The sequence below is a fragment of the Melioribacter sp. genome, assembly GCF_049325435.1.
Classification (GTDB): Bacteria; Bacteroidota; Ignavibacteria; order Ignavibacteriales; family Melioribacteraceae; genus Melioribacter; species Melioribacter roseus.
Genome location: NZ_JBMOLD010000004.1, coordinates 1 through 57,671 on the forward strand (window position 1 = coordinate 1; position 57,671 = coordinate 57,671).

Sequence of the window (57,671 nt, forward strand, 5' to 3'; positions counted from 1 at the left end):
TTTGTTCCTATTATTTGTATTTTGCATAAGAGACTCCTTTTAGTTTTTTTAGTTGCCTAAACCAAAAATTACTAATTTTTCAGGAGTCTCTCTTTTTTATTTTCAACTAAAAATGAATTTACACCTTCGCTCGGTAGCTAATTAATAAATTAATTAATTGGAGAAGCTATGAAAACATTAAGTAAAATAATATTATTGCTGGCGGTTTCCCTTGCGCTTGTCAATTGCACAGGAAACAAGCAAGAAGGAGATTTCTCTAAAGCCGCTTCAAAAGTTTATGTGGCGCCCGGACAATACGACGAATTCTATGCGTTTATGTCGGGCGGTTTTAACGGACAGCTTTCTGTTTACGGATTACCATCGGGAAGGTTATTCAAAATAATAAGCGTATTTGCTCAAAATCCCGAAACCGGATACGGTTATTCGGAGGAAACAAAACCGATGTTGATGACTTCTTACGGTTTCGTTCCGTGGGACGACGCTCACCATCCGGAATTGTCCCAAACCGACGGCGTTCCGGACGGCAGATGGATTTTCATCAATGCCAACAATACCACTCGTGTCGCAAGAATCGACCTTTCGACTTTCGATACCGCCGAAATAATTGAAATCCCGAATTCGGCAGGCAATCACGGCTCTCCGTTCGTAACCGAAAATACGGAATATGTAATTGCTTCGACTCGTTTTAGCGTTCCTATTCCGAATAGGGATGTGCCTATCGATTCGTATAAAGAAAATTTTAAGGGTACTCTCTCTTTTATAAAAGTAGACCCGGTAAAAGGCAACATGGAGATTGCTTTTCAGATACTCGTGCCGGGATTCGATTATGATTTAGCGCATGCGGGCAAAGGTCCTTCTCACGGATGGGCTTTTTTCACTTCGTATAACAGCGAGCAGGCAAATACTCTTCTTGAAATCAACGCTTCGCAAAACGACAAAGACTTTATTGCCGCAGTTAATTGGAAACTTGCGGAAAAATATCTGGCAGAAGGAAAAGCAAAAAAGATCAATACGGAATACTATCGTAATTATTTCGACGAAGACAAACAAAAAGCTTTTTCTGAGAAAAGATCGAGCGTTAATGTCCTCAATCCGAAAGACTGCCCCGGCATGATTTATTACCTGCCGACTCCCAAATCGCCTCACGGCGTGGATGTGGACCCTACGGGAGAATATATTGTCGCCGGCGGAAAACTTGCAACGGTCATTCCCGTCCACTCTTTCTCTAAAATGTTAAAAGCTATCGAAAATAAAGAATTCGACGGCGAAATCGACGGCATCCCGATACTTAAATACGATGCCGTAATTGCAGGCGAAGTGGAAAATCCCGGTCTCGGACCGCTTCATACGGAATTTGACGGCAAAGGTTATGCTTATACTTCGGCTTTTATTTCATCGGAAATCGTTAAATGGAAACTCGGCACCTGGGAAGTTGTCGACAGAATTCCTACTTACTATTCCATCGGTCACCTTATGATTCCTGGCGGCGACAGCAAGAAGCCGTGGGGTAAATACGTAGTAGCCCTGAATAAAATCACAAAAGACAGATACCTTCCGACAGGACCGGAATTATGTCAGTCGGCGCAACTGATCGATATTTCGGGCGATAAAATGCAGCTTTTGCTCGATTTCCCCACTATCGGCGAACCGCACTATGCACAGGGTATTCCAGCCGAAATTCTGATGAAGCGAAATAAGAAATTTTATGAACTTGAAAAAAATTCGCATCCGGATAAAACTGCCAGCGAAAAGGAAACCAGGGTCGAAAGAAAAGGCAATGAAATTCATGTTTATATGACTGCAACCCGCACTCACTTTAAGCCCGATAATATCGAAGGCGTCAAAGTAGGCGATAGAGTCTATTTCCACATCACCAATCTGGAGCAGGATTGGGACATACCGCACGGATTTGCAGTCAAAGGCTTAAACAATTCTGAGTTGCTTATTATGCCCGGACAAACGAAAACGATCGAATGGGTTCCTCAAAAAGAAGGAATTTATCCTTTCTACTGTACCGATTTCTGTTCCGCATTGCATCAGGAAATGCAAGGTTACGTTCGGGTTTCGTCTAAGAACAGCAATGTTGAATTGTCTTTTAATTAACATAATCACGGGGCTGAGTAATCAGCCCCTTTATTTTAGGTGTCGATATGTTATCTAAAAAATCATTGTTAATCGTACTCTTTTCTTCGTTATTGTTATTGGGAACTTATTTCGTGCCGATATGGAAAATCGATTTGAATGCGCCACAGTATCCGGAAGGAATCGGTCTCAGAATTTGGCTCAATAAAATTACCGGGGTTCACGAATTCGACCTCGATAATATCAATAAACTCAACCATTACATCGGTATGAAAACTATCGAGCCGGACTCGATACCGGAACTTAAAATAATGCCATACATAATCGCTTTTTTCGTGATCTTCGGTTTGGCTGTTTTTCTTCTTAAAAGAAAAAGATTAATCTATGTCTGGTGCTTTCTGATGATAGTTATTCTCTCGATAGGTTTATACGATTATTACGTGTGGGAATACGATTACGGACATAACTTGAATCCTAACGCCCCGATTAAAGTGCCGGGTATGACATATCAACCCCCTTTGCTGGGCACGAAACAATTGCTGAATATGCGCACCACGTCGTTGCCCGATATCGGAAGTTATTTAATTGGTATATCGTTAATCGGAATGGTTGGAGTATTGATCTATGAAAAAAAGAAAAAAAATTAAACTGCTGTCGGTTGCCTCTCTGCTTTTAATAGCTATCGGATGCAGTAAATCGCCTCAGCCGATTAAATACGGCGCCGCCGATTGCGACTATTGCAACATGACCGTTACCGACCCGAAATTCGGTTCGGTAATGGTTACCGATAAGGGCAAGATATTATTTTTCGATTCGATTGAATGTCTCGCCGCGTATGAATTGACGAACAATCCCGAGGCGTATTCTCTCTGGGTAAGCGATTATACAAATCCAGGAGAGCTGATGCCCGCCGATAAAGCGATTTTTTTGTTAAGTGACGGGATAAAAAGCCCGATGGCCTTGGGACTAGCAGCGTTTCCCGATCGTAACAAATCGGAAAATGCGCGCAAAACTTATAATGGGAAAATTATTTCTTGGGAAGAAGTGAAAAAATATGTTAAGCGGGAATGGAATTTATAAAATACTTTTTATAATTGTTTTTTTTCAAATCTGTTGCCCGCTCTACGGAAGAACTTATACCGTAGGTAAAAACCGGGATTTCAATAAAATTTCGGACGCCGTGCATTATGCGCGGGACAACGATACGTTGCTTATCGAAGCGGGATATTATGCGGAAGGCGCTATCGTCGTCGATAAAAAACTGACTCTGCTGGGAATCGGTTATCCGATAATTTCGGGCGAGAATAAATATGAAATATTAAGAATTGTCGCTTCCGGCGTTACGGTCAAAAATATTCTGTTCAAGAATGCGGGCGTCAGTTTTATCGACGATAATTCGGCCGTAAGACTCGACAGCGTTTCGAATTGCGTTATAGAAAACAATAAGTTTTATGATAATTTCTTCGCAATTTATCTGGCGCAGTCGCGCGACTGCATAATAAGGAATAACGTTATCAAAGCCGCCAATAAAAAACAAACTACATCTGCAAACGGAATTCATCTGTGGTACTGTAAGAATATAGTCGTAGACCATAATCTGATCGAAGGACACAGGGACGGAATATATTTCGAGTTTGTGGTTAAAAGCGTTATCGAAAACAATACAAGCCGTAATAACCTCAGGTACGGGCTCCATTTTATGTTTTCCGACAGTTGTATATATACGGATAATAATTTCATCAATAACAAAGCCGGCGTAGCCGTAATGTTTACTCGAAATGTCGAAATGAAACGCAATAATTTCGAAAACAATTGGGGCGCAGCTTCCTACGGCTTGCTCCTGAAAGAAATTTACGACAGTATAATAGAAGACAACACGTTTAAAAAAAATACATGCGGAATTTATTACGAATCGTGCGGCAGAGTAAAAACCGCGAACAATCTCTTTTTGAACAACGGTTGGGCTATCAGACTTATGGCCAATTCAATGGATAACGTGTTTACCAAAAATAAATTTATCGACAATACTTTCGACGTTGCAACCAACAGTTCGCGAAATTTTAATACGTTTGAATATAACTACTGGAATAAATACGACGGTTATGATCTTGACAGAGACGGATTGGGCGATGTGCCTTATCGACCGGTAAATCTGTTTTCGTATCTCGTCGTAAAAAATCCGCCCCTTCTAATTTTACTGAGAAGTCTGTTTATCGAACTTCTCAATTATTCCGAACGAATTATGCCGGTTATTACTCCTTCGGAGCTAACGGACAATAAACCATTAATGAATAAAGACTATGATACAGTTAAATAAAGTAACCAAAAGATACGGTCGGGTAGCGGCGTTGAAAGAAGTGTCTTTGCATATCGGGAAAGGAAGCGTTACGTATCTCGTAGGACCGAACGCTGCAGGCAAATCCACGCTCATAAAAATACTGCTCGGTCTCGTAAGGCCGAGCGGGGGAAGTATATCGATAGCGGGCATAGAATTAAACGGCTCATACGATTATAAAAAAATGATCGGTTATATGCCGCAAATAGCAAGTTTTCCGGACAATCTCAATGTGGGCGAAATTTTCGATATGCTTAAGGAAATAAGGAACGAAAAAGAACTGACCGACACGGAGTTGATCGAAAAATTTGGCATTGAAAAAGATTTTAACAAAAAATTGAAACACCTCTCCGGCGGAACAAAACAAAAGGTAAACGCCGCTCTCGCTTTTGCTTTCGATCCGGAAATCCTTATTCTGGACGAGCCGACGGCCGGACTCGACCCCTACGCAAGCTCGATTCTGAAACAAAAAATAAAAGACGAAAACGGGAAAGGAAAAACCGTCGTCTTTACTTCACATATTTTGAAAGACCTGGAAGAACTTGCAAGTAATATCGTCTTTTTGCTCAACGGCGCCGTCGTTTATTCGGGTAATATATCGGAATTGGCGGTTGACAATAAAAACAACAAGGAAGAAGCCGTCATTAAGTTAATGAAGGATTTTGTTTATGAAAACGACTATGAAAATAATTAAATATCAGTTGAACGATATTTTAAGAAGCAGATGGACAATTGTTTATACTCTTTTCTTTCTCGCTATAACCTATTCGATTTTATCGATGAGCGGCAATATTACAAAATCGATAATCAGCTTAATGAATATTTTCCTGTTCGTTGTGCCTCTGGTCTCGATAATATTCGGAACGGTTTATCTCTACAATAACAGAGAATATATTATTTTTATGATTGCGCAGCCGATTAATAAAGACGCCCTTTACGCGGGATTATATGCGGGGGTTTCCGTTTCTCAAATTATAAGTCTTTTGGTCGAAGCGGGTATTCCGCTTGCTTTTAATTACCCCACGATTTCAGGTTCTGTGGTCGATTTGCTGATTCTTTTCGGCAGCGGGATATTCGGCATACTTATTTTCACATCAATTGCATTTGCAATTACAATTATTAACGACAACAGACTCTTCGGTTTCGGAATGTCAATCTTTCTCTGGCTTGTTTTTACCATAATATACGACGGACTGATACTTTTGCTGCTCTTTTTTATGCGCGACTACCCGACCGAAAAACTTGCCCTTGTACTCAGCTTTATTAATCCGATCGATCTCGGGAGGATGCTGATTGTGCTCAGAATGGATATCTCGGCGTTGATGGGTTATACCGGGGCGGTTTTCAATGAATTTTTCGGAAGCAATGCCGGCATGGTTGCTTCGTTTATTGCGCTTTCGATCTGGGCGGTCGTTCCTTATTATCTCGGACTTATTAAATTCCGCAGAAAGGATTTTTAAAGAAGATTTTTAATTTTTACAGTTGCAAATCAAGAAAAAACTTCGTTATTTTATAATCGGAATAATTAATCTGTTTTTAATATGACAAGAGAAATAATAACAATAGACGAAGAACTTTGCGACGGCTGCGGACGGTGCGTGCCTGAATGTCGCGAAGGCGCTCTTCAAATAATTAACGGAAAAGCAAGGCTGATAAGCGACTTGTTTTGCGACGGTCTGGGCGCATGCATCGGCAATTGTCCTACAGGAGCGCTTAAAATAGAAAAAAGAGAAGCCGAACCGTACGACGAAAAAAAGGTAATGGAATATATCGTTAAAGGCGGATCGGAAGTGATAGAAGCGCATCTGAAGCATCTGAAAGAGCATAATCAGCTCGATTATCTTACCATCGCGGTCGAGTATTTAACTGAAAACGGAATACCCATTCCGAATATATCTTCCGAAAATAAAAACGGCGACTCCGAACAAATGGAATTTGTTCAATGGCCGATCCAGCTTCACCTTATTTCGCCCCTGGCTCCTCATTTTTTCGAGGCAGAGTTGCTGATTGCCGCTGATTGCTGCGGTTTTGTATCCCCGGAGTTCCGCAGCGAATTTCTTCCCAATAAAAGGCTTGCCATCGCCTGCCCAAAACTCGATACGAATAAACAAATCTATTTTGAAAAATTAATTACGATGATCGACCGATCGTTAATTAAATCGATAACCGTTTTGATTATGGAAGTGCCGTGCTGCGGCGGATTGCTGAAATTGGCCGAACAGGCTATTGAACTGTCGAGTCGTAGAATTCCGCTTGAAGCCGTTGTAATCGGAATTGACGGAAAAATACTGGACAAAATGAAGGTAATCGGAGGAGAAGAATTATGAGCGAACTGATTAATAACAGCAGAAACAGAATAGACGAGCTGAAAGCTCTTATTAAAGAAATTCACGAAGGCGTTTCGCCCGAAGAAACAAAAAGCAAGCTGATCGAAAAACTCGGCTCTGTGCCTTACGGCGAAGTCGTTCAGGCAGAAGAAGAGCTGATTAACGAAGGGCTCGATCGGGAGGAAATACTCAAATTTTGCGACCTTCATACGCAGGCGCTCAAGGGAAATCTGGATTCGGAATTTTCCAAACCGATTCCCCCGAACCACCCCGTTGATATATTTATAAAAGAAAACAGAGAAATAGAAAAAGTTATAGACGACATAAAACATATTTTTCACGAAGTCAAAAAAAGACCGGGCGCTCAAGACTCGAACGACTTGCTTAAGGCTCTGCACGAAAAATTTAATCTGTTGATGGATATCGAAAAACATTATCTCAAAAAAGAAAATCTCCTCTTTCCGTATTTGGAAAAACACGAAGTAACAGGTCCTCCGATGGTTATGTGGGGAAAACACGACGAAGTAAGATCTTTCTTAAAATCGTGCTTTCCCCTTTTTGAAAACAATCCGGATGCAAGTGCCGAGGTGGTAAACGGATTTATAGAATTGATGTTCGAGCCGACTGTCAAAGCCATCGAAGAAATGATTTATAAGGAAGAAAAAATTCTTTTCCCGATGTGTATCGATTTGCTGAACGAGATCGAATGGTACGAAATAGCCTCTCAATTCGACGAGGTAGGATATTGTCTTTATTCTCCCGAAGGTAAATGGGAGCCCGGATTTGAAGTTGATAATCAGAAAGTAGGACAGAGCGATAAAGTGAAATTCGAAAACGGCTCGCTCAGCCAGGAAGAACTTGAAGGAATTTTAAATACGATTCCGGTCGACATTACATTCGTCGACAAAGACGACAAAGTCAAATTTTTCTCGCACGGCGGCAATCGTATTTTTCAGCGACCAAAAGCCGTTCTGGGACGCCAGGTTCAATACTGCCATCCGCCTTCGAGCGTTCACATCGTCAATCAAATTCTCGAAGACTTCAAATCGGGCAAGCAAAGTTCGGCAAAATTCTGGATTAATTTCCAGGGCATGTATGTGCATATTGCATACTATGCCGTAAGAAATTCCAAAGGCGAATATCTCGGCGCTCTCGAAGTAACTCAGGATATTAACGAATACAAAAAACTTGAAGGCGAAAGGAGAATTTTGCAATATGACAACTGAAAAATGCGACATTACACCGAATACGATTGTCGGCGATTTACTCCGCGACTATCCTGAATTGGAAGATAAATTAATCGAAATAGCGCCGGTGTTTTCCAAATTGAAAAATCCCGTACTCAGAAAAACCGTGGCTAAAGTCGCCACACTGAAACAAGCGGCGCAAATAGCCGGTATGCCGGTGGCTATGCTTATAAATAAACTGAGATCGGAAGTTAATATGGGCCAGATTGATATCGAGCATGATAAAGAAGAAATAAAAGAAAAGCCGGACTGGGTATCGGAAGGCAAAATTGTAAACGAATACGACGCATCGATCGATATCGAAAACGGACTACACCCCGCAGCCAAAGTTACCCGGGAAATATTGTCTCTAAATGAAAACGATATTTATTTGTTGATTACGCCATTTTTGCCCGCTCCGCTTATAAAAATCATAGAAGACAAAGGATATAAAACATACAGCGAACAGATTGATAATCAGACGTGGCACACGTATATTGTCAGAAAATAATCCGGTCAAAAGAGAATGCCGTTTCTCTTAATATAAATAACACAGATTAAATCCGGAGGATGAATGAAAAGAGTCGTTACAATTATCTGCATTATTCTCGTATGCGCATTGACGTTAAAGGCGCAGGAGAATAAGTGTATCGAGTGCCATTACAAGGAAACGCCCAACATTGTTTCCGACTGGCAGCTCAGTAAACATGCGGAAAACGACATTGACTGCTCCGTATGTCACGGCGACGAGCATATGTCGGCTGCCGACGTCGCAAAGGTTAAATTACCCACCCCGGAAACATGCGCAATGTGTCACGAAACCCAGGTGAGTCAATTCAAAAAAGGGAAACATGCAATTGCCTGGGCGGCAATGAAAGCGATGCCCACGGCGCACATGCAGCCGATGGCGTTGATGGAAGGTCTAAAAGGATGCGGCGGCTGTCATAAAGTAGGCGTCAAATCCGAAGACGAGATTCAAAAATTGAAAGCCGACGGTTCGGTGTTCGGACATGCGTCGTGCGACGTTTGCCATAAGCGCCATACGTTCAGCAAAAAAGAGGCGCAACAACCTCAGGCATGTCAAACCTGCCATCAGGGTTTCGACCATCCGCAATGGGAAATGTATTCCGGCTCCAAGCACGGCGTTCGTTATCTCTTGAAACAAAACGGCGTATTGGCAGAAAACAGCGCGGCTCCCACTTGCCAGACATGTCACATGCCTGAAGGAAATCACGAAGTTAGAACGGCGTGGGGATTTCTGGCAGTGCGTCTTCCTATGCCCGAAGACAAACAATGGGCTGAGGACCGCGTAACGATTCTGAAGGCGCTCGGAGTTCTCGATCCCGACGGCAAACCGACTCAACTGCTCGACGTTGTCAAAGCCGCCGACGTCGCCAGACTAACGCAGGAAGATTGGCAGAGAGAAAGGGACAAGATGATTAACGTCTGCTCGCAGTGCCATTCGGAAAATTACGTTAAAGCCGAACTCAAAAAAGGCGACGATATGATCAAAAATGCCGACCGGCTGATGGCCGAGGCTATCAATGTCGTGGCTGATCTTTATAAGGACGGCATTATCAAAAAGCCGGAAAGCTACCCCGCTGCCTATCCGATGCTGCTTACATTTCACGACGCTCCCACGGTTATCGAACAGAAATTGTTCGTTATGTTCCTCGAGCACAGAATGAGAACATTCCAGGGCACATTCCACAATAATCCCGATTATGCGCTCTGGTACGGCTGGAGCGAAATGCAGCGAGACCTCTCGGAAATAAAAGAGCTTGCCCATCAAATGAGATTGAATCAAAAGGCAAATCATTAATCTCTGCGATTTCCTTAATGCGCGCAGGTTACGTTTAATGCGTAATCTGCGCGCTTCTTCTATCCATCGATAAATTATTTCGCTGAAATGATATAATAAATCTTTATTTTTGTAATTATATTTTTATCGATTCGGGTATTTAATGCGGGAAACCAGACCTTTAAAAGTTGCTTTCGTTTCGAGCGAAGTTTATCCGTATGCGAAGACGGGCGGTTTAGCCGACGTGTCGGGTTCGTTGCCGGCCGAATTGTCGTCGCTGGGAAACGAAGTAAAAGTGTTCATGCCGAAATACAATACTTTCGGAGAACTCGAACACGGTTTGAAATACAGATGGGATATCGGCGAAATTCCGGTGCGCGTTGCCGGAAGAGTCGTTCCGGTTCACGTCCATACTGCAATGCTGCCGAATAACAATCCGGACGAAGAATCGAATGTGGAAGTCTACTTTGTCGACTGTCCTCAATATTTTCACCGTTTCCGTCTTTATACCAACGATCCCGACGAAGACGAACGATTTATCCTTTTTATGAAGGGCGTTATCGAAATTCTGCAAAGACTCCAGTGGGCTCCGGATATAATCCATTGCAACGATTGGCAAACCGCGCTCATTCCTTTGCTGTTAAAGGATAATTACGGCTGGGACAGATTGTTTCATAATACGGCGACGGTATTTACAATTCACAATATTGCGTATCAGGGACGCTTTCCTAAATCCTCCTTTGCCAAAGCCGAAATAAGAGAAGAATATTATTTGCACGGCGGTATCGGCGAATACCAGGGCGGGGTAAATTTTTTGAAGACCGCAATTTATACGGCTAATGTAATCAATACGGTTAGCGAAAATTACGCGCGCGAACTCCTTACTCAGGAATACGGAGAGGGAATGCACGAATACCTCAGCCATAGAATAAACGACTTTTACGGAATATTAAACGGCGTCGACTATAACGTATGGAATCCCGAAACGGATAAGTATATTCCTTACAATTACTCGATCGATAATTTGAACGACAAAAGGAAAAATAAAGAATATCTTCTGGAACATTTTAAATTGTCAGTCGACGACAAACCTTTGATCGGGATAATTTCCCGGATGGTCGACCAAAAGGGTTTCGATATAATGGCGTATGTTATTAACGATCTGATGAATCTGGACGTCAGGTGGATTGTGCTCGGCAGCGGCGAAAAAAAATACGAAGATATGTTTTATTACCTGGCGGGAAAATATCGCGACAGGATTGCTGTTTATATCGGCTATAATAACGAGCTGGCTCATTTGATCGAAGCCGGGGCGGACATATTCCTTATGCCTTCGAAATTCGAACCGTGCGGATTAAATCAAATCTATTCCATGAAATACGGAACGGTTCCGGTCGTAAGAAAAACCGGCGGTCTGGCGGATACTGTTTTGGACTGGAACGAATATCTCGCACAAGGCAAAGAAACAGGTACGGGTTATTCTTTCTGGGATTACAACGGACATGCGCTGCTTCATTCGGTTCAGCGCGCTATTCACGATTATTATTTGAAAGACGTCTGGCGCAAAATTCAAATAAACGGTATGAGCAAAGATTACTCCTGGCGACGGTCAGCCGAAAAGTATGTGGACCTTTATAAAAAGGCGCTTGTAAACAATTCGAATACTTGAACTAATACTGCGTTAACACGGTTTAGAATGTCATGAAATTTACACAAATGATTTTATTCTTCGGAATCGTTTTTGCCGTTTACGGCATAATAAATTACTACATAATAAGAAGACTGCTTTCGGTTGTGCCCGAACAATACAAGGGGATTGCGCTTGTCGTATCATTGTTCGTTGTTCTCTCTTATTTTGTCGGCAGGGTTCTCGAAAACTACTGGATTTCTTACCTTAGCGATTTTCTCGTTTGGGTCGGTTCGTTCTGGATTGCCATAATGTTTTATTCTTTCCTCGCTCTTTTGCTCGTCGATCTTATTAGACTAATCAATTGGGCGATTCCGTTTTTGCCAGAAGTTCTTTTTAAAAATCCTTTGAAAACAAAACAATACGTCGCGCTGATAGTTTCCGTATTCGTGATTATAATGGTTGGCGGCGGGCATATTACCACGCGTATGATTCAGATTAAAAAATATAATTTGCATATCAATAAAAATGCAAAGCATCTGAAATCGCTCAACATTGTTATGGCGTCCGATTTACACCTCGGCACAATCAACGGCAGTAAATTTGCATATAAAGTAGTAGACAGAATCAATAAACTTAATCCCGACATAATCTTGTTGGCAGGCGATATAATAGACGAAGATATTGAACCCGTCCTGAAAGATAACATGGGCGACGCTCTGGTCAGGTTAAAAGCAAAATACGGCGTCTACGGAATAACCGGCAACCACGAGTATATCGGCGGAGTAAACAAAGCGGTCGAATATCTGGATAACCATAACATCAAAATGATCAGAGACGGTTATGCGCTGATCGACGGCAGCTTTTACGTGGTGGGACGCGACGACAGAGCAAGCAGCCGTTTCTCCGATTACAAAAGAAAAAGTCTGGAAGAAATTATGTCGGACGTAGATAAATCTCTGCCTGTTATTATGATGGATCATCAACCGTTTAATCTGGAGGAGGCTCAGAATAACGGCGTCGATTTACAATTGTCGGGGCATACTCACAACGGTCAGCTCTGGCCATTGAATTATATCTTGAAAAAGATCTACGAGTTGCCGTGGGGTTATAAAATGAAGGGCAATACGCACTATTATGTTTCCTGCGGCGTGGGCGGATGGGGTCCGCCTGTAAGAACGGGCAGCGCTCCCGAAATTGTTCAAATAGAACTGAACTTTACGGGCGACTGATATCCGTCAGTCAACTTGATAAAGATAGTTGGGCAGTTTAATTACATAACCGGAATAACCGCCTTCGAAGTCGCTCTTCTGATCGCCGATATTTGCAATAATACGGTAACCTTTTTCAGCGAGCTCTTTTCTTATTCTGCTCTTAAATTCGGAAGCGGACACATTCAGTTCGTTGTCGTTTCTGATAATTAACGTATCGTATTCCGTATAACCCGCCGAGCGCAAATTTTTTACCGTCGCTTGATAAGTTTCCTCGTGCCGCCCGGAAAGAAAAATTATCCGAATCTTTTTCGAACGGAGATAATCGTAAAATCTTTTTACTTCTTTGTTCGGCGGCGCTTCGGCGCGATTTACCCATTTATTCCACTCGTCGAGTATGAATCCGAAGCCGATCGACTTTATATAACGGTAATTGTCGAGAGCTGTTTCGTCGATGTCGAATACCACTGCATTGCTGTCGTACGGGTCGATCGTTTCAATAAATTCGACTGCCTCGTCGATTAATTTTTTGCAATCCTTCTCATACGTCCCGTAATCGTAATACTCCGCTACGGCTTTTTTTGCTTTGTCGAGATTAACCAACTCCGGCTGGCAGGCAACGAAGAAGAAAATCAACGATATTTTGAGAATTCCGTATTTCATAAAATGGTATGCCGGCTGTATTTCAGCCGGCGTCGATTATAAGATATATTTACTCAAATCCCTGTTTGTTACAATTTTCTCTAATTTTTTGTTTACCATTTCGCCGTCTATTTCGATTGCGCTATCGGGCATTTTATCCGGCACGTCGAACAAAATATCTTCGAGCAAAGTAGTGAGAATTGTGTGGAGTCTGCGGGCGCCGATATTTTCCACCTGTTCGTTTACTATGGCGGCTGTTTTGGCGATTTCTTTGATTGCTTCGTTGTTGAAATTAATAGTAACGCCTTCGGTTTGAAGTAATGCTGTGTATTGTTTGAGAAGCGCATTCTCCGGTATAGTGAGAATCTTAATAAAATCTTCTTCGGTAAGGCTTTTTAATTCGACGCGAATCGGAAAGCGGCCCTGAAGTTCTGGAATCAAATCCGAAGGTTTGGAAACATGAAAAGCTCCCGAGGCGATGAAAAGAATATGGTCGGTTTTTACGGGACCGTATTTTGTATTCACAGTAGAGCCTTCTACGATAGGCAATAAATCTCTTTGAACGCCTTCGCGCGAAACGTCCGGTCCGTGCTGGCTTTTGGCTCCGGCAATTTTATCTATTTCGTCGATAAATACAATGCCGGATTCCTGCACTCGCTGTACTGCTTCTCTCTGAACTGCGTCCATATCGATTAACTTTTCGGCTTCTTCCTGAGCCAAAATTTTACGCGCTTCTTTGATAGTTGTTTTTCTCTTCTTTTTCTTTTTGGGAATCATGCTGCTGAGCATATCCTGTATGTTCGAAGTCATGTCGTCCATTCCCATCGGACCGAGCACCTGCATTCCGAAAGCGGGAGCTGTAATGTCGAATTCGATCATACGGTCGTCGAGCTCTCCGTTCCGAAGTTTTTCGCGCATCCATTCGCGTGTTTTTTCGTTTTGAATTTCTTCGGACAAACTTTCGTCGTCGGTTTTCGAAGGACGTCTCAAAGGCGGAATAAGCTGATCGAGGATTCTTTCTTCGGCAAGCTTTTCCGCTTTATCCCGAACTTCGGCAGTCTTTTCGGCTCTTACCATACTTACGGCAATTTCCGTTAAATCCCGTATCATCGATTCAACGTCTCTGCCGACGTATCCGACTTCGGTAAACTTAGAAGCCTCTACTTTAACGAAAGGGGCGTTGGCAAGTTTTGCGAGCCTGCGGGCTATCTCGGTTTTGCCTACGCCGGTCGGTCCGATCAGGATAATATTATTCGGCATTATTTCTTCGCGCATTTTTTCTTCTACCTGTTGACGGCGCCATCTGTTGCGCAATGCAATGGCGACTGCGCGTTTTGCGTCGTCCTGACCGATTATAAATTTATCGAGTTCTTTTACGATTTGAGAAGGCGTAAGTTGGTGCATGTTGTTGTTCATAATTTAAAACCTCATTTGTCTATTTCTTCTATGGTAATTTTATCGTTAGTATAAATACATATTTCCGCCGCTGTATTTAACGCTTCTTGAACAATCTCTTTAGCCGATAAGTTGCTGTGTTTTTTTAGCATTTTAGCCGCTGCCAGGGCGTACATTCCGCCGCTGCCGATTGCCACGATATTGTCTTCCGGTTCGATAACGTCGCCGGTTCCCGAAACGATGAAAGCCTTTTCGTTCGATATGATTGCCAGCATCGCTTCGAGGCGTCTTAAATATTTGTCGGTTCTCCAGTCTTTTGCCAGCTCGACCACGGCTCTTTCGATATTTCCTCTGTATGCTTCGAGCTTTTCTTCAAAACGATTTAAGAGAGTAAAAGCGTCGGCTGTCGAACCTGCAAATCCGCACAAGACCTTTCCGTCTAAAAGTTTGCGTATCTTTTTCGAATTGTGTTTCATAACGGTATTGCCCAATGTAACCTGACCGTCGCCGCCGAGCGCGGCTTTGCCGTCTTTAATTACGCCGAGTATTGTCGTTGATCTTACTTTCATATAAACTCCTTTTAAATTCCTTTTTTAATCTTCCATGGGAAAATTCGAGGCGTATTTTTTATATATTCCTCATATTCTTTTCCGTATTTTTCTTTCAGCCTTTCTTCTTCGAATATCGAACCGATATAAAAATAAATAACGACGCATATGAACGTTACAAAATAAAACAAATCCATTGCCGGACGGAATCCGAGAAACAGTATTGTAAAAAGATAGATCGGATGCCGTATGTATTTATATATTCCGCCGGTAATCAACGGCTGCTTTTCGTCAAGGTCGTTTTCATCATAACCGCCTTTAAGATACCTGACGATCTGACGTATTCCCGCGAATTCGAGCAAGTCGATCGGTTTTGCCGATATGATAATTCCCAGAAAAGAAAGAACCTGAAACACAAATGTAATAATATCATAGGGATAATGTAAGTCGTAGACCGTTATGCCCGGTTTGGGAGCGATTAAATAGAACAAAAGGAAAAAGATAATCGAAGTAACATTGTAAAAAAAACGATAGAATGCAATGGCTCCGCCGAGCTTCTCTTTTAGAGCGAGTTTTATCTTTTTTGACGCGAGCAACGTGTGTGTAATAGCAAATATCGAGAAAAGTCCGACGATGCCAATAATGTCGAATAAAATCATATTATTTTTTTACGCAGACGCGCTACCGGAATTTTCAACTGTTCTCTGTATTTGGCAACGGTTCTCCGGGCAATGTGTATCCCTTTTTCTTGAAGAATGCTTGCTATTTTGTCGTCGCTGTACGGTTTGTCTTTCGGCTCGTTTTCGCAAATTTCTTTTATCAATTCTTTTATGTGCTTGTTCGATATTTCGTTGCCGTCGTCCGTGGAAAGTCCTTCGCTGAAGAAATATTTCAATTCGTGAATGCCCTGGGGGCTTTGCACGTATTTGCCGTTTACCACTCTGCTTATCGTGGAAATGTCCATTCCTATTTCGTCGGCAATGTCTTTATAAATCATCGGCTTGAGATATTTAGGCCCGTTTTCGAAAAACTCGTATTGTTTTTCTAAAATTGCCTGCATTATTTTCATGAGAGTTTGCCTGCGCTGCTGCAGCGATGCGATAAACCATTTTGCCGATTCGAATTTTTCTCTCAGAAACTTGTGGGCTTCCTTTTCTCGTTTCGGTATTTTCCTCTTTCGCTTGTTGTTTTCCAGCATTTCAAGGTACGTCTTGCTTATCGTAACCGAAGGAACGGCTCTGTCGTTGAGTGTGACGATATAATTGTCGTCCACTTTTTCGATAATGAAATCGGGCGTGATCTGGTTGATCTGCTCCGAGTCGATATTTCCTTCGCCGGGCTTGGGATTTAATTTTTGGATAATAGCCAGCGCCGATTTAAGAGTGTCGGTTGAGAGATTCAGGTTTTTCTGAATAATGTCAAAGCGTTTGTTGATAAAATCTTCGAAATGCTCGCTCAGAATTTTTTCCGCTATGTATGAATAATACGGGTCGTAAGACGAGTTGCGTATTTGAATTAGCAGGCATTCCTGGAGATTGCGAGCCGCAATGCCGACGGGCTCCAAAGTCTGTATTTTCTTCAGGACTTTTTCTGCGTCTTCCAGGCTCACTTCGATGCCCTCGAAAAGTTTCAGGTCTTTTACCAATTTTTCGAGGTCTTCTTTGAAGTAACCGTCTTTGTCGAGCGCGCCGATAATATTCTCGCCCAGAATCATTTCTTCTTCCGTCAGATCGAGCATATGCAGCTGGTCGATCAAATTGTCGCGCATCGATTTTCGCTGCATGGCTACGGGATAAACTTTTTCCTCGTCGTTGTTTTTATTGAGGCGTTCGAATTCTTGTTCGTACTCGGAATCGTTCATAAAGTCTTCCAAGTCGAACTCGTCTTCCGAGTTGTCAAACTGTTCTTCTTCCTCTTCGTCCGAGTCATTATCTTTTTCGGGTTCTTCTTCCAACTGTTCGAGTTCCATCTCGTCTTCGAGAGTTTCTTCGAGTATCGGATTGAGTTCGAGCTCGGTTTTGATTCTTTGCTCGAGCGCAAGAGTGTTCAATTGAAGCAGTTTCTGATATTGTATTTGCTGGGGCGATAATTTTTGCTGCAATGACATTTTTTGTTGCAACGATAACATAGTCTTTCTACTCCGTTACTTTTTTAAATTTTGCTAACCAGTCGCTGCCGAAAACCCGAGCAAGAGCTTCGCGGCAAAACTCTATTATTGTTGTCGATGTTTCTTTCCCTTTGGTCAATGCGGGAAGACATTCCTCGTACTTTTCGTATCGAAGCACGGGACCCCCGAAATTGGAAATTCTGATCGGAAACAGATGGCACGAAACCGGTTTGACAAAGTCGATTTTTCCTGCTTTGTAAGCTCTTTCGATGCCGCAAAGAGCAATATCGTTTTCGTGGACCACAAACACGCAAGCTCTGTCGTTCAAGCTTCTGGTCATAAATTCGCCGTGCTCCTGAAACCAGAATCCTTCCCGATCTATCGCCTCGATATGTTCGGGAGGGAGAAATTCTTTAATAATTTCGAGGTTTTTGCCAATGATCTCAATTTCTTCTTCCAGAAGAGGCGCTCCGTATTTGCTTTCCATCGTACAACATGCGCCTTTGCATTTGTTCAAATCGCATGTGAATTTCGTTTCGATTATCTCTTTGTTTATAATAACGTTGTCTATTTCGATTAAGCGATTGTTCATAATATTGGAATAATTTTTGTGGCAAGATACAAATTTTTGTTCATTCAGTAAATTGCGGCGCTCTTTTTTTGCGCGGGTAAGATTAATTGCCGGGTTCGAATATATATCCCGCGCCGCGCACGCTTTTGAAGTAAACCGGATTTTCGGGGTCGGGTTCGAAATATTTTCTCAATCGCGAAATGAAAATGTCTACCGTCCGGGTCTCGACGTCGGAATTCAGATTCCAGACATTTTCGAGAAGCTCTTTTCTCGAAATTATTCTCGAGCTGTTTTCCGCCAGGTATTTTAATAACATTGCTTCTTTGGGAGTAAGTCTGAATGTTTTTTCGCCGGCGGCGCATTCGAGATTTATAAAATTGACCCTGTTGTCGCCGAATCGAAAAGTTTCGCCCGTCTTTTCCAGATTTTTATACCACGATTTTCTTCTCAACATTCTTTCTATTCTCAGCAGCAATTCTTTTAAATTAAACGGCTTGACCACATAATCGTCGGCTCCGTAATCGAGTCCTTTTATTTTATCCTCATTTGAAGAGCGCGCGGTAAGAATCAAAACCGGCATTTGGACGTCTCTGCTGCGAATCAATTTCGTAATTTCAAAACCGTCGTGATAAGGAAGCATTAAATCGACAATAATCAGATCGTAATTTCCCGTGTTAATTTTTTCAATTCCCTCCCTGCCGTTTTTAGCCCAGTCAACAATATATCCTTCCTCGCTTAAATTGTATTCGAGGCCTATTGCCAGAGATTCTTCGTCTTCGATTAATAAAATTCGTTTGCCTTTTAATTCATCGGGCGCCGTCATTGTTTATTTATCCCTTGTTTTTTAAAGCCGGAAGTTCAATTCTAAAAGTAGAGCCTTTGTTCAAACCATTGCTGTGTACGCTTATGGAGCCTTTATGCTGTTTTATGATTTCCTTTGTCCAATATAAACCCAAACCGGTTCCTTTTACGTTCGGCATGTTAACCGAATCGATCCGGAAAAATTTATTGAATATTTTTTTCTGATATTGCTGGGGAATGCCAATTCCGTTGTCGCTTATGTCGATAATTATTTTTTTTCTGTTGTCTTTAACGGAAACGTTGATAGTGGGAGCTTCCTTAGAATACTTCAAAGCGTTGCTGATCAAATTGTCGATGACTATCTGCAAAGCTTTTTTATCGGCCGAGCAATATGAAACCGAAGAGCATTCATAACTTACTACGCCTTCCGGAACGGATAAATTTAAAATCGATTCGTTTACCAGTTCTTCGAACAGGATGCCGGCTTTGTATTCCCGTCTGTCGTGCACTATCTTTTTTTGTTCCAGTTTGGAAATTTCGAGTATAGTGTTTATCAAATTATCGAGACGTTTGACGTCCTTCATCATTAGCGAAAGAAAATCTTTCCGCTTCTCCTCGCTCACATTCTTGTAGGCCATGGTTTCGAGAAATAGTCTCAACGAAGAGAGCGGCGATTTCAATTCGTGAGTAACCGTGGCAATAAAATTGTCGTATAAATTTGTGAGTTTGTACTGAACCGAAAGATTCCGGAAGAAAATAAACATGACTACCGCAATGCCGACAATAAGAATTATTCCCGCCGTGAAAACAAAAACGTTTGGGGTTTGAATGTCGATTAAAGGAGAAAGTTTTTCGCCTACCTGCTCGAAAACTATGTAATTGGTTACATACCAATAAATCCACAAAGCCAGTAAGCCGAGCCACGCGATTTGTGCTATAACGAAAGCTATAATTATGTAGAGATGAGAATTTGTTCTTTTCATCTTTCGCCGTTGAATTTGCGAATAAATATCGTTGAAATCGTCGAATTATACAATACATAATAAAATAACCCGGAATCCGGATAAACCGTGTCGATTAACTTTTACATTTCTTTTACAGAAAGTCTGTCCGGAAATTATGATAATTATATACGTCAAATAAAACATGATGAAGAACATGAAAATCTTAATGATTTATCCTGAAACGCCGGCGACGTTCTGGAGTTTCAAGGATGCGTTAAAATTCGTATCGAAAAAATCCGCCGAGCCGCCGCTCGGATTAATAACCGTGGCTTCCATGCTTCCTGCGGAATGGGAAAAGAAATTAATCGATTTGAATGTGAGCCGGCTCGAAGACGAGGATATTTTATGGGCGGATTATGTATTTCTGAGCGGAATGAACATTCACACCTCGTCGATAAGAGAAATTATAAGAAAGTGCAATAATCTCGACAGACCTGTTGTTGGAGGCGGTCCGCTTTTTACATTTCAGTATAACGATTTTCCGGGCATCGACCACTTTGTTTTAAACGAAGCCGAACTGACATTGCCGGGTTTTTTACGAGATCTGGCTGAAGGGAAAGCGGAAAAAGTTTATTCGACGAATGAATTTCCCGATCTTAGCGCAACGCCGGCGCCGATGTGGGAATTGCTCGACATGAATAAATATGCGTCCATGAGCATACAATATTCGCGCGGCTGTCCTTATGATTGCGAATTTTGCAGCATCACAGTGTTAAACGGGAGACGCCCGCGCACAAAAGATTGCCGTCAGTTTATAGCGGAACTCGATAAATTATACGAACTCGGATGGCGCGGAGGAGTTTCTATTGTCGACGACAATTTTATCGGAAATAAAAGAGCCTTGAAATCCGAAACTCTGCCCGCAATTATAAAATGGCAGGAGGAAAAAAATTATCCCTTCAATTTTATTACGGAAGTGTCGATTAATCTTGCAGACGACGACGAGCTTATCGACCTGATGGTTAAAGCCGGAATAAACAGCGTTTTTGTGGGAATCGAAACAACCGATCCGGATAGTTTGAACGAATGCGGCAAAAAACAAAACTTAAAAAGAAATCTCGAAATGTCAGTAAAAAAATTAATGAACAGAGGCATGATTGTCTCGGGAGGCTTCATTGTCGGATTCGACAGCGACAAACCGGGGTTTCACAAACGGTACGTCGATTTTATTCAAAACAGCGGAATAGTTTCGGCAATGGTAGGCTTGCTCAATGCGCCCACGGGTACAAAATTGTACAACCGTCTTAAAAAAGAGAAACGCTTAATCGACACATTCAGCGGCAATAATATGGACGGTTTTACTAACATTGTGCCCAGGATGAATTACAAAGAATTAATGAAAGGCTATAGTCAAATTATTAAAAGAATTTATTCGCCGAAAGAATATTATAGCCGCATAAAAACGTTTATAGATACATACACCGTTCCCGGCTGGATGAAAATGAAAATAGGCGCAGGGGAGTTGAAAGCGTTTTTTATGATTTTGTGGAAGTTGGGTCTGCGAGATAAAGGAAAGCGGTATTTCTGGGAAATCTTTTTCTATACCGTAAGGAAATATCCTAAAAAATTCCCGCTCGCCATGACTTTCGCCGTATACGGATATCATTTCAGAAAAATATCCGGAGGTATAACCAATTAATAATTTAGTTTTTTTCTAAATAATATTTTTTATATTTGTAAAGTAAGTTGCATTTCACACCTGAAGTTTTTCACATCGAATTTGCAACATTGGTTCTTCTCTTAAACTATTCGTAGTTTTTTGATGTTATTTAAAAAAGTAAATTAAACCTGATATAAATCAATCAATAAACAAAATAACCCGCATTCAGGAATGCGGTTGGAGGTAAAAATATGTCAATAGCAAAAACAGGTGACAAAGTAAAAGTCCATTATACCGGAACATTAAACGACGGCACTCAATTCGACTCGTCGCACGGCAACGAACCCCTTGAATTTACAATTGGCGAGGGAGCTCTTCTCGGTAAATTCGAAAATGCGGTAGTTGGTCTCGAACCGGGACAATCCGTCGATATTAATATTCCTGCCGACGAGGCTTATGGACAAAGAAGGGAAGATTTGATTATAAAAGTAAATAACTCGAACCTTCCTCCTAATTTGAATCCGGAAGTCGGTATGAAACTTCATATGCAAACAGCCGACAATCAAGTTATTCCTCTTACGATTGTAGAAGTGCTCGAAGACGGAATTATGGTAGACGCAAATCATGAATTAGCGGGGCAGGATCTTAACTTTCATATCGAACTCGTATCAATCGAAGAATAATAAAATCATTTGAATTTACTCCGCGTCGATATGACGCGGAGTATTTTTACCGAAAGGACTTATAAGATTAATCGGTTAACAAACGAGAAATCGCCTTATTTAAAACAACACTCGAATAATCCCGTCGACTGGCATCCATGGTGCGACGAAGCGTTCCGTATTGCTCGGAGGGAAGACAAACCCGTATTTCTTTCAATAGGATATTCAACGTGTCATTGGTGTCATGTGATGGCTCACGAATCGTTCGAAGACGAAGAAGTGGCAGAACTCCTGAATAAGAATTTCATTTCGATTAAAGTGGACAGGGAAGAACGCCCCGATATTGATTCCATTTATATGGCTTCGTGCCAGTTAATTACGGGTAGAGGAGGCTGGCCTCTCTCGATTTTTCTAACGCCCGACGGAAAACCGTTTTATGCCGGCACGTATTTCCCTAAGTATTCATATTACGGACGAATCGGTTTTGTCGATTTGCTGAATCGTATAATCGACTTATGGAATAAAGACAGGAATGTATTGTTGCGGACCTCCGATGAAATTACTGCGGCAATAAACAAACACTTTGAATCTTCCGCTAAAGAAGCTTTTGACGATTCGGTCGTCGATAAAGCGTTCGAAACGCTAAAATTGAATTTCGACCCGGAATACGGCGGTTTCGGCTCCGCCCCCAAATTCCCTTCGCCTCACAATCTTCTGTTTCTTCTCGACCGCAACAATCCCCAGGCGGACGAGATGGTTCAAAAGACTTTAACGGAAATGAGAAAAGGCGGAATATTCGATCAGCTCGGATTCGGATTCCACCGATATTCTACGGACGGAAAATGGTTTTTGCCGCACTTCGAAAAAATGATTTACGATCAGGCTTCGTTAATCGAAGCGTATGCGTACGCTTTTGCAAAAACCGGCGACGCCCTTTATGCGGATACTATTAATGAAATTTATGAATTCATAAAAAACGAAATGACTTCTCATGAAGGAGCCTTTTATTCCGCGCTCGACGCCGACAGCGAAGGGGAAGAAGGAAAATTTTATCTCTGGACTTCGGAGGAAATCAGATCCGTTGCCGGGGACGATTACGAAATCGCAAAGGAGATATTTAACTTTACCGACGAAGGCAATCACCGCAACGAGTCGAACGGAAATTCCACCGGCAAGAATATATTGTTTCTGCGTAAAAGGCCGGATAAACTGTATGAAAAATACGGGCGAAGCAAATACGACTCGATAAGAATAAATTTACTCGAAGCCAGGAAGAAAAGAATTCCTCCAATGAGGGACGAAAAAATACTGACCGATTGGAATGCAATGGTGATTTCGTCTTTGGCTAATGCCGGTTCGATTATCGAAAATGACGATATGGTTGCCTGGGCTGAAAGAGCTTATCAATGCCTGATGAAACATGCTTTTGTCAACGGCGAATTGTACCATTATCCCGAAAATAATATTACGGGGTTTCTCGACGATTATGCATATTTAATAAAAGCGGCTCTCGATCTCTATAGAGCCACATTGAACGAAGAGTATTTGTTTAACGCCTTGGAGTTAAACGATCTGCTTTCCGAAAATTTCGAAGACAAATCGGAAGGCGGTTATTTTTTCAATAAAGCGGGCGCAAATACGATAAGAGTAAAAGACGCTTACGATGGCGCCGTCCCTTCCGGCAATTCGATTCAATTGTCGAATCTGATTGAATTATATTTTATTACGGGAAATAATTCGTACAGGCTGTCGGCTGAAAATTCAATCAAAACTTTTTCCTCCGGGTTAAATAAAAGTTCGATAGGTTATACGTATTTTTTGCGCGGCATTAAGAAATTATATTCGGAAGATACGTCCCTTTTGCTGATTGCCGGCAAGAAACCCGGACGCGAGTTTCTGTCCCGGTTAAGAAAAAATTCTAATCTCTATTATCTTCACGTCGCCGAAAATAACGTTGAGAGATTGATCAAAAGAGCGCCCTGGATTGAAAACTATAAACTCGATTCGGAGAAGACCGTCTATTATCTTTGCAGAGATTTTACCTGCGGTATTCCTACGGAAAAACAAGAAGAGATATTATCGGCTTTGACCCCAAAAAAATAAGGTTTTTTAAGAAAATCTGTTGAAACTGTCACGAACGATTCTTATAATAAAATCCAAAATTTTGAGATTTTACAAGTGCAATCGAGCAGTTCCCACATAACGACCCTTCATAATAATTTGCCGACTACCCCGCGCGGCAAAAACAGAGAACTGCATACAAAAACGACGTCCACGCAAACGCATGTCACGACGTGCTGATTTTCAGCGCTCAGTCCCAGCTTTTTCATTAATTAATTTAAGCAGGTAAATGAGTATGACAATATTAAAATTCGGCGGATCAAGTGTAGGTAATTCGGAAAGAATTAACGGCGTAATCGATATTCTTTCGAAGTATTATTTAAATAACGGAAAAAAATTTGCCGTTGTTTTCTCGGCGTTTCAGGGCGTTACCGACAAGCTGATTGAAATTGCCCGTAAAGCCGACTGCAGAGACAATTCCTACAAGGAAGAATTCGATTACCTGGTCGAACGGCATTTGAAAATTGCAGCCGACTTGAATCGAAACGAAGACTTACCCGGCATTGAAAAATTGCTCGGCAGTCTGTTTGACGAATTGAAAGAAATTCTGCACGGCGCTTATCTCGTGCGGGAAGTCTCTCCCAAAACTCTCGACTTTATTCAAAGCTTCGGAGAAAAATTATCCTGCACAATAATCTCTTACACGATGCAAAAGAGAGGGATAGATTGCGAGTATCTGGACGCCAGCAAATTGATAAAAACCGACGACAATTTCGGCAATGCAAAAGTAAACGAAAAGGCGACCTACAATAAGATCAAAAGATATTTTTCGAGGCGCAAAAAATTGCAAATCATTACCGGCTTCATTGCCTCGACTTCCGACAACGAAATTACCACGCTCGGACGCGGCGGTTCGGATTATACGGCGTCGATTTTCGGGGCGGCATTGAACGCTAAGAAAATAGAAATCTGGACCGACGTCGACGGTATTCTTACCGCCGACCCGCGTAAGGTTAAAAACGCATTCCCATTGCCCAGCGTCACTTACGAAGAAGCCATGGAATTGTCGCATTTCGGCGCAAAAGTTATTTATCCTCCCACTCTTTTACCAGCTCTGAAAAAGAATATCGAAATTGTAATCAAAAACACTTTCAATCCGGAATTTCCGGGCACAAGAATTATCAAGCGTGAACAGAGTTCCGACATGACAGTCAAAGGAATTTCTTCGATAGATAACGTTACATTGCTCGGCATATCGGGCGGCGGCATGGTAGGAGTAACCGGAATAGCGGGAAGATTATTTACGGCTCTGGCTCGCTATAATGTTAATATAATTTTGATTTCCCAGGCTTCGTCGGAGCATTCGGTTTGCATTGCCATTCCTCCTGCGATGGGAAAGATTTCGGCCAAAGCGATCGAAGAGGAATTCAAACTCGAAATCATGGAAGGCAAAATAAGCCGCGTTTCGCTCGAAGAAAATCTATCGGTTATAGCGGTCGTAGGAGAAAATATGAGACGAACTCCGGGCATTGCGGGAAGGGTTTTTCAGGCGCTCGGCAGAAACAATATTAATATTGTTGCCATTGCCCAGGGCTCGTCGGAATTGAATATATCGCTCATTATCGACAGAAAAGATATAACGAAAGCCCTTAACGTGCTTCACAACAGTTTATTAAAAACAAGAAAACGGTGAAAAGATGAAAGAAAGCAAAATACCCGTAGCCGTATTGGGAGCGACCGGCAGCGTCGGTCAAAGATTTGTCGAATTGCTTGCCAATCATCCCTGGTTTGAAGTCGTTGAATTATGCGCATCCGACAGATCCGCGGGAAAAAAATATAAAGACGCGGTCAACTGGATTATGGCTACTCCGATTCCTCCCCAATTCGAAAACATGATAGTAAAGAAATGCGAGACCGGTTTGATGGCGCGCGTGCTTTTTTCGGGACTCGATTCTTCGGTTGCGGGCGATATCGAAAAAATGTACGCCGAAGACGGATGTATTGTGATTTCAAACGCGCGCAATCACCGTTTCGACAAAGACGTTCCGTTGATTATACCCGAAATTAATTACGAACACTTAGAACTTATTAAATTCCAAAAATATAAAGGAGCGATTGTAACAAATCCGAATTGCTCTACAATCGGAATGGCGCTGGCTCTTAAACCTCTGATGGATAATTTCGGAATTGAAACGGTGAATGTGACTACGTTGCAGGCTATTTCGGGCGCGGGTTATCCCGGATTGTCGGGGCTGGACATTATGGATAATGTAGTGCCGTATATCGGCGGAGAAGAAGAAAAAATGGAAACGGAGCCTCTGAAAATATTCGGTAAGTTGAAAGACGATTCGATTGAATACGCCGATATTAAAATAAGCGCTCAATGCAATCGGGTCGCCGTTCTTGACGGTCATACGGAAAATATTCAGATTAAATTGAAAACCAAGGCGGAGCCGAAAGATATAATTGAAGCCTGGAATAATTTCAGATCTGCGCCTCAGGAATTGAATCTGCCTTCGGCTCCTGAAAAACCGATAGTCTATTTAGAGCAGGCAAATTATCCTCAGCCGAGAATTCATCGCAACCTTGGCGGAGGAATGTCGATTTCGGTAGGCAGACTCCGGGAATGTTCCCTCTTCGATTATAAATTCGTAGCGCTGTCGCATAATACAATCAGAGGCGCGGCAGGGGGAACGATCTTGATTGCCGAATTAATGAAAGCAAAAGGGTATTTCGATGAGCTCTAAATCGATTAAAGTATTTGCGCCGGCTTCGGTTTCCAATGTCGGACCCGGATTCGACATGATGGGATTTGCCCTTCACACTCCCGGCGACGAAGTAACTGTAAAATTAACCGACCGCAAAGAAATTCGTATCGTTAAGATATCCGGCGACAACGGCTATCTCCCTTATGAAATTGAAAAGAATACTACTACCGGCGCCATGCTGTCTTTATTAAAGAAATACAGAATTAATGCCGGCATGGATGTATTCATACACAAAAAGATGGGAATCGGAAGCGGTTTGGGATCGAGCGCAGCGAGCGCCGTAGCCGGCGTGTTTGCTCTCAATGAACTTCTCGAATTGAGATTGTCCCGTTATGAACTTTTGGAACACGCGCTTAAAGGAGAATTTATTGCCAGCAGAAGCATTCATGCGGATAACGTTGCTCCATGTCTCTACGGCGGATTCGTATTGATTCGCAGTTATAATCCGATTGACATTATTAAAATCGATTATCCGGACGATCTCTATTGTTCGATTGTCTATCCAAATATAGAAATAAAAACCAGCGAAGCCCGTAAACTTATAAGTAAGAATGTAAGTATGAAAAAAGCGATTGCGCAGGCGGGCAATGCTTCGGCTTTGATTGCGGGTTTGATTACAGCCGACTACGATTTAATCGGCAGATCGATAGTCGATTACTTTGCCGAGCCGAAACGCGCCGCTTTAATTCCCTGTTACGACGACGTGAGAAACGCCGCTCTGGAAAAAGGGGCGATTAATTGTAACATAACAGGCTCCGGTCCTTCGATGTTTGCATTTTCCAGAAGCGAATCCGACGCGCGCTCTATTGCGCGAGCTATGTTGAAAGCCGTTAAATCCGCAGGCTTCGACGGCAAAACTTATGTGTCTAAAATTAATAAAAAAGGCCCGGTGGTTTTAAAATGAAATTCTACAGCGCTAACGACAAAAAAAACATTGTTGATTTCGAAACGGCTGTAATGGAAGGATTGGCAAAAGACGGAGGCCTTTTTATGCCCGTCGAAATTCCTTCCTTGCAAAAAGAAATAATCGACTCGATTGAAAATTTCGAATTTGGGGAAATTGCTTTCAGAATTACGAAAAAATTCGCCGGCGAAGAAATAGGCGAAAGCGACCTGTCGGATATTATTCGGGAGGCTATAAATTTTCCGGCTCCGCTTGTTAATCTGAAAGACGATTTAATGATACTCGAACTCTTTCACGGACCGACGCTTGCTTTTAAGGATTTCGGAGCGCGGTTTATGGCTAAAACAATGGGATATTTTGTAAAGAAAAAAGAGAGCAGTCTGAATATTCTGGTGGCCACTTCAGGAGATACGGGCAGCGCCGTTGCCTACGGATTTTATGAAACGCCCGGTATTAATGTTTATATTCTTTATCCCAAAGGGAAGGTCAGTCTGATCCAGGAAAAACAACTGACAACGCTCGATAAAAACATAACCGCGCTCGAAATCGACGGCACGTTCGACGACTGCCAGAGATTGGTAAAAAGCGCCTTTGTCGACGAGGAACTTAATTCGAAACTGAATCTTACTTCCGCAAATTCGATTAATATCGCGCGATTGCTGCCTCAATCGTTTTATTATTTCGAAGCCTACAAACAAATTCGGGATAAATCGATTCATTCGGTCTTCTCGGTGCCTTCGGGCAATCTCGGCAATCTTACCGCCGGTTTAATTGCAAAAAAGATGGGGCTCCCGATAACAAAATTTATCGGCGCGGTCAACAGCAATCATGTCTTTGCCGATTTTGTCAACAGCGGAATATTTAAACCGCATCCCTCGGTTCAAACTCTTTCGAATGCAATGGACGTCGGGAACCCGAGCAACCTGGCGCGCATACGGGAGTTGTACGGCGACAGACTTTCCGATATTCAACGGGATATTCACTCGAAATCGTACGACGACGCCCAAACGCGTAGAGGCATAAGGGAAGTTTACGAAAAATACGGTTACGTCATCGACCCGCACGGAGCAGTCGGGTATATGGCAGTAAGGGATTACGAAACGGTTAGCGCCGCCGCAAAATATAACAAAGTGATTCTGGAAACCGCGCACCCGGCTAAATTCAAAGATGTTATTGAAGACGAACTCGGAATTGAAATTGAAGTTCCGGAACGATTGGCTGCCTGTCTCAATAAGCAAAAGAAAAGCGTTCAACTGAGCTCCGATTACGAAGATCTGAAAGAATTTCTGCTCGGCGCCGTTTAGTTTAATACGTAAAATTGCGATTGATTAAAGCTGTCGAACCAGGGTATTAAGTCGATAATTGCCGGTATTGCGCTTGTATAATGAGTTCCGTTGGGAATTATTATCAATTCGACGTCCGCGCCGCGCGTAGTAAAATAATCGTATGCCATATACGAATTTTCAACCGGAACAAAGTCGTCTTTATTGCCGTGATAAAGTCGCATTGGGGCTGAAGGAGTCCAATTAATCAAACTGTTTTCTTTTAGTCTCGGCAAAAGTCTTTTCTCGGTTTTGTTTCGTATCGAAGTCAAAAATTCCGGCGCCAACAACGCTTTAAGGTCGGTCGGCAGAGATTCGTTAATTTTTCCGGTGTTTTTTGAACCGTCAAAAAGTTGGGGTATTGCAGAGGCGTAAGGTTCGTTGAAGAAGTAATTCAAATCGTTCCAATTGTAAATTTTCGAATAAGCGTAAATGAGATAAGCCAAAAAAGCCGGCTGCGGATAGTTGTCGTTTTCGAGAATTTTTCCCGCGGTTAGTTCCAGATCGTATGCGCCCGCCATAGGAGCGGAAGCGGTAATATTAAATTCGTGTTTATAGTTAAGTTCAATTTCTTTTTGAGCCGCCATAGTCACATATCCGCCCTCGGAATATCCGGCTAAAAAAAGTTTACCGTTAAGTTTTAGATTGCGGATGTTTGCGAATTCTTTTGCGGCGCGCAAAAAATCGATAACCGTATTTGCAGAAGTTTTATAGTGGTGGTAAGGATGCGCCGTTTCCGAAATGCCGAGTCCTAGATAGTCGGGTTCGCAGGCGTAATAGCCGAGCGCCGCGGCTATCAATCCTTCGAAAGCAAACAAGGGGTTTATCGAACCGACCCGATTGCGGTTTGCCTGTGTTCCGTGCTGTATGCTTATTGTCGATAAATTATTTGCGCCGACGGGAATAAATACAACCCCGGACGCCAATTCGATTTTATTGTCGTAACCGACTGTATTGTAAATTAATTTATAGACTTCAACGCCGTGAATTATTTTTCCGGCGGTAATTTTCGAAATGCTTACGTTGTCGTATTCGGCTGCAAGCGTCTTTAGGAGTCCGGAATCGTACGAGGCGACTTTTTCATAATCGATAATTTTACCGAGTTCGGATTCCAAGGGCGCGATAACGTCGCTGCTCCTTTCGCATCCGATCATTAAAATGATCAGCAAAAAATATGTTAGATTTCTTTTCACTAAATATTAATCCAATATGAAAATTTAATAAGAAAAATATCGTCTCCGGTCGACCGCCATAAACTTTTTATATCTCTCGATAAGTCGAAATTACCCGCATAATCGTAGTTTGTCTGATTATGAGACCACACGAAATAAAATACGGAGCCGGGAACAAACTCCCATCTGAGAACCGCGTTGCCCCTCAGAGATTTATAATTGAAATCGGGATTTTCAAAAGAGAGTTCTTCCGCGTCTCCATTACCGTCGGGGTCAATATAATAAATGTCGCCTTCATTGTCATATCTGACATGCGTATAAATTATAAAATCGTCGGTTCCGGGTCGGGCGAGTTCTTTGAATTCGCTGTATTTACCCACGGCAAAAAACGGTTGAAGATAAAGCTGGAGGCTGAGTGTGGGAGTGAATGTCCAGTTAAGCCGGATGTTTGCAGAGAGTACGTTCTGTTTAATTTTTCCGAAAACGTAACGTTTATTGTAAGTTGCCGCTGCGGTCGGGTCGTCAAATGAATCGATCCATTGACGTGTTTCGTAACCGAATCTGTATTCCGGCTCGAAAATGAAATTGATCTGAGGCGTCGGTTTCCAGTCCACTTCGAGCTGAAGCTCGGTCGACTTTCCGCCGGCTTCATCGGCTGAATAATCATAATCGAAATCGAGCGCAACCTCTTTTCGGTTGTCTGTGCTAAAAGAAACTCTCACGGAATAATTTGCCGGGTCGATAGCCAACGGTCCGCCGCGTGTAAGCGTTTTGGTGTATTTCTCGAAAGAATAGTGACCGCTAAGACGAACATTATAATAATTATGAAAAGTGCCGCCGCTTCTGAACCATAAAAAATTTGCCAAAAGGTTGCCGTCGTAATCGAACGATCGAGCATGAGCTGCGTAAATAAATTTCTCCCTGAAAATTTTTGCAGGTTCATACCAGCGATAACCCAAAACGACGTGTCCGTTTAATCTGTCTGCCAACCATTGAAACCCTAGATCGTTGTGTTCGAATCCTGGAGATGCGGCGCCTATTGCCGTATTGAAGTAAAAATTGCCGTGTTGTTTGTTCAACATCAATCTTCCGAAATACCCCGCGAGCGATGTTCTGTTGGAGTCGAGACGCGCAAAAGAAGCGTCTGGGCGTTGAAAATAGCGGTGCGGTCTTTCCTGCAGATTTATCAGGTATTCTTTCGTCCCGTCAACGTACGAGCCGGCGAACGCTCCCGACAAAACGTATTGCTTGTCGTCGTCGAGAAAGCTCCAGCCGTCCAAACCTACGGTGTAAGCCTGTTTGGAAAGTTGATCTCCGAGGTTGTTTTCGTGTAAATCGCGATTTACCGATGTAACCATCAAACCGAGCGATTGATTGCCCCGATTAAATTCCCTTTTCACTCTTAAAACGCCGTAGTGGGCGAGAGGTTCTACTTCCAATTCGGATATATTGTTGTTCGAATAAATTCTGGCAAAAGTTCTTTCCGTCAGAGCGGAAACAGCGCCGATAGAAGTTGACTGGTCGATTTTTCCCGAAATTTTTGCGGCGCCCAAGATTCTTGTTTCGCCCGGGTAATCGGCATAATCGTAATCGTCCGGCAGGTCGCCTGTGGGCGATTTGCCGATTCGTCGCGAATAGAAAAGTTCCGGCCAGCCGAAATTAAAGTTCCAATTGCTGTTTGAACCTCCTATGCCAAAGTAGAACAAATCGGCTCCCTCGACAAAGAAAGGTCGTTTTTCTCTAAAATATGATTCGAAAGCCGATAAGTTGATAACCGCGGGATCCACTTCAACCTGCCCGAAATCGGGATTTATGCTTAAATTCATGTTGAGGTTTGAGCCGACGCCAAGTTTAACGTCGGCTCCCGCGGAAGTTTTAAACTGATTCGATTTATAAAAAGGATCGCCGGCGTCGTGAACTAAAAATTGCGACTTTTGCAACAAGTAAGGAAGCAGTTCAATCCGCTGCTTCGGTTTGACGCCGTTTATGCCTTCGAGCGTGGCAAAATGGGAAACAAATCCGCTTTCGTTTTTCGGCACCATTACGAGATAAGAGCGTTCGTTTTTCCTTTTGATTTCGCGAGCAAAATTCACGCCCCATTTCATTTTGTTTTCTTCTTTGAAACGTAATTGAGAAAATGGAATTTTCATTTCTACGGACCACCCGAAATCTTCTATGCTTGTTTTAGCTTCCCAAACGCCGTCCCATGTATCGTCGTCCCAGCTGTCGTTAAATAGAATGCCGTCGATAACCGAGCCTCCGGCGTTAACGGCAAAAAAGAAACCGCTCTTTTTATCGTTATACGGATCCACATAAAATCCGAACCAGTCGGAAAGAATATAATTGTCTTTGCGGGTCAGACTCGCGTCGATTAGTTCCGGATGGCTGTCGTACAATTTGGCTGCCACGTATAAATACTCGTCGTCGTAGGCGATCCAAACTTCGGTTCGTTCCGAAGCGGGCATTCCTTCGTTAGGGTCTCTCTGAGTAAAGTTGTCTACGGGCAAATAATTCCAGGCCGGTTCGGTAATTCTGCCGTCCAATTGAATTTCGGAATTCTCAAGTTTGAATGCCTTAATTGTAGGAGCGGCCGAATTATTTCCGAAGATTTGCATAAATAAAATCAGCAATAAAGAAAACATCTTTTCTCCTGAGTTTCAGTTTGGTTTCTTTAGACTCTTTAATTTCGGTTCGGTTGCAAAAATAATCAAAAATAGGCTGTTTTTTAGCATTAAAATTAAATAAATAATAATTACAATATCGTACAAAATGTCTCATTATGGTAATAAGACCCAGAATAAGCCAGTGATATTGGAAAAAAACGAGTGAAATCGTAGAAAAAAGGCTTTTTTCTGCTGGCACTCTGTTTGTTAAAGTGATAATAAGGCGGCGGTTTTTTTGGCGGACTGTTTATCGGCTGGGCAGTTCGCTGAGATTGCCGCCCTTTTTTTATGTGCGCAAATAACCTCCCGGCGGTTTGTTAATTACGTCTAAAATGTTTACTTTTGCACATTTCGAACGATTAAATTAGGTGAATTATGAAAAGAACATTTCAACCGAGCAACAGAAAAAGAAAGAACAAACACGGATTCCGCGAAAGAATGTCCACCAAGAACGGACGTAAAGTATTGGCCAGAAGAAGAGCGAAAGGAAGAAAGAGACTTACGGTAAGCGACGAGCGTTAATTCTGACCCTGTAACCGTCCCAATTTTTTAGGGACTTTCAAGAGGTTTATTTTGAAGCAATATGGTCTTTCTGCCGCAGAAAGAATCAAAAGAAAAAAAGATTTCGAGTTAGTATACAATAAAGGATACGTATTAATCTCTCCTTCTAAAAAATTGAAAGCGATTTATTATGCAGAATCTCAGGCGGAAGACCCCGGAGTTAAAACCGCTTATGCGGTAGCTCGAAAAAGCGGCAAAGCAGTTTGGAGAAACAGAATTAAAAGACTGATGCGCGAGTCGTATCGTCTCAATAAATCGATATTGACGGAACCGTGCAATGAAAATAAAATCAAATTGCTGCTTGTATTCGCATCTCATACGATGAATCAGACCAGGAATAAAAAAGTCAAGTTGAACGAAGTTATGCCGGAAGTCGTCGAATTGATGAAAAAAGTTAAAGACAGGCTCGAATTAAAATGAAGTACCTGTTTATCTACTTAATTAAATTTTATCAGAAAGCAATTTCCCCAATGTTTCCACCGTCGTGCCGCTTTTATCCCACTTGCTCGGAATATTCGGTTCAGGCGTTTACTAAATACGGTGTAATCAAAGGGGGCGTTAAAACTATCTGGAGAATATTAAGGTGTAATCCCTTCAACAAAGGCGGTTACGATCCTCTCGATTAATCTTAAAGGTAAATTTTATGGACAGACAATCAACCATAGCATTCATACTTATCGGAGTTATTTTAGTAGTATGGCTCTATCTCAATTCGCCCACTCCTCCTCCCGCATTGCCGGAAACAACCGACTCGACGCTGACGGCGCAGGATACCTTGACGGCGGTCGAAGATACGATTCCCGTTGAAAAGGCAGAAGAGCCGGAAGCGAAAACCGAAATTGCCGGTGAAGAAATTCTTCCTTTCGGAACGACCCGACTCCCTGAAAAAATAATTACTATCGATACGAAGCTTGCAAGAATCGAATTGACCAGCAAAGGCGCCAAGATCAGAAAATATTATTTGAAGAATTATGAAACGTGGTATCACGAAAAATTCGACGAGAACGATTTTTATAATAGACACGTCCAGTTGATTAATCCGGATAACGGCGGCGATTTCAATTTGATCTTTGTCACGAAAGAAGGAAAACTTGTCAATACTTCCAGCCTCGATTTTACTTCCGACGCGGGCAACTATTTTTATAAACTCGAAGAAAACGATTCGCTGACGCTGAAATATAAATTCGAAGGAACCGACGGAAAAGAAATAGTAAAAACCTTCAAGTTTTTCGGCGGCGATTATGCCGCGGATATCGATATTGAATTTTCGAACTTTCAGGACGTGATAAGCAGCTTCAGATACGACGTCGCTTGGACTAACGGAATAAATTTCACGGAAAAAAATTCGGTAGACGAAGCGTATTATTCGAACGCGGCTGTTTATGCCGGAGGCGAGCAGGTTATTATCGACGCTTCAAGTCCTGACGAAAAAGTGTCGAAGGATATAAACGGTAAAGTCGATTGGGCAGGCGTAAAAAGCAAGTATTTCTCCGTTATAATTTCTCCGAATGATCCCAACGACGACGGCGGAGCTTACGTCGAAGGCACGCACACCGTCAAAGGCGAAGACGTACGCGAATATTACAGCGTAAGCCTCAAAGTTCCTTTCAAGAATCAAAGTTACCAAAAAGATTCATTCAAACTTTATATCGGTCCCGTTGAGTACAATACGTTGAAAACATACGGAAGAAGTTTCGAGGCGCTTGTCGATTTTGGCAGCTTTTTGGGATTGACTTTCATAATTAGACCGATTTCGGAATATTTCCTACTGCCTTTGATGAAATTTTTGCATCAGTTCATTCCGAACTACGGTTTTGTAATAATATTGCTCTCGATAATTGTGAAATTTGCTCTGCACCCGCTTACAAAACAGAGCATGAAGTCGATGAAAAAGATGCAGCTTTTGCAGCCGAAGATTAACGAATTGAAAGAAAAATATAAAGACGACCCGCAGAGAGTTCAGAAAGAAACGATGAAGCTTTATTCCACATACGGCATTAATCCGATGGGCGGATGCTTTCCTATGCTGCTTCAGATGCCTATTCTGATTGCTTTGTGGAGTTTGTTTAATGTGGCAATCGATATAAGGCAGCAGCCGTTCATACTCTGGATCGACAATCTGTCGGCTCCCGACGTAATATTTAAATTGCCGTTTAAGGTTCCGATTTTTAATATCGACGTGGTAAGCGGATTGGCGCTGCTTCTCGGCGTTACAATGTTTTTACAGCAAAAGCAAAGCGTAAGAGACCCCTCGCAAAAGGCGCTTGTTTATATTATGCCCGTGATGTTTACATTGATGTTTATGGGATTTCCTTCGGGACTCAATCTTTACTATTTCATGTTCAATTTACTTTCGATCGTACAACAGTATTATATAAATCATAAAAAAGACGATATGGAACTTGTTCCTGTGGCCAATCCGAAGAAAAAACAGGGATTTATGGCTCGAATGCTCGAAGCGGCGGAAAAGCAGGCTCAAACGCAGAAACAAATTCAATCGAAGTCCAAAAAAAGAAAAAAATAATCGACTACGAGTCGAAATGTGAAACGTCTTTTAATTACATTATTCTTTTCCTGTTTATTAACTATTAGCATGGCGCAGCGTAGCGACACGTTGCGCCTCGATCTTGAAGGCAGACTCCTCCCGTTCGGATTGGAAGAACAGATTCCGGCTAACAGACCGCGTATAGGATTAGCGCTTAGCGGCGGAGGCGCCAGGGCGTTGACTCAAATCGGTATCTTAAAATTTCTCGAAGAAATCGACCTCCCGGTCGACATGATTGTGGGCACAAGTATGGGCAGCATTATCGGCGGGCTCTATGCGTCCGGATACTCGGTCGATTATCTCGATTCAATAGCTTTGAGTACGGATTGGAACGGAATATTTACTTCGGAAAGCTCCAACAGAAACGAATTGTTCGTCGATCAAAAAATTACGCAGGACAAAGCTGTTTTGTCTTTGAGGCTTGAAGGTTTGAAGCCGATCATCCCGCGCTCCCTGAATTCCGGTTTGAAAGGCTCTGCTTTTTTGAATTTGCTGGCGTTGAACGCCCCCGTTAAAGCTAATGATTTCGACAAATTGATCTATAAATACAGAGCCGTATGCACCGATCTCGTTAACGGCAGGGAAGTAATTATAGGCAGAGGTTCGTTGGGACTCGCCATGCAAGCCAGCTCAAGCGTTTCGTTCCTTTTGCCGCCCGTTCAGTACGATTCGCTCACTCTTGTCGACGGCGGCATAGTCGCTAATATTCCGGTTAAGGAAACGCGTCGACTCGGCGCCGATATAGTCATTGCGGGCAACGCCGTCAGCCCTCTTTATTCGGAAAGCGAACTCAATTATCCGTGGGTTCTTGCCGACCAGTTGATCAGTATCCCGATGCACCTTCTGAATAAAGAACAGCTCGAAAATGCCGATCTGATAATTCAGCCTGACCTAGCCGGAATACGAAACACCGATTTCAATAATATCGCCGGTTTAATCGAAAAAGGTTATATCGCAGCCAAGGAAAAAGAAACTGAATTAAAAAACCTTTATCTCAAGCATTTGAGAAGAAAATTAAAAAACGACAAAGTCTATCGTAATGTTAAAATAAATCACGCCGACGGGATTGAATTTTATTTCGACAGCAGAACGGTTGTGGACAGTATCGACGGCGTCGAATTAACTTTGATTTTATCACGCATTAAAAAAGATTTCGGACTTAAAGACGCCGCTTTCGAAATTAAAGTTCTCAACGACACGACATACCTGAATTTAATCAAGGACGAATATCCCGCCGTAATGAAAATCGAATTCGAAGGCGATTCCGCAGTTTCGAGATATCAATTGATGCAGATAGCCAGAAAACAGATCGGAAAGCCAGCCTGTCCGAAACATCTGTTTAATGTCGCTCTGGAAATCATGAATTTATATCGCCGTTCCGGTTTTCCGATTGCGGACATAAAAAAGATTGATTTCAACAAACAAGACGGTGCGCTTAAATTTTTGATTGAAGAAGGCGCGATTGACGAAATTAAATTGACCGGCAAATACAGAGCCAAGAGAGAAATTATACTTCGCGAATTTCCGATTAAGCGGGGAGAACCTTTTAAATTGGAAGACGCCGAAAAGGGTCTTATGAATTTGAGAAGTACGGATTTGTTTGAACAAATAGAATTGACCGTCGACCGGAGGGACGAAAAAAATATTCTTTCGCTTAAAATGATAGAGCGTCCGTCGAGCGTAATCCGATTCGGAATGCGAGTGGACAATGAAAATTACACACAGTTTTCTGTTGATATACGGGACGAAAATTTCAACGGAACCGGCACCGAAATCGGGGCAATTATTGCCGGAGGAATTAGAAATCGATCGTTTATAATCGAACATAAAGCGAACCGTGTGTTCGATACTTATATGACTTACAAAGTAAGAGCTTTCTACGAATTTAACGACGTTAATGTTTACAAAGACGATTCGACCGCTGCGTTTAATCAATTTAAGCGGATTAAATCGGGGGAATACAGACAGATCTTTTACGGAGGAACTTTCGGAATCGGGGCGCAGGTGAAAAGGATCGGAAATGTTATGGCGGAAGCGCGTTTTCAGGAAGACCGGATTAAAAATAAATCGAACGCCGAAAAACTGACCGGGAACGTTATTATTTCCGCTCTAAGATTTTCGATTGCCGTCGACACGCAAAACGATTATCCTTTTCCGACCGGAGGAGTTTATCTCAGAACTTATTACGAAACGGCGCAAGCGGCGCTCGGCGGCGACGTCAGTTACACAAAATTATTTTTCGATTATAAAAACGTCTTCAGTCCGTTGTCTTCGCATACGATTACCTTCAGGACTACAATAGGCGTGGCAGACAACACACTGCCGTTGACGCAACAATTTTCATTGGGCGGGCAGAACATGTTTTTCGGCTTTCGCAACGACGAGTACAGAGGAAGGCAAATTCTGAACATTTCGGCAGAGTACAGGTATAAACTGCCTGTAAAAATCTTCTTTGACGCTTATTTCAAACTCCGGTACGATATCGGATCCGCATGGGAAGAGCGCGAAGCAATAAGGTATAAAGACCTGAAACACGGAATAGGAGTCACCCTCTCGTTCGATACTCCGATCGGACCGGCTGATTTTTCGGTAGGAAGGAGTTTCTTCTTTAAAGACAGACTTCCGAAAAACACGCTCGTAAAAGGAGAACCCTTCTTCTACTTTACAATCGGTTATTATTACTGAGACGGTCTCGATTTTCTTTCCCGCTCAGCGGCTTTTTCGGCAAGCGCCGTATAACGGGCTTCGTTCTGAAAATCTTTTAAGCGTTTATAAAGATTAGCCAGCGAATAATACACTTTGCTTTTCAGTTCGACGTTCTGAACGTTTGATTTGACAATATCAATTATTCTTGAATTCGTAGGCAGGTCGAGGTCGAAATTATAAAGACCGAGAAGATCCGTAAGCGGCTCGTGCGAAGCGGGATTGGCGTCTATGGCTTTTTTGTAGTACTCGATTGCGCTTTCGAGATAATCGTATTCATCGGAATTGTTTTCAAGAACTTTTGCCGTCCAAATCGATAGGTCGTATTTCTTGTGGCTGAAATCGCGAATAAGTTTCTCGGCGTACATTTTAATTTCGTCGAGACTCAGCGTCGGATTGCCCAGCAGAACTTTAAAAACTTCCAAATCGTCGACGCCGTTTCTAACGGCTTCCGTAAAGGCGTCGAATAATTCGTCGGAAGAGCTTGAATATCTGAATGTGGATTCGAGTTTTTTGATCAAATCGTTTTTCATTTTCCTCGGAAAATTTTTACCGATCGGGATTTTTTATTATTCGAACCGCTAAAAAGTTTCATTTCATTCATGCTCAAAGAGCGCGCAGCACGCTCCGGCAGGGTCTTCGATAACGCAGTATTTTCCCATTCCGTTTATTACTTTGGGACCCGATATAACTTTGCCGCCGTTGCCTTTGCAAGCTTCAATGCTTGAATCCAGATTTTCAACGTTGATATAAATCATCCATAGTGAAGGCAGATTTGCATTCTCGCCTTTTTTATGACAAATTCCGGCGACGGGATTTCCTTCCGATGGAATAATCATATTGTAATCGTCATAATCGCCCATACTTACCGGCTGTGACTTCCAGCCTGTAACTTTTTCGTAGAAACTCTTTAAGCCTGTAGCGTCGTCTACGGTTAAGTCATGCCAGGCGATGGCGCCAATTGTTTTGTTTATCATGTCGGGCTCCAATTCTATTTTGTATATTCAAGCAAAGCCACGTTTTCAATGTGATATGTATGCGGAAACATATCAACGGGCTTTATTTTAATCAATTTATATCCGCCGCCGCAAAGGAGTTTTACGTCTCTTGCCTGAGTGGCGGGATTGCAACTGATATAAACTATTTTTTGGGGGCGAACGCTTAAAATGTCGTTGACGGTTTTCGGGTGCATGCCGCTGCGAGGCGGGTCTGCAATCAGAATATCTGGTAAAGGAATTTTGTTCTCTTCTATTATCGGTAAAAAGGATTTGTTGAGATCGGCCGGAAACGGTTTGAAGTTCTTGGTTTTATTTAATTCAATATTGATACGAGCGTCTTCGATGGCAGGCTCAACATTTTCAAATCCGTAAATGTAACCTGCGTTTTCCGATATGAAAATCGGAATAGTTCCGGCGCCGGAATAAAGGTCGTAAACAATTTCGTCGCCCTTCATATTTGCAAATTCGAGCGCTGTGCGATAAAGTTTCTCCGCCTGCAGAGTGTTGGTCTGGAAAAACGAATTGGCGCTTATGCGAAAAATTTTTTCGCCGATAGTGTCGTAAATAAAACCGCTTCCAAAGAGGACAATTTCATAGTCGCCGGTAGCAACCTGCGATTTCTTTTTGTTGATGTTGTTTATCAATGTTGTAACGGCGGGAAAACTCGATTGAATTAAATCGCCGTATTCTTTCATTAATTCCGGGTTTTCTTCCGAAGTTACCAGGTTTACCATAAGATCGTTTTTGTGAAAGGACTGTTTTATTACCAGGTTGCGCAGGTAACCGGTATGTGTTTCCGTAGAATAGATTGTTGCGTTTCTTTCTTTGAAGAAAGAGCGTGTGAAATTCAAAATATTATTGCTGATTTCGGATTGAAGAAAACATTCGTCAATATCGAGCACTTTGTCGTACATTCTCGGAATATGCAGACCGAGAGCAAAATTCTTGTCTTTTATTTCCTGCATTGAATTGATTTCGTTTTCCGACAGCCATCGTTTGTTGGCAAAAGAAAATTCCATCTTGTTTCTGTAAAAGAAGATTTTTTCGGAAGGAACAATGGGAAGTGTTTCGTAATCGGACAACCCCGCTATATGATGAAAAATTTCGTTAACCTGGTCGTTTTTGTATTTGAGCTGCATATTATAGTCGAGGTCCTGCTGTTTGCATCCGCCGCAAACGCCGAAATATTTACAACGCGGATCAGTTCTGTAAGGGGATTTTTTTAAAATCGATACGGCTTCCGCTTCCGCGTATGTTTTTTTAATTTTTTTCAAACGCGCTTTAACAACGTCCCCGGGATATCCGTTCTTTACAAAAATCACATAACGCTTCGAATTATCCGGATTGACGGGATTGACTTCTTTTATGATTTTGGAAACTCCTTTGCCTTCGAATGCGTATGAAGAAATTTCGAGCTCTAAAATGTCGCCTTTTTTCAATTTCTAATCCTTTTGTAATAAGAAAAGATAATAACCGATATGTTTGTTTCCGCCCAGATTTAGATAGGCGTGGGATTCATGTTTTATCCGGTTAATGATTTTTTTATAATAACTTTTTTCGGAAGGTTCCAGTTCGGTTCTACTTTCGTCCAGACGCTTGTCGATTTCCTTGTAATAATCTTTAAGAGTATGCGACAGGTCTTCTTCGTAAATAATTTTGAATCTTCTTTCGGAATAATATTTTCTCATCTCGTCGATTCGCAAGGGATTTAAGTAAGAATTTTCATATATGTCCTTTATAAAAGCGGGATATTTGTCCGAGAGATGAACAATTTCGCCCGCGTATAAATATCCGCCGGGTTTTAATATCCTTTTAAATTCCTTGATAATTCTGTTTCTGTCGGGCGTTGAAACCGACGCCTGAGCGTAAATCAAATCGAATTCGGAGTCGCCGTAATCCGTATTTTCAAAACTCATCATTTTGATATTTACAGAGGGATTGTTTTCGCTGACCAGCCGGGCTTCCAGCAGCGACTGGTAATCTTCCACGATCATATCTGCCGGTGTGTTGAAATGAGCGGCAATTCTCGAAGCCGCATAGAAGGCTCCGCTGCCGGCAACAAGAATTTTTTGCGGATTCGAGTTCAGATGTTTGAATAAGCTTTCGACCTGATAATCCAATCCGGGCAAAAGTATTGCGTTCTTTTTCATGCTGCAAAAATAAGAAACTCAATCAACAAAAATACGGCCGATATTTATTTTATTAATATAAGCTTCTTGGTGTCCGAGAAACTACCCGCTTTTAAACTGTATAAATATACTCCGGTGGCTAAATCGGATGCGTCGAAGTGAACTTCGTAATTTCCGCGCTGTTTGTTTTCGTTTACCAACGTGGCTATTTCTCGTCCTATTAAATCGTAGATTTTAATAGTTACAAATTCGGATTTAGGTATAGAATATTTAATAATTGTAGAAGCGTTAAAGGGATTGGGGAAGTTTTGTAAATTGAAATGCATTGTTTCAGCACATTGATCTTTTACGTCTGTTATTAAAGGATCATATCTTAATATGATCCCGTTATAGCCTACGACAAAAGCTCGATTGACTGATGGAATGGAAATACCATAAAGTTTAGTCCAGTTGGGAGTACTGGTGACAGTCCAGGAATTACCTCCATCGTCGGTTTCTAAAATTATTGCTTCATAGGAAGCATTACCATTGCCTCTACCACCTACAATGATACCCCTATTGTTTTTAAATTTTATGTTAAATAAATGATGGTAATATTTAAATGAAAGATTATGAAACGTCCACGTTAAGCCACCGTCGGTAGATTTAAGGATCAGTCCATGATCTCCAACAGCCCAAATAGCATCGTTATAGAATGATATTCCTTGAAAAACAAGATAAGTAATGTCGAACGTAGGAGATTTAATTTTTACCATATGCCAATTAACCGCACTGTCGGTTGTTTTAAAAATTATGCCATTCCTACCTGCCACTACTATTGTGGAATCCGAACTATAATTACCTGTATACAAAGCGCCGTTGTCTGTATTTAATACCGGTCGCCAATTTATACCGCCGTCTTCAGTTTTGAGGACAATTCCGTTATCGTTTAAATCCCCTCCTACTATATATCCTTCGATTTCGTTTATAAAGAAAATTTTATAGAAAATGCTGTTATAATCTAAATATTGGTATTTCCAACTTTTCCCTCCGTCAAAGGTTTCGAGGATAATAGAGTTGGTTCCTACAATAAAGCCGTGATCCTCGTTAAAGAAAAATAATGACTTAAACCATTCATTAATTCTTAGGCTAATATTTTCCCAATTATCACCCCCATCAATTGTTTTAACGATTGTGCCGTTTCTGCCTACTGCATAACCAATTTTTGTATCGACAAAAACAACGTCTGTCAACCATTCTGTTGTGTTAGAATTCAGCTTTTCCCATCCGGCTAGTATATCAGTGCTGAGAAATAATAAAATAAAGATAATCGTCCTATACATAACGCCCTCGTATTTTGGATTTGTACTAAATAAATTTAGAAAATATTATTAATATTTTCAGCATTCAAAATATCACCATGAATGTTATTTCTTTTATAGAACTTGTCAAAGTATTTTTTGTAAGTTTTATACAACTTTTCAAGTTTGTCCATTTTATAATTCTCGAAAACCCAGAGATGTTTTTTCAATTTATAAAGTCTGGAATAGATTTTACGATTGTAAAAAGGAGCCGCAATTCGGATAAGCAGATAAACAATGAAATGCCAGGCGTGTAGTTTGTAAATCGGCTTGAATTTTCCTTCGGATATTTTATCGAGGGTTTTCTTGAAGAAATAAGAAGCGCGGATGTGGTTTAGACCGTCTCCGTAACCGATGATATTCTTGATTAATTCCTTCCTCGTTTCCGATTTTTCGCTGGAAAAGAATTCTGATATTTTTCCGGTAGCGTAGTATTCGTATATCGTTTGCGCGAATTGGTCGTAATTTTTTACAAGGGCGGATCCTTTGTAAAGCGGATCCCTGTTAAAATTCGGATCGGGATTAATAAAGACGGTTTGTTTGCCCATCAGCCAGCTTTCAAGAGCCGTTGTCGATTCGAAACACGTCCATATATCGGAGACGGAAATTAAATCGTGAATCGACTCTTCATTGCATAAATAAACTACATTAGGATAATTAGCCAGTTCGCTCATCTCGTTCACAACCGGTTCGGGACGCTCGGGCGCGTTTTCCTGAGGGTGTTGTTTTAATATAAAAAGAATGTCGGAGTTATTCTCGATAGCTTCTTTAAGTATGTCGCGAACTGCAATCCTTTGTTCCTCTACCCATTCGAGTTTCGATTCGTCGCCTTTGAAGAAAGAAACGAGCTCTTCCCTGCCTCTTTTATGGTCTTTTTTACCGAACGCCCATCCAGCATATCCGATAACTTTCGAGAAATTCTCTTTGTTATATTTTTTTAAGAAGTCTTCTTTTTTCATGAAATCGTAAATTGAATACCTGTCAAAACCGACGCCGCCGGTGACCACAATTTTGTCGGCCGCTTCCGGCGCTTCCTTTTTCAGGAAATCCGCAGTGCGCCGGCTCCAACAGCATACATATTCCTGATAAAATTTTTTATCCCTGTTAAAACCCCAGATGTTAAACGACCCGTCGGTTCTGAAATTGCCTTCCGATATAAGCGCAAAAAGAGGGATGTTTTGTAAATGAGCGATTCGAGATATTTCAAAGTAAAGATTGGAACCGATCGTATTGGCAGACAGGATAATATCAGGTTTAATGCGATATATTTGATGAATGTCGATATTGAGCGCGTGATAAAATTTACAGTTAAGAAAACGTTCGGCGAAATACCTTATCGGCAGGAGCATTTCAACGTCTCTGCCCGTTGCATCGTCTGTAAAACATAATACTTTGAATTCTCTTTTCATACGCTGTTAATGTTGTTGCTTTCCGGTAATTTCATCTAAATAACCGGCTAGTTTTTTTGTCAAATTTCTGTTTGTGTATTCGGAAATATCCGTTTCGTTTGACGCGAGTTCTTTCTTTTTGAATTTTTCGTATAGTTCAGTGACTGTTTTTCTGGTTTTTTCGTAATCTCTGAAATCGCATGTTACTCCGGCGTTTGCTCGTGTAACAATTTCGGAAGCGTCGCTTTCTTCCGGTCCTACTACCAGTATGGGCCTTCTCGAAGCAAGATATTCGAAAAGTTTTCCGGGCAGTCTGCCGTTAACATTGGGCATATCGTTGAGGATTAACAGCAACACTTGGGATCGATGCATCTTTTTTAAAGTTTCCGAGCGGCTGAGATGAGGCAGAAGTTTAAGATTTTTTTTCAGTCCAAGATTTTCAATTTCATCTATAATCGGCTTGCCTATAAAACCGGCGAGTTCAATTTCGAGGTCCTCGGCGAATTTGTCGTCTTCTTTTGCCAATTCGGACAAAACCCGCCAGAGTGTTTTTGCGTTCCTGTCGGGGCCCAGACTTCCGTAATGACTGAGCGTGAATTTATCTGAAAGAGGCTCTTTTATATTCTTAAAATCGTCTTCGTCATAACCCCATACAATAACGCCAACGTTTTTTGCCCCGATCGATTCGAGGTCGCGTTTCCATGTATTGCTGCAAATAGTTATCCGGTCGGCATATTTAAATACCCGCTGTTCCATCGTTTCGTGTATTTTTCTTGAAACCGGATTAAGCATTAACTGTGGAAAATAATCAACCTGAGTCCACGGGTCCTGAAAATCGGCATGCCACGGAATGCCGAGCTTTCTTTTGATTTTATATGCAATCATGTGGTTTGTATGCGGAGGACCGTTTGTAAATACGGCATCAACGCGGTTTTCCTGCAAATATTTTATTAAATATTTGGATGCCGGACGTATCCAGAATCTTCGGGCGTCGGGTATAAAAAGATTGCCCCTGATCCATATGCCGAGTTTATGAGCAAAAGTATGTTCTTCTTCTTCCAGAAATACATTGTGAATCCGCTCTTCTTTTTTCTTGCCGGTAATCAACTTAAATAAATTATACGGCTCCCAGATTTTAGTTTTCAGCTGAGTCATGCCTTCCGGAATATCTTTGAAATTCGATTCGTCGATAACCGGGTACTCGGCGTTCTCGGCGGTACAAACAATCGGTTCCCATCCGAACTCACGCAGATACTTGGCGAATTTTAAACAACGATGTACGGCAATTCCGCCGGAAGGCGGCCAGTAATACGATACAATAAGTACTTTTTTCATCATTCTTTATTTTTCGTTCCCGTAATTGAATTTAATAACGTAGTTAATAATTTCCGAGGATCCTTAATATATTCCAGTTCCCGCTCTTCGTAAAAACCGAACGGTAAAAGTACAAACGGAAAAACTGCTATCAAAATAATTTTTAAGAACAAATAAATCGTATCCCGGGGCAATATGTAAACGGGAGCCGAGAAGATTATTCCGAAAAAAAACAGCAGTAAAATTTTTTTGTGCTCGAACGGTATTTTAAAATGCTTGCCGGATACGATTAAGGTTGCCAGATAAAATATTATAAATGCTATCAAGGTATTAAACGCCGCCGCCATAATGCCGTAGATGGGAATAAAAATAAAGTTGAGTGCGATATTTAGGAGAGCCGAGCTCAAAGTGATGGTTGCAATATGTTTTGTGTTTTTTGTGAGCATCATTCCAAGCGATGCGGTAATACGCATGCCGCTGAGCGAATATGAAATCAAAATAACCGGCACAACCATATAAGCGGAATAGTATTCCGGTTTCTCGGCAAATAATCCCACCACTTCCCTGCTGAAGAGCGAAATTGCAACGCTTCCCCAAAGAAACATGAAAGACGAATACGTCATTAATTTGCTGAAAAATCTTTTGTCGTCTTGCTCTCCGTAGTATTTATAAGCTATGGGCATCAAACTCAAGCTGAAAGGCATAATCAAAAACATATTGAGCACGCCGGCTATGCGGTAGCCCAAACCGTAAATTGCGTTCGATTCCGGACCCAGCAAATAAGTTATGATATAACGGTCGCTTAAATTAAGCAGCATAATTCCGATTGTGCCGAATACCAGGGGAAATCCGAATTTGAACGACACTCTCAAAAGTTCGCTGTCGAAACGATACGACATCTGGTTCAATAATTTTATAAGCAGGAACAGAGCCGTAGCGGCTTCGCCTATCAATGTGGCTGTAAATATTCCTTCCAATCCTTTGTTCAATGCCGTCAGAGCGTAGATAATGCCGGCTGCGATCAATATCAATTTTGTTACGCTGACCGCCGTAAAGAAAAACGCTTTCTCTTCGGCGCGGAACTTCGACAAAAAAAGATTATTAAGCGTGCGAAAAAAAACTATCCATACTATAAGTCTTATGTAAACAGGCTTGATTAAGAAGGCGGCTTCCAAATCGTTATAAGTATTTATCAAAAGTTCGCCCGCCAGAATAAGGAGAGCGCACACGAATACAAGAAAGAGCGTTACTGTAAAAAGGGCGTCTTTTTTCCGGGTTTTGTATTCGGAGCTGTTGTTCAAAAATATGATTGAGGCGGCTTGACCGAGCAGGAAGATTTCCGCGAGTATGTTTGTTGTTATGTCGAGAAGGTCCCACTTGCCGAAATCCTGTTGCGTCAGATAAGCCGTATAAATCGGAAGAAGTACGACGCCGATTATTTTTGGCGCCATATTGCTCAGACTGTAGACAAAAGTATCTCTCAGCGTACTTTTGAGCCGCTCAATCATTTTTTATCGCTTGTTTTCTTTTTCTTGGTAAAAATGATTGTAACGGCAATCGATGCAAAGAGAAGTATATTAAGTATCAGAGAAAGATTCTTGCCGACAACAAAAGAATCGGGCTTGTAAATAAATTCGATTTCGTGAGAACCTTCGGGCACTACTATTCCGATAAACGCATGATTCGTCTTGTATGTTTCGGTCTTTTTACCGTCTACAAAAGCTTTCCATCCCGGCAAGTAAGTCGTGCAAAATACAAGGAAGTTATCGCCCGACGTTGCGGTTTTTGCCGTTATTTTTTCGTCGCTGTAAGAAGTAATGGTCAACGAAGTCGTTGTGTCGGTTCCGTCGACTTCCAAATTACCGCTTTCAATAAAAGCCTTTTCTCTCGGATCGAATTCGTCATTGGCAACGGCTTTAAGTATTTCGATCGGTTTTCTTATTTCCACTGTATCGACAAAATAGAGTCTGGGAAGCGCCGTTTGATTTTCGTAAACAAAAGTGTTTTGCGATTGATAAATCGGCGTCAACCCTGCCGGATTATACGGTCTGTCCGTTACGATATACTTTACATTTGCCATTCGCCAGAGGGTAACGTTTGCCGGCGAGACCACGTCGATTATATCCTGATATGCCCTCGGTTTTACCGCAGAATATCCGAAGAAATCTTCCAGCAGAAAATAAACGTTAAAATTTCCGTTGTTGGAAATAGACCCCAACGATCCGTCCTGTTTCAGATTTAATATTCTGAACGGTTCTTTATCGTTCCTGCTTTTAATTGCGGTTACATATTCGGGTTGGCGGAACATTTCTTCAATTCTCTTGGAATCTTCGTAGTGAGCACCGCGGTTGCCGATCCTGAAGAGGTCGAATATTATCAGGAATGCAACAGCGCTTAATAATACCTCTTTTGCAATATTTTTATTCAGATAAGCATAAATCAATCCGAATGTAAGACTAAGAAGAGCCATGGCTATTTGCAGATCTCCTCGGAACATATCCGCCATATACCCCGAGAGGGCGTTGAACATTTGCGCTTGTTGTTGATTGCTCAGAGCCGCCGCATAACCGTTCACTCTCGAAACAAACCAATCCGATATAACGCCGCCGAAAATAATAGAAAAAACAAAAAGTCCCGAAAAAACGAGAGCCGTGTTTTTGAATTGTTTCAGGCGCGCTGTGTTTTTTTCTTTCCTCAACTCCGCCAATTTCATTAAACCCAGTCCGGCCATCACGGGAAAGATAATTTGAATTACGTGAAGTATCATTGACGGGGTTCTGAAATTATCGAAGAAAGGGAAATAATAGTACATAAAATTGTACACTACGGGAAATGTTCGTCCGAAGGAAATCAGCAAAAAGAATAGTACAACGATTGTAAAATAACGCACTGCAGGGTCTTTCCAGCGCAAAAATATCGTCATTATTCCGAGCGCAAAAACGATTACTCCCATATACATAGCCGTATCCACAAAAGGCATTTGACCGAAATACGTGTTAACTTCAACGGCTTGATTGTTTGTAAGAGGGCCTTTATAAGTCGAGCGTCCGAATCCGTAATAAGAAGGCACAACGAAAGTTAATACTTCGCCGGGAGAAAAAGACCAGTTTGTTGCGTATTGATAAAAATCGGATTCGCTTTGCGCGCTTTTGTTCTCTTTTTCTACAATACTCTCCGTGCCTCGCGTGGAATACGGCTTATATTCGAATAACTGTCCGTAAGTGTCATACGACATTAATAGGGCTATTGCCGCCGCGGCAATCGATACTAAGATCGATTTAAACAGTTGATTTCTCAAAACATTATTTTTTGTCGCAATTGCGTGGGCAAAATAATAAATGAAATAAACGAGCCCCGCCAGCCCGAAATAAAAAACAATCTGAACGTGAGCTCCGAAAACCAGTATATGTAAACCGACAATAAACAATAAGACGTCCAGAATTTTAATTTCTTTTTGGAATTTAAATAGCATCATCATAATGAATGGAAAGATAGAAAGGCTCATCAGTTTTGTAGTGTGCCCTATAAAAAATAGCACTATAATACCCGTGCTGAATGCCGCCGATACTGCCGTTATGAAAGCAATGCCGCGCGACGCTCCAAAATTTCTCATAAAGAAAAATGCCGTGAAAGCAAGCAATAACAGATTGAAAGTATAAATGGCGTTGTAATTCTTGAACGCCGCCGAATAAATTCTGGAAGCGTACGAATAGAGCATTGCCGTTAAATCGTAATAACGAGGCGACATCGAGGTCACTACCGCAGGCATTCCGCAAAATATATACGGATTCCATAGAGATACGCCTTCGCGCTCTTTCAAAGCATATTGCCGCATACTTTTGATTTGAACCAAATCGCCTGAAGTAGTTGTCTTATCGCCGAACATGACCGGCGAAAAAAATACGAATAAAAGAAGGATAATTATCCCAAGTAATAACGCCGTTCTGTATTTTTCGGGAATCAGATTTTCGATAGTAAAGCCGTATTCTTTTGGTTGGTTTGCACCCTTCTTTTGCTTGCTCATTTATTCACCGTATTAATTTTTTAATACTTTATTGATTTAGAATTGCTTTTGCATAATTTCCCCAGCTCATTTTCTTTGCCTGCTCCTCGATTCTGCCGCGCGGAATCGGGTTTTCAATAAAATCTTTCATTACTTTATACATTGAATCGATGTCGTTCGGTTCGGCAAGATATCCGTTGTAACCGTGTTTGATTGTCTCGGGAAAATGGCCTACCGCAGTGGCTATCGAAGGCAGATTGAAGTTATACGCCATTGATTCTACTCCGGATGGAGTGGCGACTTCATAAAAGAGGACGTTGCAATCGGCCACCTGAAAATATTTATGGACTTCTTCGTTTGGCACGTATCTGTTGATTACGACAACGCTGTCGCGAATGCCGAGTTTGTCGATCAATTCAAGCGGTCTGTAACTGCTTTCGTCGTCTTTTTCTTTTGTAACGAGTTTTTTGATAAATCCGAAAATTTTCTTTTTTAATTTAGTAGATAGTTTCTTTTCGTCCAAAGTCTGCCAGAAGGACTCGCCCACAATCAACAGCGATACGTCGTTCCGCTCTGCAGCTAACTTTGCAAATGCGGGAATTACATTGTGCAAGCCTTTGTATTTTCGTATAAAGCCGAAAAAAAGGAAAACATATTTCTTCAGTCCGAGCTCCGCTTTTATTTTTTCGCGGTCGATGTTGATATCGGGCGTAAACATATCGTATATCGGGTGATAAAGACGTATTACCTGTTGAATCCCTTTCCCGGCTAATTCCGTGTGCTTGGCTCTGGGCTGCCTGTCGACCAGAATAAATTTTTGTTTCGGAAAAATTTCCTGCAATTCCTGAAATGTTTTAAGTGAATGAACTATGAAAGTATGCGGTTTTTTCAGAGCGTATTTAAGGAAAATTTTGTCCAGTATGCTGCTTTCTTTTTGCGCTACCACATGCAGGTCGAATATAATCTCGCAGTTACAGCGCGTTTTTAATTTTTTAGCAATATAGCCCATCGGCAATCCCTGTACGGAAATAGCCCATTGAAAAACTACAATATCGGGGTTTATGCTTTTTATAAGTTTAACGGTTTTATTCCAGGAAAAAGGATTATTATAGTTTGTTATATATTCAATTTTGACCGGGGTGCCTTCCAGGAAGTTTTTCTTACTCGATCGGTCGATAAAATCACGCGGTATGATGGAGGGGTATTGCTGCGTCCACGATACTATATAAACTTCCGCTCCCAATTTGCTCAAAGATTTTGCAAGCGATGTCGTATAGTTTGCAATGCCGCCTTTGAATTGCGGACCGGGACCGAAGATGACGATTCTTTTCATGACTATTAATTATTTGTTGTTTTTTATTCTTTCTACAGCCACATCATAAACTCGTCTCATCCCTTCTTCGAGAGAAATTCTGGGTTCCCACCCAAGCAATTGTTTTACAAAACTCATGTCGCTGTAGCGGGAATGGACGCCCATCGGCTTGTCGGTCAACGGTTTGATGGCGGGCGAGTAACCCGCAAATTTTGTGAAAAGTTGTATCAATTCAATGAAAGAAGTCAATTTACCCGAGCCGATATTGATAGCCGTGCCGTCGTGAATTTTGTCCATTGCCAGAAACATGCAATCCATCACGTCGTCGATATGTACAAAATCCCTGCCTTGCTGACCGGTGCCCCAAACTTCGAACGGGTCTTCTTTTCGAGCGGCGCGGGTTGCAATTGCAGGAACGGGATAACTCAAATCCTGGTCTTCGCCGTATCCGGAAAAAGGACGTATGCAAACAATCGAAATTCCGTAATGTTCGGCTGCAATCTTTGCCAGATATTCGCCGGTAAGTTTAGTCCATCCGTAAGTCATGTCCGGCTTTCCGAGGGTGTAGCCGTTGATGTCAATGTAAGATTCCTTCAATGCGACTGCGTTTCCTTCCGCCTGCAGATTAATCGGATATGCAGCCGAGGAGCTCGGATAGAGAACTCTTTCGGGTTTCGACTTGGCAATCCAGTTGAAAAATTCCGCGTCGATCGAAAGGTCGAGCGCTACAGCCATCGGGTCGCCTTCTATTTTTGCGCGTCCGCCGACTATCGCCGCAAAATGGAATACGTCCCCGAATCGTTCTATCTTCAATCCGTATTCTCTTTTCAGCCAGTCTGCGTCTTCCTGAAGCTTGTTTAAAAATTTTCTAATATCCGTTCGAAAGAAAAACAAACGTTCGTCTTTACCGAAAACTTCGATATCCTTTAATTTTTTCGAAACCGGGTCTTCGAGCCATGTGGTCGGATGAGTTCCGACCGACAGGTCGTCGACCATTATAACATAATCTCCGGTGCGTTTGAGTAGTTGTTTGACGGTATTTCTGCCTACGAATCCGCAGGCTCCTGTTACGAGGTGAAATTTCATAATACGATTCCTTTTTCTTTTACCGTAAAAATAAGAATTTTTAGCGTTTATACTTCAATCCGAAGTGTTTTCCGGCGGATTGCCACCGTAAAATCAAACTGCTTTTCGGAAAGAAATTCAGCAAGTTTGTCGGTATCAAAACGATTTTACCGTTGCTTCAACAGTTAATTTGCCGTTTTTCCTGAAGAAAAGGTCAACTTTAATTGTATCTCCCGCTTTTAAATCTTTCGTTGCGCCAATGAGCATTATATGATGTCCGCCCGGCTTAAAACTTACGCTCGATTCAGGGGGAATTTCGACATGGTCAACTTCCCTCATGCCCATCATGTCGTCGCCGGCTTTGTAGGTTTCGTGAATTTCCACTATTTGCGCCGCCGCCGATTTAGCCGTATAAAGAGTATCTTCCGAATCGCCCGTATTCGAAATTGTCATATAAAGAGCGGAATTATGCCCAGAAGCCGCAGGACGCGCCCACGCATTTTCGATTTTTAATTTCGATTGTTGCGCGTTTAATAATATCGGCAGAAAAATGGTCAACAATAATATTCTTTTCATAACGCTTTGCTCCGCTTACATTAATTTTTTGATATCCGCATATATTTCTTCTAGATTAAGTTTACTGCCGGGATAGTTTTTTCTCACCACTCCATCCCGGTCGATTAATTGGATTCTGTCGGTGTGAACGTAATAATAGATCTTTTTTCCGTCGGCTAATGTCGTCGAATCGCCGGGTACGGCCAGGACTTCAACGGTTTTCATTAACGAATCGATTTCGCTTCGGCTTCCCGTAAGAAATTCCCAGTTGTCGGTGTCGAGATTTCTTATTTCCGCGTATTTTTTCAGAACTTCGGGAGTGTCGTTCGCCGGATCGAAACTGATCGACACGAAATTTACGTCCCTTATTCCTTCCCGCTTCAACATTTCTTTCAATAGACGCATGTTGTTTGTGGTAAGCGGACAGATATCGGGACAGTTTGTAAAGATATAACCCGCGACGGTTATTTTTCCTTTGATATTCTGCGGGAAAACAACATTCTTGCCGTCCTGATTGACAAGATGGAATTCGTATCGGGAAAGGTCGATCAATTCCGGAAAATTGCCGCCGCATGCGATTAATATCGCCAATAATGGAATTATTTTAATTAATTTCATATTTAGTTATTTTGAAATATCCAAAAGTAATAATAACTAATTGGGATTTTAAATGAAACGTTTCTTTACGATTGTTCTTTTTCTTGCAGCGGGGTTTTTAAACGCCCAGGACACGTTGAAAATTATGACTTATAATATTCATCAATATACGCCTTATAACCCTACGGCCGACAATCCGGACAGACTTGATTGGGACAATCCCGCGTTGAAATACGTTATAAATGAAATCGATCCCGATATACTGGTTTGTCAGGAAGTTGTCGATAAAGCTTCCGTTAATCAGTTTATGGAATATGTGCTTGAGTATAAATATAAAGCGGCGGAATTTATCGCTTCGACCGGAATGAACAGCGCTCTTTTTTATAAAGAAGACAGAGTTGAATCGCTTGGAAATATAATTCACGACGCAGTAACAAGACCGATTAACGAATTTCCCGTGGTAAATAAAACCACGGGCGACACGCTTATTATTTTTTCCGTGCATTTAAAAGCAAACGAAAGATACGGCGATAACAGCGAAAATTTGTACAAACGGTTTCTTCAGGCAAACGTATTGCGAAACGTTACTTCCCGGTATTCCGAAGACAAAGATTATATTGTTTTGGGCGACTTCAATACGCTCAACGGTTCAGAAGCGGCTATAGTTAAATTGACGGACCGTTCTTTCCCGGGTTATTTTATCGACCCGATCGATGCAATCGGAGAATGGAACGACAATCCGCTTTTCAAGCATACGCACAGTTATTCCGCCACCGAGTTGACAAACCGGTTCGATATGATACTTATTTCACAGGCGGTTAAAGACCCGGGAGGAATCGAATATATAGACGGCTCGTATACAATCGTGGGAAACGACGGCAATCATTTCGGGATGCCGGTAAATTCCGGTTCGAATCATTTCGGAATCGAGCTGGCGGACTCTTTAATCTCAGCCAGCGATCATTTGCCGGTTTATGCGCTTTTTAAATTCGATCGGCTGCAGAACGTTTCGGCCGGAACGGAAATTCCCCTCGGTTTTGAATTATACCAGAATTATCCGAATCCTTTCAATCCGTCGACAATAATTAAATTCAAACTCGAATCGGGCGGGTACGTAAAACTGATCGTGTTCGATATGCTTGGCAGGGAAATAACAAATATCGCCGACGGATATTACCCGCCGGGTTTATATAAATTCAATTTCGATTCCGACGGCTTTAATCTTCCTTCTGGAATTTACTTTTACAGGTTTATTTATAACGGCTATTCAACCACGAAAAAGATGACGTTAATAAGATGAAAAGGTTCCGATTGGTTTTGCATGCGTGCTTTTGCATGATGCCATTGTTATACGGAATTAGTCCCGCCCAGAATTTACCGAATTCGATTTATGCGGAGGTGTTTGGCAATGCCGGCGGATATTCGATCAATTATGAAAGAATCGTATTTGAAAATTTGAGCGTCAGAGCCGGCTTTATGTTTGTTTCTGACGCAAGCGCGTTCCCGGCGCTGGTTAATTACAGAATTTACGCGGGTGAAAATTATTTTTCGGTAGGAGCGGGAATTCTAAGCTGGCATGTTTATTCGAATTATAAAATAATGAACGACGAATCGTTAGAAGGTTCGGGACTGATGTTTACAGCGCGATTAAATTACACGTTGGTCGCGCGTAACGGATTGTTTTTAGGAATAAGTTTTACTCCGTTTTTATTCGACGGAAAGATTATTCCGTTCGGAGGATTTTCGTTCGGAAAGGAATTTTGATTTATAAACAGAAGGATAAATCAGCTATAATTTTCATAAATTTGTCTGGATAAAATACAGGAGAACTATGGACGGCAAAACAATTCTGATTACAGGCGGAACGGGTTCGTTCGGAAAGAAATTCGTTGAAACCGTATTAAAAAGACACACACCGAGGAAAATTATTATTTACAGCAGGGACGAACTGAAGCAGTTCGAAATGCAGCACAATCCCACCTACAGAAAAGAAGGCGTACTGATGCGTTATTTTATAGGCGATGTAAGAGATGAAGAAAGGCTCAAGAAGGCAATGGAAGGCGTCGATTACGTAGTTCACGCGGCGGCTTTAAAGCAGGTACCCGCCTGCGAATACAATCCGTTCGAAGCCGTTAAGACAAATGTGATCGGCGGACAAAATGTAATCAATGCCTGCATCGAAAAAGGCGTCAGAAAAGTAATTGCGCTCAGTACCGATAAAGCCGCCGCGCCGGTCAATCTTTACGGAGCCACCAAACTGACATCCGATAAACTTTTTATTGCCGCAAATAATTTCAAAGGCGCTCACGATATTAAGTTTTCCGTTGTGCGCTACGGGAATGTGATGGGCAGCCGCGGTTCGGTAATTCCCTTCTTTCTTCAAAAAAGGAAAGAAGGAGTTTTGCCCGTTACCGACGAAAGAATGACGCGCTTTAATATTACTCTTCAACAGGGAGTCGATTTCGTTCTCGAAAGTTTTAAAAGAATGTGGGGCGGCGAACTCTTTGTGCCAAAAATTCCTTCTTACAGAATTTTAGACCTTGCAAAAGCAGTGGCTCCCGAATGTAAAGTGGAAGTGGTCGGCATTCGTCCGGGCGAAAAAATCCACGAAGAAATGATTACTCAGGCGGACGCGCTCAATACACTCGAATTCGACGATTATTTCGTAATACTGCCGTCGGTTCAATTGGGCAACGATCCGAATCTCAAATTGTGGGATACCGAGGAATTCAGATTGAAAAGCAACGGTCAACCGGGAAAATTCTGTGAATACGGCTTTTCATACAACAGCGGAGCCAATCCGCATTTCCTGACGGTTGAAGAGTTGCGCGAATTAATCGAGAAAAACGTTGTAGTAGCCTGAAGGAAATTTATATGAAATCGAAAACTTATTCATACGGAAAGCAAAATATAGACCACGACGACATTGAAAGGGTAGTTGAAGTTCTCAAATCCGATTGGCTTACGCAAGGACCGAAGGTAAGCGAATTCGAAAAAGCATTGTCGGAAAAATTCGGCTCTCAATATGCCGCCGCCTGTTCGAACGGTACAGCCGGATTACATTTGATTGCTCTAGGACTCGGCTGGTCGAAGGGAGATGTAATCATTACAACCCCGATAACATTTCTTGCAAGCGCCAACTGCGCAATCTATGTAGGCGCAAACGTCGACTTTGCGGATATCGACGAGCGTTACTACACAATCGATCCTGAGAAACTCGAGGAAAAAATCAAATATTACCGCGCAAAAAACATTAACGTTAAAGCCGTGGTTGCAGTCGATTATGCCGGACATCCGTGCGACTGGGAAGCTTTAAAGAGCTTAAAGAAAAAATACGGATTCCAGCTTATAAACGATTACTGCCACGCGCCGGGAGCGGAATATAAAAACGATTATCATTATGCCGTTAATTATGCCGACGCGGTCAATATGAGTTTCCATCCGGTTAAACATTTCACTACCGGAGAAGGCGGAGCCGTACTATCGAACGACCGGGAATTTATCGACAGAGTCAAAACATTCAGAACTCACGGCGCAACTAAAGACCCTCGCATACTCGAAAAAATCGACGGCCCCTGGTACTACGAAATGCACGACGTAGGATTCAATTACAGGATTACGGATTTTCAATGCGCGCTCGGAATTTCTCAATTAAAAAAACTCGATTCGTTTATTACTGAAAGAAGAAAAATTGCCGGATATTACGATAAATTTTTTGAGAACGACGACAGATTCATAATTCCTAAGGTTAACGAAAATTCCAAACATGCGTACCATCTTTATTCCTTGCAGATAAAATTCGACGAACTCGGAATTTCTAAAAAGGAATTTTTCGATAAAATGAAAGAGAAGAATATCTTTCTGCAGGTGCATTATATTCCCGTTCATCTTCAACCGTTTTACAGAAAAAAATTCGGCTTCAAGGAAGGAGATTTCCCGATAGCGGAGATATTCTATAAAAGGGAAGTATCGATTCCGATTTATCCCGGACTTAATGAAGAAGACCTGGAGTATATTATCGAATCAATAGTCGGCGCGCTCGATTCAATGAAATGAAAATATCAATTATTACAGAAGGATTTCAGAATACCGGATACGGTCATATCACAAGGTGTCTCTCGCTGTATCAGGCGTTCGAGGAAAGAAGAATTATACCCCGTTTCTATATCAACGGCGACGATAAATGCGCTTCGTATTTAAATGGCGCCCGTTTCGAAATTATTGACTGGCTGAATCATCCCGCTCAATTGATTAAGAAAATAATCAACAGCGATTTTGCTATAATCGATTCTTATCTTGCCGGCAGAGAGTTTTACGAAAAAATATCGAATT

The 57,671-nt window shown here is 41.9% G+C and carries 52 protein-coding genes (1 of these 52 running past the window's edge); 29 read left to right on the forward strand and 23 right to left on the reverse strand.

What is annotated here, in order from left to right:
• The first annotated feature begins 168 nt into the window (after positions 1-168).
• The 12 genes from nosZ (at position 169) to ACOYVE_RS03580 (ending at position 12,630) form a co-directional block, all read left to right on the forward strand.
• Positions 169-2,103, forward strand: a complete 1,935-nt coding sequence (gene nosZ, locus ACOYVE_RS03525; protein ID WP_422880792.1) for a Sec-dependent nitrous-oxide reductase — start codon at positions 169-171, stop codon at positions 2,101-2,103.
• A gap of 47 nt (positions 2,104-2,150) precedes the next feature.
• The gene (locus ACOYVE_RS03530; RefSeq protein WP_422880794.1) at positions 2,151-2,729 is read left to right on the forward strand and encodes a hypothetical protein; all 579 of its coding nucleotides are present in this window, start codon (positions 2,151-2,153) and stop codon (positions 2,727-2,729) included.
• Complete coding sequence (locus tag ACOYVE_RS03535; RefSeq protein WP_422880795.1) at positions 2,707-3,162, forward strand: nitrous oxide reductase accessory protein NosL; 456 nt, start codon at positions 2,707-2,709, stop codon at positions 3,160-3,162. Before ACOYVE_RS03530 ends, ACOYVE_RS03535 begins: the two co-directional genes overlap by 23 nt.
• Positions 3,137-4,399: a nitrous oxide reductase family maturation protein NosD gene (gene nosD, locus ACOYVE_RS03540; RefSeq protein ID WP_422880796.1), complete on the forward strand. Its 1,263-nt coding sequence runs from the start codon at positions 3,137-3,139 to the stop codon at positions 4,397-4,399. The genes ACOYVE_RS03535 and nosD overlap by 26 nt, the downstream gene beginning before the upstream one ends.
• Complete coding sequence (locus tag ACOYVE_RS03545) at positions 4,383-5,111, forward strand: ABC transporter ATP-binding protein (RefSeq protein ID WP_014855782.1); 729 nt, start codon at positions 4,383-4,385, stop codon at positions 5,109-5,111. Before nosD ends, ACOYVE_RS03545 begins: the two co-directional genes overlap by 17 nt.
• Entirely contained in the window at positions 5,086-5,877 is a 792-nt protein-coding gene (locus ACOYVE_RS03550; RefSeq protein WP_422880797.1) for an ABC transporter permease, read from the forward strand. The genes ACOYVE_RS03545 and ACOYVE_RS03550 overlap by 26 nt, the downstream gene beginning before the upstream one ends.
• An 81-nt stretch (positions 5,878-5,958) precedes the next feature.
• Positions 5,959-6,744, forward strand: a complete 786-nt coding sequence (locus ACOYVE_RS03555) for an ATP-binding protein (RefSeq protein ID WP_422880799.1) — start codon at positions 5,959-5,961, stop codon at positions 6,742-6,744.
• Positions 6,741-7,970, forward strand: a complete 1,230-nt coding sequence (locus ACOYVE_RS03560) for a DUF438 domain-containing protein (protein ID WP_422880801.1) — start codon at positions 6,741-6,743, stop codon at positions 7,968-7,970. Before ACOYVE_RS03555 ends, ACOYVE_RS03560 begins: the two co-directional genes overlap by 4 nt.
• Complete coding sequence (locus tag ACOYVE_RS03565; protein WP_014855786.1) at positions 7,960-8,481, forward strand: DUF1858 domain-containing protein; 522 nt, start codon at positions 7,960-7,962, stop codon at positions 8,479-8,481. Before ACOYVE_RS03560 ends, ACOYVE_RS03565 begins: the two co-directional genes overlap by 11 nt.
• A 63-nt stretch (positions 8,482-8,544) precedes the next feature.
• Positions 8,545-9,792 (forward strand): multiheme c-type cytochrome, encoded by a 1,248-nt coding sequence (locus tag ACOYVE_RS03570; protein ID WP_422880802.1) that lies wholly within the window; start codon positions 8,545-8,547, stop codon positions 9,790-9,792.
• Positions 9,793-9,934: 142 nt separating this feature from the next.
• Positions 9,935-11,440 (forward strand): glycogen synthase, encoded by a 1,506-nt coding sequence (locus ACOYVE_RS03575; protein WP_422880804.1) that lies wholly within the window; start codon positions 9,935-9,937, stop codon positions 11,438-11,440.
• A 32-nt stretch (positions 11,441-11,472) separates the two neighbouring features.
• Positions 11,473-12,630 (forward strand): metallophosphoesterase, encoded by a 1,158-nt coding sequence (locus tag ACOYVE_RS03580; protein ID WP_422880806.1) that lies wholly within the window; start codon positions 11,473-11,475, stop codon positions 12,628-12,630.
• A gap of 6 nt (positions 12,631-12,636) precedes the next feature.
• On the opposite strand, the gene ACOYVE_RS03585 is transcribed toward ACOYVE_RS03580, so the two are convergent.
• From ACOYVE_RS03585 to ACOYVE_RS03620, 8 genes are all read right to left on the reverse strand, one after another.
• Positions 12,637-13,272, reverse strand: a complete 636-nt coding sequence (locus tag ACOYVE_RS03585; protein WP_422880807.1) for an HAD family acid phosphatase — start codon at positions 13,270-13,272, stop codon at positions 12,637-12,639.
• A gap of 36 nt (positions 13,273-13,308) precedes the next feature.
• Entirely contained in the window at positions 13,309-14,667 is a 1,359-nt protein-coding gene (gene hslU, locus ACOYVE_RS03590; protein ID WP_014855797.1) for an ATP-dependent protease ATPase subunit HslU, read from the reverse strand.
• A gap of 11 nt (positions 14,668-14,678) precedes the next feature.
• Complete coding sequence (gene hslV / locus ACOYVE_RS03595; RefSeq protein ID WP_014855798.1) at positions 14,679-15,215, reverse strand: ATP-dependent protease subunit HslV; 537 nt, start codon at positions 15,213-15,215, stop codon at positions 14,679-14,681.
• 11 nt (positions 15,216-15,226) lie between these two features.
• Positions 15,227-15,853, reverse strand: coding sequence for a methyltransferase family protein (locus ACOYVE_RS03600; protein WP_014855799.1), 627 nt, complete (start codon positions 15,851-15,853; stop codon positions 15,227-15,229).
• Positions 15,850-17,322, reverse strand: a complete 1,473-nt coding sequence (gene rpoN / locus ACOYVE_RS03605; protein ID WP_014855800.1) for an RNA polymerase factor sigma-54 — start codon at positions 17,320-17,322, stop codon at positions 15,850-15,852. The genes ACOYVE_RS03600 and rpoN overlap by 4 nt, the downstream gene beginning before the upstream one ends.
• A gap of 7 nt (positions 17,323-17,329) precedes the next feature.
• Positions 17,330-17,893 carry a DUF3109 family protein gene (locus ACOYVE_RS03610; protein WP_014855801.1) on the reverse strand — a complete coding sequence of 188 codons (564 nt, stop codon included), beginning with the start codon at positions 17,891-17,893 and terminating at the stop codon, positions 17,330-17,332.
• 82 nt (positions 17,894-17,975) lie between these two features.
• Positions 17,976-18,695 (reverse strand): response regulator transcription factor, encoded by a 720-nt coding sequence (locus ACOYVE_RS03615; RefSeq protein ID WP_422880811.1) that lies wholly within the window; start codon positions 18,693-18,695, stop codon positions 17,976-17,978.
• Between the two features lie 7 nt (positions 18,696-18,702).
• Positions 18,703-19,656, reverse strand: coding sequence for a sensor histidine kinase (locus ACOYVE_RS03620; protein WP_014855803.1), 954 nt, complete (start codon positions 19,654-19,656; stop codon positions 18,703-18,705).
• 175 nt (positions 19,657-19,831) lie between these two features.
• Between ACOYVE_RS03620 and ACOYVE_RS03625 the strand changes: the two genes are divergently transcribed.
• The 7 genes from ACOYVE_RS03625 (at position 19,832) to thrC (ending at position 28,976) form a co-directional block, all read left to right on the forward strand.
• On the forward strand, positions 19,832-21,316 hold the full coding sequence (locus tag ACOYVE_RS03625; protein ID WP_422880813.1) for a B12-binding domain-containing radical SAM protein: 1,485 nt from the start codon (positions 19,832-19,834) through the stop codon (positions 21,314-21,316).
• A gap of 212 nt (positions 21,317-21,528) precedes the next feature.
• Positions 21,529-21,960, forward strand: a complete 432-nt coding sequence (locus ACOYVE_RS03630) for an FKBP-type peptidyl-prolyl cis-trans isomerase (RefSeq protein ID WP_014855805.1) — start codon at positions 21,529-21,531, stop codon at positions 21,958-21,960.
• A gap of 30 nt (positions 21,961-21,990) precedes the next feature.
• The gene (locus tag ACOYVE_RS03635) at positions 21,991-24,042 is read left to right on the forward strand and encodes a thioredoxin domain-containing protein (RefSeq protein WP_422880815.1); all 2,052 of its coding nucleotides are present in this window, start codon (positions 21,991-21,993) and stop codon (positions 24,040-24,042) included.
• A 253-nt stretch (positions 24,043-24,295) separates the two neighbouring features.
• On the forward strand, positions 24,296-25,693 hold the full coding sequence (locus tag ACOYVE_RS03640) for an aspartate kinase (RefSeq protein ID WP_422880817.1): 1,398 nt from the start codon (positions 24,296-24,298) through the stop codon (positions 25,691-25,693).
• A gap of 4 nt (positions 25,694-25,697) precedes the next feature.
• On the forward strand, positions 25,698-26,747 hold the full coding sequence (gene asd, locus ACOYVE_RS03645) for an aspartate-semialdehyde dehydrogenase (RefSeq protein WP_422880819.1): 1,050 nt from the start codon (positions 25,698-25,700) through the stop codon (positions 26,745-26,747).
• Entirely contained in the window at positions 26,737-27,672 is a 936-nt protein-coding gene (locus ACOYVE_RS03650) for a homoserine kinase (protein WP_422880821.1), read from the forward strand. The genes asd and ACOYVE_RS03650 overlap by 11 nt, the downstream gene beginning before the upstream one ends.
• Positions 27,669-28,976: a threonine synthase gene (gene thrC / locus ACOYVE_RS03655; protein ID WP_422880823.1), complete on the forward strand. Its 1,308-nt coding sequence runs from the start codon at positions 27,669-27,671 to the stop codon at positions 28,974-28,976. The genes ACOYVE_RS03650 and thrC overlap by 4 nt, the downstream gene beginning before the upstream one ends.
• Here the strand turns inward: thrC and ACOYVE_RS03660 are convergent.
• Both ACOYVE_RS03660 and ACOYVE_RS03665 read right to left on the reverse strand, forming a co-directional pair.
• Positions 28,973-30,187 (reverse strand): lipase family protein, encoded by a 1,215-nt coding sequence (locus ACOYVE_RS03660; RefSeq protein WP_422880825.1) that lies wholly within the window; start codon positions 30,185-30,187, stop codon positions 28,973-28,975. The two genes, thrC and ACOYVE_RS03660, sit on opposite strands and share 4 nt — an antisense overlap.
• Positions 30,187-32,808 carry a DUF5916 domain-containing protein gene (locus tag ACOYVE_RS03665; RefSeq protein ID WP_422880827.1) on the reverse strand — a complete coding sequence of 874 codons (2,622 nt, stop codon included), beginning with the start codon at positions 32,806-32,808 and terminating at the stop codon, positions 30,187-30,189. Before ACOYVE_RS03665 ends, ACOYVE_RS03660 begins: the two co-directional genes overlap by 1 nt.
• 396 nt (positions 32,809-33,204) lie before the next feature.
• Between ACOYVE_RS03665 and rpmH the strand changes: the two genes are divergently transcribed.
• The 5 genes from rpmH to ACOYVE_RS03690 are packed head-to-tail and all read left to right on the forward strand — an operon-like array spanning position 33,205 to position 38,620.
• On the forward strand, positions 33,205-33,351 hold the full coding sequence (gene rpmH, locus ACOYVE_RS03670; protein WP_014855813.1) for a 50S ribosomal protein L34: 147 nt from the start codon (positions 33,205-33,207) through the stop codon (positions 33,349-33,351).
• A gap of 51 nt (positions 33,352-33,402) precedes the next feature.
• Entirely contained in the window at positions 33,403-33,810 is a 408-nt protein-coding gene (gene rnpA / locus ACOYVE_RS03675; RefSeq protein WP_014855814.1) for a ribonuclease P protein component, read from the forward strand.
• Positions 33,807-34,016 (forward strand): membrane protein insertion efficiency factor YidD, encoded by a 210-nt coding sequence (gene yidD, locus ACOYVE_RS03680; protein ID WP_422880829.1) that lies wholly within the window; start codon positions 33,807-33,809, stop codon positions 34,014-34,016. The genes rnpA and yidD overlap by 4 nt, the downstream gene beginning before the upstream one ends.
• Before the next feature lie 17 nt (positions 34,017-34,033).
• On the forward strand, positions 34,034-35,914 hold the full coding sequence (gene yidC, locus ACOYVE_RS03685) for a membrane protein insertase YidC (protein ID WP_422880831.1): 1,881 nt from the start codon (positions 34,034-34,036) through the stop codon (positions 35,912-35,914).
• Positions 35,915-35,932: 18 nt separating this feature from the next.
• Positions 35,933-38,620: a BamA/TamA family outer membrane protein gene (locus tag ACOYVE_RS03690; protein WP_422880833.1), complete on the forward strand. Its 2,688-nt coding sequence runs from the start codon at positions 35,933-35,935 to the stop codon at positions 38,618-38,620.
• On the opposite strand, the gene ACOYVE_RS03695 is transcribed toward ACOYVE_RS03690, so the two are convergent.
• The 13 genes from ACOYVE_RS03695 to ACOYVE_RS03755 all read right to left on the reverse strand — a co-directional run bounded on the left by ACOYVE_RS03695 (position 38,614) and on the right by ACOYVE_RS03755 (position 53,360).
• Positions 38,614-39,171 carry a hypothetical protein gene (locus tag ACOYVE_RS03695; RefSeq protein WP_422880835.1) on the reverse strand — a complete coding sequence of 186 codons (558 nt, stop codon included), beginning with the start codon at positions 39,169-39,171 and terminating at the stop codon, positions 38,614-38,616. The two genes, ACOYVE_RS03690 and ACOYVE_RS03695, sit on opposite strands and share 7 nt — an antisense overlap.
• A 63-nt stretch (positions 39,172-39,234) precedes the next feature.
• Positions 39,235-39,615: a VOC family protein gene (locus ACOYVE_RS03700; RefSeq protein WP_014855819.1), complete on the reverse strand. Its 381-nt coding sequence runs from the start codon at positions 39,613-39,615 to the stop codon at positions 39,235-39,237.
• A 14-nt stretch (positions 39,616-39,629) separates the two neighbouring features.
• Positions 39,630-41,075 carry a 23S rRNA (uracil(1939)-C(5))-methyltransferase RlmD gene (gene rlmD, locus ACOYVE_RS03705; RefSeq protein ID WP_422880837.1) on the reverse strand — a complete coding sequence of 482 codons (1,446 nt, stop codon included), beginning with the start codon at positions 41,073-41,075 and terminating at the stop codon, positions 39,630-39,632.
• Between the two features lie 3 nt (positions 41,076-41,078).
• Positions 41,079-41,786, reverse strand: coding sequence for a class I SAM-dependent methyltransferase (locus ACOYVE_RS03710; protein ID WP_422880839.1), 708 nt, complete (start codon positions 41,784-41,786; stop codon positions 41,079-41,081).
• Between the two features lie 44 nt (positions 41,787-41,830).
• The gene (locus ACOYVE_RS03715) at positions 41,831-43,087 is read right to left on the reverse strand and encodes a YCF48-related protein (RefSeq protein ID WP_422880841.1); all 1,257 of its coding nucleotides are present in this window, start codon (positions 43,085-43,087) and stop codon (positions 41,831-41,833) included.
• Positions 43,088-43,122: 35 nt separating this feature from the next.
• Positions 43,123-44,514: a BFO_1060 family glycosyltransferase gene (locus tag ACOYVE_RS03720; RefSeq protein ID WP_422880843.1), complete on the reverse strand. Its 1,392-nt coding sequence runs from the start codon at positions 44,512-44,514 to the stop codon at positions 43,123-43,125.
• 6 nt (positions 44,515-44,520) lie between these two features.
• Positions 44,521-45,831, reverse strand: a complete 1,311-nt coding sequence (locus tag ACOYVE_RS03725; RefSeq protein WP_422880844.1) for a glycosyltransferase — start codon at positions 45,829-45,831, stop codon at positions 44,521-44,523.
• On the reverse strand, positions 45,828-47,315 hold the full coding sequence (locus ACOYVE_RS03730; RefSeq protein WP_422880846.1) for an oligosaccharide flippase family protein: 1,488 nt from the start codon (positions 47,313-47,315) through the stop codon (positions 45,828-45,830). Before ACOYVE_RS03730 ends, ACOYVE_RS03725 begins: the two co-directional genes overlap by 4 nt.
• Positions 47,312-49,831, reverse strand: a complete 2,520-nt coding sequence (locus ACOYVE_RS03735) for a YfhO family protein (protein WP_422880848.1) — start codon at positions 49,829-49,831, stop codon at positions 47,312-47,314. The genes ACOYVE_RS03730 and ACOYVE_RS03735 overlap by 4 nt, the downstream gene beginning before the upstream one ends.
• A gap of 28 nt (positions 49,832-49,859) precedes the next feature.
• Entirely contained in the window at positions 49,860-51,143 is a 1,284-nt protein-coding gene (locus tag ACOYVE_RS03740; protein ID WP_422880850.1) for a glycosyltransferase, read from the reverse strand.
• Between the two features lie 9 nt (positions 51,144-51,152).
• Positions 51,153-52,208, reverse strand: a complete 1,056-nt coding sequence (locus tag ACOYVE_RS03745) for an NAD-dependent epimerase/dehydratase family protein (protein WP_422880852.1) — start codon at positions 52,206-52,208, stop codon at positions 51,153-51,155.
• Positions 52,209-52,343: 135 nt separating this feature from the next.
• A complete protein-coding gene (locus tag ACOYVE_RS03750) occupies positions 52,344-52,763 on the reverse strand; it encodes a copper chaperone PCu(A)C (RefSeq protein ID WP_422880853.1) in 420 nt (139 codons plus the stop codon).
• A 15-nt stretch (positions 52,764-52,778) separates the two neighbouring features.
• Positions 52,779-53,360 (reverse strand): SCO family protein, encoded by a 582-nt coding sequence (locus tag ACOYVE_RS03755; protein ID WP_014855828.1) that lies wholly within the window; start codon positions 53,358-53,360, stop codon positions 52,779-52,781.
• Positions 53,361-53,412: 52 nt separating this feature from the next.
• On the opposite strand from ACOYVE_RS03755, the gene ACOYVE_RS03760 reads away from it, so the two are divergent.
• The 5 genes from ACOYVE_RS03760 to ACOYVE_RS03780 all read left to right on the forward strand — a co-directional run.
• A complete protein-coding gene (locus tag ACOYVE_RS03760; RefSeq protein ID WP_422880855.1) occupies positions 53,413-54,639 on the forward strand; it encodes a T9SS type A sorting domain-containing protein in 1,227 nt (408 codons plus the stop codon).
• Between the two features lie 35 nt (positions 54,640-54,674).
• A complete protein-coding gene (locus tag ACOYVE_RS03765; RefSeq protein ID WP_422880857.1) occupies positions 54,675-55,103 on the forward strand; it encodes a hypothetical protein in 429 nt (142 codons plus the stop codon).
• A 67-nt stretch (positions 55,104-55,170) separates the two neighbouring features.
• Complete coding sequence (gene pseB / locus ACOYVE_RS03770) at positions 55,171-56,202, forward strand: UDP-N-acetylglucosamine 4,6-dehydratase (inverting) (RefSeq protein ID WP_422880859.1); 1,032 nt, start codon at positions 55,171-55,173, stop codon at positions 56,200-56,202.
• A gap of 11 nt (positions 56,203-56,213) precedes the next feature.
• Positions 56,214-57,395 (forward strand): UDP-4-amino-4,6-dideoxy-N-acetyl-beta-L-altrosamine transaminase, encoded by a 1,182-nt coding sequence (gene pseC / locus ACOYVE_RS03775; RefSeq protein WP_422880860.1) that lies wholly within the window; start codon positions 56,214-56,216, stop codon positions 57,393-57,395.
• Positions 57,392-57,671: the 5' portion of a GNAT family N-acetyltransferase gene (locus ACOYVE_RS03780; protein WP_422880862.1), read on the forward strand. It continues 1,184 nt past the right edge of the window; only the first 280 of its 1,464 coding nucleotides appear in the window; its start codon is at positions 57,392-57,394; its stop codon lies off the right edge, out of view. Before pseC ends, ACOYVE_RS03780 begins: the two co-directional genes overlap by 4 nt.

Coding starts and splice junctions, on each gene's coding strand:
- nosZ (WP_422880792.1), top strand. CDS start 169: ATGAAAACATTAAGTAAAATAATATTATTGCTGGCGGTTTCCCTTGCG.
- ACOYVE_RS03530 (WP_422880794.1), top strand. CDS start 2,151: ATGTTATCTAAAAAATCATTGTTAATCGTACTCTTTTCTTCGTTATTG.
- ACOYVE_RS03535 (WP_422880795.1), top strand. CDS start 2,707: ATGAAAAAAAGAAAAAAAATTAAACTGCTGTCGGTTGCCTCTCTGCTT.
- nosD (WP_422880796.1), top strand. CDS start 3,137: ATGTTAAGCGGGAATGGAATTTATAAAATACTTTTTATAATTGTTTTT.
- ACOYVE_RS03545 (WP_014855782.1), top strand. CDS start 4,383: ATGATACAGTTAAATAAAGTAACCAAAAGATACGGTCGGGTAGCGGCG.
- ACOYVE_RS03550 (WP_422880797.1), top strand. CDS start 5,086: ATGAAAACGACTATGAAAATAATTAAATATCAGTTGAACGATATTTTA.
- ACOYVE_RS03555 (WP_422880799.1), top strand. CDS start 5,959: ATGACAAGAGAAATAATAACAATAGACGAAGAACTTTGCGACGGCTGC.
- ACOYVE_RS03560 (WP_422880801.1), top strand. CDS start 6,741: ATGAGCGAACTGATTAATAACAGCAGAAACAGAATAGACGAGCTGAAA.
- ACOYVE_RS03565 (WP_014855786.1), top strand. CDS start 7,960: ATGACAACTGAAAAATGCGACATTACACCGAATACGATTGTCGGCGAT.
- ACOYVE_RS03570 (WP_422880802.1), top strand. CDS start 8,545: ATGAAAAGAGTCGTTACAATTATCTGCATTATTCTCGTATGCGCATTG.
- ACOYVE_RS03575 (WP_422880804.1), top strand. CDS start 9,935: ATGCGGGAAACCAGACCTTTAAAAGTTGCTTTCGTTTCGAGCGAAGTT.
- ACOYVE_RS03580 (WP_422880806.1), top strand. CDS start 11,473: ATGAAATTTACACAAATGATTTTATTCTTCGGAATCGTTTTTGCCGTT.
- ACOYVE_RS03585 (WP_422880807.1), bottom strand. CDS start 13,272: ATGAAATACGGAATTCTCAAAATATCGTTGATTTTCTTCTTCGTTGCC.
- hslU (WP_014855797.1), bottom strand. CDS start 14,667: ATGAACAACAACATGCACCAACTTACGCCTTCTCAAATCGTAAAAGAA.
- hslV (WP_014855798.1), bottom strand. CDS start 15,215: ATGAAAGTAAGATCAACGACAATACTCGGCGTAATTAAAGACGGCAAA.
- ACOYVE_RS03600 (WP_014855799.1), bottom strand. CDS start 15,853: ATGATTTTATTCGACATTATTGGCATCGTCGGACTTTTCTCGATATTT.
- rpoN (WP_014855800.1), bottom strand. CDS start 17,322: ATGTTATCGTTGCAACAAAAAATGTCATTGCAGCAAAAATTATCGCCC.
- ACOYVE_RS03610 (WP_014855801.1), bottom strand. CDS start 17,893: ATGAACAATCGCTTAATCGAAATAGACAACGTTATTATAAACAAAGAG.
- ACOYVE_RS03615 (WP_422880811.1), bottom strand. CDS start 18,695: ATGACGGCGCCCGATGAATTAAAAGGCAAACGAATTTTATTAATCGAA.
- ACOYVE_RS03620 (WP_014855803.1), bottom strand. CDS start 19,656: ATGAAAAGAACAAATTCTCATCTCTACATAATTATAGCTTTCGTTATA.
- ACOYVE_RS03625 (WP_422880813.1), top strand. CDS start 19,832: ATGAAAATCTTAATGATTTATCCTGAAACGCCGGCGACGTTCTGGAGT.
- ACOYVE_RS03630 (WP_014855805.1), top strand. CDS start 21,529: ATGTCAATAGCAAAAACAGGTGACAAAGTAAAAGTCCATTATACCGGA.
- ACOYVE_RS03635 (WP_422880815.1), top strand. CDS start 21,991: ATGACGCGGAGTATTTTTACCGAAAGGACTTATAAGATTAATCGGTTA.
- ACOYVE_RS03640 (WP_422880817.1), top strand. CDS start 24,296: ATGACAATATTAAAATTCGGCGGATCAAGTGTAGGTAATTCGGAAAGA.
- asd (WP_422880819.1), top strand. CDS start 25,698: ATGAAAGAAAGCAAAATACCCGTAGCCGTATTGGGAGCGACCGGCAGC.
- ACOYVE_RS03650 (WP_422880821.1), top strand. CDS start 26,737: ATGAGCTCTAAATCGATTAAAGTATTTGCGCCGGCTTCGGTTTCCAAT.
- thrC (WP_422880823.1), top strand. CDS start 27,669: ATGAAATTCTACAGCGCTAACGACAAAAAAAACATTGTTGATTTCGAA.
- ACOYVE_RS03665 (WP_422880827.1), bottom strand. CDS start 32,808: ATGTTTTCTTTATTGCTGATTTTATTTATGCAAATCTTCGGAAATAAT.
- rpmH (WP_014855813.1), top strand. CDS start 33,205: ATGAAAAGAACATTTCAACCGAGCAACAGAAAAAGAAAGAACAAACAC.
- yidD (WP_422880829.1), top strand. CDS start 33,807: ATGAAGTACCTGTTTATCTACTTAATTAAATTTTATCAGAAAGCAATT.
- yidC (WP_422880831.1), top strand. CDS start 34,034: ATGGACAGACAATCAACCATAGCATTCATACTTATCGGAGTTATTTTA.
- ACOYVE_RS03695 (WP_422880835.1), bottom strand. CDS start 39,171: ATGAAAAACGATTTGATCAAAAAACTCGAATCCACATTCAGATATTCA.
- ACOYVE_RS03700 (WP_014855819.1), bottom strand. CDS start 39,615: ATGATAAACAAAACAATTGGCGCCATCGCCTGGCATGACTTAACCGTA.
- ACOYVE_RS03710 (WP_422880839.1), bottom strand. CDS start 41,786: ATGAAAAAGAACGCAATACTTTTGCCCGGATTGGATTATCAGGTCGAA.
- ACOYVE_RS03715 (WP_422880841.1), bottom strand. CDS start 43,087: ATGTATAGGACGATTATCTTTATTTTATTATTTCTCAGCACTGATATA.
- ACOYVE_RS03720 (WP_422880843.1), bottom strand. CDS start 44,514: ATGAAAAGAGAATTCAAAGTATTATGTTTTACAGACGATGCAACGGGC.
- ACOYVE_RS03725 (WP_422880844.1), bottom strand. CDS start 45,831: ATGATGAAAAAAGTACTTATTGTATCGTATTACTGGCCGCCTTCCGGC.
- ACOYVE_RS03730 (WP_422880846.1), bottom strand. CDS start 47,315: ATGATTGAGCGGCTCAAAAGTACGCTGAGAGATACTTTTGTCTACAGT.
- ACOYVE_RS03735 (WP_422880848.1), bottom strand. CDS start 49,831: ATGAGCAAGCAAAAGAAGGGTGCAAACCAACCAAAAGAATACGGCTTT.
- ACOYVE_RS03740 (WP_422880850.1), bottom strand. CDS start 51,143: ATGAAAAGAATCGTCATCTTCGGTCCCGGTCCGCAATTCAAAGGCGGC.
- ACOYVE_RS03745 (WP_422880852.1), bottom strand. CDS start 52,208: ATGAAATTTCACCTCGTAACAGGAGCCTGCGGATTCGTAGGCAGAAAT.
- ACOYVE_RS03750 (WP_422880853.1), bottom strand. CDS start 52,763: ATGAAAAGAATATTATTGTTGACCATTTTTCTGCCGATATTATTAAAC.
- ACOYVE_RS03755 (WP_014855828.1), bottom strand. CDS start 53,360: ATGAAATTAATTAAAATAATTCCATTATTGGCGATATTAATCGCATGC.
- ACOYVE_RS03760 (WP_422880855.1), top strand. CDS start 53,413: ATGAAACGTTTCTTTACGATTGTTCTTTTTCTTGCAGCGGGGTTTTTA.
- ACOYVE_RS03765 (WP_422880857.1), top strand. CDS start 54,675: ATGATGCCATTGTTATACGGAATTAGTCCCGCCCAGAATTTACCGAAT.
- pseB (WP_422880859.1), top strand. CDS start 55,171: ATGGACGGCAAAACAATTCTGATTACAGGCGGAACGGGTTCGTTCGGA.
- pseC (WP_422880860.1), top strand. CDS start 56,214: ATGAAATCGAAAACTTATTCATACGGAAAGCAAAATATAGACCACGAC.